The sequence below is a fragment of the Gilliamella sp. Choc4-2 genome, from assembly GCF_001690355.1.
GTDB lineage: Bacteria > Pseudomonadota > Gammaproteobacteria > Enterobacterales > Orbaceae > Gilliamella > Gilliamella apicola_A.
This window is the reverse complement of record NZ_LZHG01000065.1, coordinates 1-57,671: the sequence shown is the minus strand read 5'-3', so window position 1 is coordinate 57,671 and position 57,671 is coordinate 1. Positions and strand designations below refer to the sequence as shown.

Below are 57,671 nucleotides of genomic sequence, written 5' to 3'. Positions count from 1 at the left end.
TGTTTCTGTTCCAACGATGGATGCTGCAGAAGCTTTTAAATATATTAAACAGCAAGCAAAAGTCCCGCTTATCGCTGATATTCATTTTGATTATCGCATTGCTTTAAAGGTTGCCGAATATAGCGTTGATTGTTTGAGAATCAACCCTGGTAATATTGGAAATGAGTCAAGAATTCGTGCTGTGGTTGATTGTGCTAAAGATAAAAATATTCCAATACGCATTGGTGTGAATTCTGGTTCACTTGAAAGAGATATTCAAGAAAAATATGGTGAGCCTACACCACAAGCGATTGTTGAATCGGCGATGCGTCATGTTGATATACTTGACCGACTTAATTTTGATCAGTTTAAAGTCAGTGTAAAAGCATCTGATGTGTTTACTGCCGTTGATGCTTATCGATTATTAGCTAAGCAAATAAAGCAACCATTACATCTAGGTATAACTGAAGCAGGCGGTATTCGGAACGGTGCTATTAAGTCGGCCATTGGATTGGGATTGTTGCTATCAGAAGGCATTGGCGATACACTTCGAGTTTCCTTAGCTGCCGATCCTATAGAAGAGGTAAAAGTTGGATTTGATATTTTAAAATCGCTGCGTATACGGTCTCGTGGTATTAATTTTATTGCATGCCCAACGTGTTCTCGCCAAGAGTTTGATGTGATTAATACAGTCAATATATTAGAACAGCGATTAGAAGATATAGTTATACCAATGGATGTATCAATTATTGGTTGTGTGGTTAACGGTCCAGGGGAGGCATTAGCTTCAACTATGGGGGTAGCTGGAGGTCACAATAAAAGTGGTTTTTATGAAGATGGTGTACGTATTGGTCGTATTGATAATGAACAAATGATTGATGAGTTAGAAGCTAAAATTCGAGCCAAGGCATTGATAATTAAAAATAGAATTGCAGCAACTGAATTATAATTTTATTAAATAGCGAACAAATAAATGACAGAGAAAAAAATCCAATCTATAAGGGGAATGAATGATTTACTCCCTACAAATAGCGCAAGTTGGCAACAGATTGAAAAAATTGTCAAAGGTGTGCTTAATAGCTATGGCTATAATGAAATCAGAACCCCAATTGTTGAAGACACTGCGTTATTTAAACGAGCTGTTGGCGAAGTCACCGATATTGTTGAAAAAGAGATGTATACTTTCAATGACCGTAATGATGAAAGCATCACTTTACGCCCTGAAATCACTGCTGGTTGCGTTCGTGCGGGTATTGAACATGGCCTTTTTTATAATCAAGAACAACGTCTTTGGTATTTAGGTCCTGCTTTTCGTTACGAAAAGCCGCAAAAAGGACGTTACCGTCAATTCCATCAATTTGGTGTCGAAATATTTGGGCTTGAAGGACCAAATATTGATGCTGAACTTATTTTATTAACAGCTCGTTTTTGGAAAGCGCTTGGTATTGAAGCGCATACTTCTCTTGAAATCAATTCAATTGGTTCGCTTGAAGCTAGAGCAAATTATCGAAATGCTTTAGTTACCTTTCTTGAACAACATAAAAATAAATTAGATGAAGATTGTTTACGTAGAATGTATACTAATCCATTACGTGTTCTTGATTCTAAAAATTCTACTGTTCAAGAGCTGTTAAACCAAGCTCCTAAATTGTTTGACTATTTAGATGAAGAATCTAAATTTCATTTTGAAGGCTTATGTCGTTTATTGGATAATGCAGGAATTAAATATAAAATTAATCAACGATTAGTTCGAGGATTAGATTATTATAATCGTACGGTTTTTGAGTGGGTAACAAGCAGTTTAGGTGCTCAAGGAACAGTTTGCGGTGGTGGTCGTTATGATGGTCTGGTTAGTCAGCTTGGTGGGCAGGCAACACCTGCAGTTGGTTTTGCTATGGGTGTTGAACGTTTGGTATTGTTAGTACAAGCAGTCAATCCAGCGTTCAATTGTGATAATTCAATTGATATTTACATGATTTCATCGGGTGATGAAAAAACCATATCTGTGACGCAATGTATTGCAGAACAACTACGAGATGGTTTACCTGATAAGCGAATTGTAACAAATTATGGCACGAGTAACTTCAAGAAACAATTTGCTAAAGCAGATAAATTAGGTGCAAAAATAGCTGTTATTATTGGTGAAAACGAAATTATTAATCAATCAGTAACAATAAAAAATTTGCAAATTGGCGAACAAATAGAAGTTTCACAAAAAGAGATTGTTAAAGCTTGTTTAGCAATGATAAAGAGCTAATGGAAGTAGGAGAGAAAAGTGAATCAATATTTATCGAGTAAAGAACAATTTTGGACATTAAATCAGTTTTTTGCTAAAACATGGAAAATAATTGTTGCGATTATAGTAATAGGTTTGATGGTCTTTTATGGTTGGAATTACTGGCAAACAAACCAAGTTGAGAAATCTAGAAAATTATCAGAATATTATGAACAATTAATTGCTAAGTTGGATAAAGAAAAACCTGATTCTGTGAATGAATTAGTTAACTTTGCTAAAAGCAATAACACTATTTATAGTGTATTTTCTGATTTGTATGCAGCAAAATTCTATGTTGAGGTACTAAATGATTATGCCGGAGCACAGATCCTATTAACAGATGCTTTAACAAAAACTGATGTTGAGTCTATTCAAGCAATTATTAATATTCGAATTGCCCGCTTGCAGTATCAGCAAGAGAAATATGAAGAAAGCTTAACCACATTAAATCATGTAACAGATGAAGCTTGGGGACCTGTTGTCAATGAAGTTCGTGGTGATGTTTATGTCAAAATGGCTCGTTATGCTGATGCTGTTGACGCTTATAATGTTGCTCTAAATTCACCAATAATGATAGGATTGGAAGCAAATATCAAAATGAAGCTGAATCAGGCAGAATATTTAAAAGCAAAACAGTTTGACGAACAAGGCGTAAACGATACAGCAGTTAAAGAAAAAGCAGAACAAGAGGTTCGGTTAAAGAATTCAGAGACAGAAGACAAAACAAATTAATTTATCCTGCTATAAGGGTCTATACAATGAAGTTATCAAAATATCTTTTTACTGGTGTTTTCATGTTTTCACTCGCTGGGTGCTCTTTATTCGGTGGAGAAGAAGAAGTGGTTCAGATTTCACCTTCACCAACAGTAAACAACCAATTTTATATTCAACAATTATGGCGTAATAGTACTTTAGGTAATACCCATATTTATTCGTTATTAGGACCTATTAATTATAATAATATTATTTATGTAGCTAGCCGTAGTGGGCAAGTTAAGGCTATTGATTCAACTACTGGCAATACTATATGGGATGTTGATATATCTGAAAGTACACTTTTTAGTAGTAAAACTGCATTATTATCTGGCGGTGTAAATGCGGATGATAAATATGTCTATGTGGGTAGTGAACGTGCCAGAGTTTATGCATTAGATCGTAGCAATGGTAAAGTTGTTTGGGAAAAAAACGTAAAGGGTGAAGTGCTTGCACGGCCCGTATCTTCTGAAAATAAATTGATTGTTTATACAGCAAATGGGACTGTGCAGGGTTTAAATCGCGATACTGGTGAAGAAATATGGGATATAAATCTTGAAGTGCCTGCTTTATCATTAAGAGGAAATTCAACGCCGACAATCGCACATGGTGCAGCAATTTTTGGTGATGATAATGGGCGAGTAAATGCTAACTTTATTAAGAATGGTCAATTGATTTGGCAGCAACGTATTTCTCAACCATCAGGTTCAACAGAAATTGCAAAAATAAATGATGTTGATGCTACCCCTGTAGTTGAAGGTAATTTGGTTTATTGTGTTGGTTATAATGGCTATGTTGTTGCTTTGGACTTAAGTAATGGACACATAGTATGGCGTAAACAATTAGGATCTACACATACGTTAGCGATAGATTCCCAAAGATTATTTTTAGTAGATCAAGATGATAACGTCCAAGCACTTTCGAAAAAAGATGGCACCATACTATGGACGCAATCGGGATTTTTACATCGCCAATTAACTGATCCTGTTATTTATGATAATTATATAGTTGTTGGTGATTTTCAGGGGTATCTTTACTTATTAAATATCGAAAATGGTGAGTTAGCTGCTAAAACACACGTAAGTAGTAGTGGATTATTATCAACACCATTAGTTGTGGACAATAAAATAATTGTTCAAGTCAAAAATGGCGATATTTATACTTTCATAAAGAATTAAATTAATTAGAGAATAAGCATGGTACCTGTTGTAGCATTAGTTGGTCGTCCAAATGTTGGTAAATCAACTTTATTTAATCGGTTAACAAGAACACGCGATGCGTTAGTTGCAGATTTTCCTGGATTAACGAGGGATCGTAAATATGGAAGAGCTGAAATAAAGGGCCATGAATATATTGTAATTGATACTGGCGGTATTGATGGAAGTGAAGATGGGATTGAAAGCTTTATGGCAGAACAATCCTTACAAGCTATTGAGGAAGCTGATATTGTCCTTTTTTTAGTCGATTCCAGAGCTGGTGCAATGCCTGCTGATCAAGCTATTGCTAAACATTTACGTTGCCGCCAAAAAGCTACTTTTTTAGTGGCTAATAAAATTGATGGAATTGATGCAGATACGGCAATTTCTGATTTCTACGGTTTAGGTTTAGGTGAAATTCATCCCATAGCTGCAAGTCATGGTCGAGGTGTCAGTTCGTTAATTGAAACTGTATTAGATCCTATTTTCCAATTTGGTAATCATGAAGAAAATAGTAATTTTGATAATAATCAACAAGTAAATGATTTAACTGAATTATGTGATGATTTTGTTGATGAAACAGAATCATTAATCAATCAACCTATCAAAGTTGCTATTGTTGGTCGTCCAAATGTTGGTAAGTCAACACTAACTAATCGAATTTTAGGTGAAGATCGAGTCGTTGTATATGATATGCCAGGGACTACTCGAGACAGTATCTATATACCAATGAATCGAGATGATCGCGAGTATATCTTGATTGATACAGCTGGTGTACGTAAACGTGGTAAAGTTACTGAAGCAGTTGAAAAATTTTCAGTTATTAAAACATTACAAGCAATTGAAGATGCTAATGTAGTTATTTTAGTTATTGATGCCAGAGAGGGTATATCCGATCAAGACTTATCATTGCTTGGTTTTATTATTAATAGTGGGCGCTCACTTGTAATAGCCGTTAACAAATGGGATGGTTTATCACAAGATATCAAAGAGCAAGTTAAAACGACATTAGATGATAGATTAGATTTTATTGATTTTGCCCGTGTGCATTTTATTTCTGCATTACATGGAAGTGGGGTGGGTAATTTATTTGATTCAATTCAAGAGGCTTATGATTGTGCCACTCGTCGAGTGAATACCGCACTGTTAACTAAAATTATGCAAATGGCACAAGAAGATCACCAACCTCCTTTGGTTCGTGGTCGGCGAGTAAAACTAAAATATGCACATGCTGGTGGCTATAATCCACCAATTGTAGTTATTCATGGTAATCAGGTGGAAGATTTACCCGATTCATATAAACGTTATTTAATGAATTATTTTAGACGTTCATTAAAAATCATGGGATCACCAATTCGAATTCAGTTTAAAGAAGGGTCTAACCCATTTGAAGGTAGAAAAAATACTTTAACTGCATCGCAGCAACGTAAACGTCGTCGATTAATGAAGCATGTAAGAGGGCGAAATTAATTTATGTCAGGAAAATTAATGAATGATTCTGGGAAAGAAGGCCTTTGTCCAAAATGTCATCATAAAATGAGTGTTGTTTCGCCACAGAATTTTAATTGTCCTTATTGCAAGCAACATTATCTTGAACAGTATATTTGTCCGACTTGTTTGCAAAAAGCTCAAATGATCAAAGGCTGTGGAGCGGTTAATTATATTTGTCCAACTGATGGTTTAATATCCAGCAGTAATGTGATATTTCATTATTTACCAGAATAGAAGCTTTATTTATATTAAAGCCATAAGAGGTTATTTTATGCGAATTATTTTATTAGGAGCACCAGGAGCAGGAAAGGGAACACAAGCACAATTTATTATGCAAAAATATGGTATTCCTCAAATTTCAACTGGTGATATGCTGCGAGCAGCAGTAAAAGTAGGTAGTCCACTTGGTTTACAAGCTAAGGAGTTAATGGATGCCGGTAAACTAGTTACCGATGAACTCGTTATTGCGTTAGTTAAAGAACGTATTACACAAAGCGATTGCGCTAATGGCTTTTTGCTAGATGGGTTTCCTCGCACGGTTCCACAAGCTGATGCAATGAAAACAGCTGGCATAAATGTTGACTATGTGCTTGAATTTGATGTACCAGACGCAGTGATTATTGATCGCATGAGTGGGCGCCGAATTCATGCTCCTTCAGGTCGTGTCTATCACATTCGCCATAATCCACCAAAGGTTGAAAATGTTGATGATGTGACAGGTGAACCACTTACTATTCGCAAAGATGATAACGAAGAAATAGTTCGTAAACGTCTTGTTGAATATCACGATCTAACTAAACCACTTATTAGTTATTATCAGCATGAAGCCAAAGAAAAGCATACAAAATATTTCCGTATTGATGGGACCATGCCTGTGGCTGACGTAACAAAAGAATTAGTTAAAATTTTAGGATAGTTTATTTTATTAAAAGAGCAAGGTCGTATTAGGTGCCTTGCTCTTTTTTATTTTAAATAGATTATTGTGTGACGATTTTAACTATCTGATGTACATTGAAAATAATATGATCAATATTAATGGGTAAATGTATTATTTTTTGTTGCACCAAATTTTTACTTCCTTTATCGTTAAGTTACAGCTAAGTGGTTGAGATTAGATGGCTATCTAATAAACAAGCATACCTAATATTGAGTAAACCATTATCTATCTGTTTTACGACTAGATAGATATTAAAAGAATAAGCACCCCTTATATATTCTTTGCTAGTTTCAAATTAAAAAAGAACGGCATAGTATTATGTGCGATTAAAAGCGTGGGAAGTAGTTTGGTAGGTAAGTATGGAAATAGGATGAGTTGTTTGCACTGAATGTATAGTCTGTATGAATAACAATATTTTCTGGGTTCATTTTAGAGCCTTAAATGCCAAAATAAAGCTCTATTTTTCAAGAAAATTTTAATAAAATAAATTTTTATAAGACCATTCTTACAATATCAATCTCTCCTAATTCTTTATAGAGATTTTCAACTTGACCAATATGCGTTGCATTAATCGTAATTGATACAGAATGATAGTTGCCTTTGCTACTTGGTTTTACTGAAGGTGTATAATCACCAGGAGCATGACGTTGAATAACGGTGACCACTTTATCAACCAATTCTGGTTTTGCCTCTCCCATTACCTTATAAGTAAAAGAACAAGGAAAATCTAATAATTCATTTAATTTTGTCTTCTGTTGCATAATATTAATTTTCTCGTTTAATCGATATATTATATTACTATGATTGAATAGTTGATATATAGGCTCTTTGTTATTATTCAAGAGTAATTATGTATAAACTTTACTTCTTAAAGTAGATAATTTGAGCTATGAGGAGTAAAATTTATCAGAGTGGGATAAACACTATACTATTATTTTAAAAAGGGCAATATATCATGTTAGAACAGTCCAATAAAAAAGAACCTTTTGGTACATTGCTTGGTTATGCGCCAGGAGGTGTTGCAATTTATTCCTCTGATTATGAAAAATTAGATTCCATACAATATCCTGATGATGCTGCTTTTCGCAGTTATTCTGGTCATGAATATATGGGGTATAAATGGCAATGTGTTGAATTTGCACGACGATTTTTATTCTTAAATTATGGTATTGTTTTTACTGATGTTGGTATGGCTCATGAGATTTTTTCACTTCGCTTTTTAAGACAAGTGCTAAATGAAGCCATTTTGCCTTTACAGGCATTTGCAAATGGAAGCAAAAAAAAGCCGGAAGCAGGTGCTTTACTTATATGGGATGATGGCGGTGTTTTTGATCGGACTGGGCATGTTGCTATTATCACAGATGTATTTGAGGATAAAATTCGAATTGCCGAACAGAATGTTATACATACTCGTTTACCTATAGGCCAGTATTGGACGCGAGAACTAGTAATGATAGCCACAGATACTGGCTATGAGTTGCAAGATACATTTGATGATACTATCATTCTTGGTTGGATGATCCAAACCGAAAATACTGAATATAGTTTACCTCAACCCAATGTTTCTAAATCATTATTTGCTATTCATAGCGCTCATATTGAAAATCAAGGTCAATTTGATAGTGATTGGCTTGATGCAAAAGATTCATTAGAAAATGCTTATATACAAGCAGCAGGACATGCGATTAGTCACGATGATCATTATCGTTATTTCACTATTTCAGAAAGTGCTGAACAAGAACTAATTCGTGCAACCAACGAATTACATTTAATGTATCTGCATGCAACAGATAAAGTATTAAAAGATGATAACTTATTGCTTAACTTTAATATTCCTGAAATCTTATGGCCAAGGTTGCGTCTTTCATGGCAACAACGCCGATATCAAATGATATCCGGGAGATTGGATTTTTGTATGGACAAGCGTGGTTTAAAGGTTTATGAATATAATGCTGATTCCGCTTCTTGCCACACTGAGGCTGGTCCCATTTTACAGAAATGGGCGATTCAAGCAGGTCTAACAAAGGGGACAAACCCAAGTAGTGGCTTGTTAAATTCGTTGGCTAACAGTTGGAAGCATAGTGATGCGCAAGCTTTTATTCATATTATGCAGGATAATGATAGTGAAGAGAATTATCATGCTTTATTTATGCAAAAAGCATTAACCCAAGCTGGCTTTAATAGCAAAATTTTACGTGGACTTAATGGACTAAAATGGGATAGACAAGGTCGATTAGTTGATGATGAAGGTAGACAAGTGACCTGCGTTTGGAAAACTTGGGCATGGGAAACTGTATTAGAGCAACTTCGTCAAGAAAGTGAAGCTCAAATAGCTGGATTACCTATTCGAACATGGCATCCTGAAAATTCAGTCAGATTGATTGATGTACTTTTACGACCAGAAGTAACAGTTTTCGAACCGTTATGGACAGTTATTCCAAGTAATAAGGCTATTTTACCGGTATTATGGTCTTTATTTCCTAATCATCGTTATTTATTAGAATCTACATTTGAACTCAATGAAAACTTAATAAAAAAAGGCTATGCGATAAAACCTATTGCTGGACGTCGTGGTAGTGATATTCAATTGGTAAGTAGTAAAGAACAGATTCTTGATAAAACAGTTGGAAGATTTGCAAAACAAGAAAATATCTATCAAGAATTATGGTGTTTGCCAAAAGTTGATGACTGCTATCTTCAGATATGCACATTTACTGTCGGTGGGCATTATGGTGGGTCTTGTTTGCGTTCTGATCATTCTTTGGTCATCAAAGGTGAAAGTGATATGCAGCCATTGCGAGTTCTAACTGATGAAGAGTTTTTAAAAGAATAAATATAGTTGTAGTTATTTTATCAATAATAGCTATTTCAATATTAAAGTAGTTAATGACTTTCACGATGATTATTTATTAATAGCTAGAATCTAATAATAGAAAGGATTATATGAACTGATAGGTTAGTGTGTTTTTTTACAATTCAAAGGATATCATGTGGGTAAAAAATACAATTCTTAGTTTAAACAAGAAGCTATTAATTTATCCTCACTAGTAGGCAAAGTTATCGATAAATGGTTGATTAATAATTTAGATATAAATAACAAAAATATTTGTAATTAAATGTGTCAGAAGATAAATAATTAAACGCAACTAAAATATAATCTCTGTCTTGATGAATAGTATGGTAGATAAACCGATTAAGGCATTTTGGGGTAGCTACATATTAAAAATTATCTTTAATTTACGCAATAAAAACCCAGACATTATGTCTGGGTTTTTATTTTTTGTTAAATTGATAGTTAGAAATCTAAATTAGCAGCTTTAAGCGCATTTTCTTCAATGAATAATCGTCGAGGTTCAACTTCATCCCCCATTAGTGTTGTAAATAGCTGATCTGCTTCTATAGCATCTTTGATAGTCACCTGTAACATACGTCTGCTGGTTGGATCCATGGTAGTTTCCCACAATTGTTCAGGGTTCATTTCGCCTAGACCTTTATAACGTTGAATAGTCAATCCTCGACGTGATTCCTTAATTAACCAATCTACTGCCTCTTCAAAAGATTGAACTAATTGTTTACGTTCGCCACGCTGGATAAATGCACTTTCTTCTAGTAAGTCTTTGAGCTGTGCACCAAGGTGGCATATTTTGCGGTATTCATTGCTGTGAATAAATGCTTGATCCAATGTATAATTAGTGTCAACACCATGCGTTTTGATTTTTATTACAGGTTGGTGCAACTGGGTATGTTCGTTGTAGCTAGTTGCATAGTTGTAACTGCTGCCATGTTGTTCTTTGTTTGTCAGCTTTTCGATAAGTGTTTTTGCCCAATTTTCGGCTAGTTGTTGATTTTGTAAAATACTTTCGTTTAATACATCATGATAAACCAATTCACAAAGCAATGCTTTAGGGTAGCGACGCTCCATTTTGGTGATAAGCTTTTCAACTTTTTGATATTCTGCAATCAATTGTTCTAATGCTTTACCAGCAAGTGCAGGGGCATGGTCGTTAACATGTAACGAGGCATCTTCAAGCGCTAAGGCAATTTGGAATTGCGTCATTGCATCATCATCTTTAATATATTGTTCCTGTTTGCCTTTTTTAACTTTATATAAAGGCGGTTGTGCAATATAAACATAGCCACGTTCGATGATTTCAGGCATTTGGCGATAAAAAAATGTTAATAATAAGGTGCGAATGTGCGAACCATCGACATCGGCATCGGTCATGATGATGATGCTGTGGTAACGCATTTTGTCTGGATTGTATTCATCACGACCAATTCCACAGCCAAGAGCGGTAATTAATGTTCCGACTTCTTGCGATGAGAGCATTTTGTCAAAACGAGCTTTTTCGACATTTAAAATTTTACCTTTAAGCGGTAAGATTGCTTGATTTTTGCGGTTGCGCCCTTGTTTTGCTGAGCCCCCTGCTGAGTCCCCTTCCACTAAGTACAGTTCAGAAAGCGCTGGATCTTTTTCTTGGCAATCAGCAAGTTTACCCGGCAAGCCACCTAAGTCTAATGCACCTTTGCGTCGTGTCATTTCACGTGCTTTGCGCGCAGCTTCACGCGCTCTTGCTGCGTCGATAATTTTGCCGACCACAATTTTTGCATCGGATGGATTCTCAAGCAGGTATTCGGATAATTTTTCGCCCATAACCGATTCAACAGCTGATTTGACTTCTGATGAGACTAATTTGTCTTTGGTTTGTGACGAGAATTTAGGATCAGGCACTTTGACTGATACAACTGCAATTAAACCTTCTCGGGCATCGTCGCCAGTGGCGCTAATTTTAGCCTTTTTGCTGTATCCTTCCGCTTCCATGTAATTGTTTAATGTACGAGTCATGGCTCCACGAAAACCAGCTAGATGTGTTCCACCATCACGCTGAGGAATGTTATTAGTAAAGCAGTAGATATTTTCTTGATAACCATCATTCCACTGTAATGCTACTTCGACACCAATATCGTCTTTTTCGGTGCTAAAATAAAAAATTTTAGGATGAATCGGGTTTTTATTTTTATTAAGATATTCAACAAAAGCCTGAATTCCACCTTCGTAATGATAATGCTCGCTTTTTCCTGTGCGTTCGTCAAGTAATTTTATTGATACCCCTGAGTTTAGGAAAGAGAGTTCACGAAGTCGTTTAGCAAGTATTTCGTAAGTAAATTCAATATTAGTAAATGTTTCAGGACTTGGCCAGAAGCGAACGTATGTACCTGATTCTGTGGTTTCACCAATGATGTTAAGAGGTGCTTGTGGTACACCTAAGTTATAAACTTGTTGATGAATTTTACCATCGCGATAAATAATAAGTTCTAATTTATCGGATAAGGCATTAACAACTGAAACCCCAACGCCATGCAATCCTCCAGAAACTTTATATGAGTTGTCATCGAATTTACCCCCTGCATGTAATACGGTCATGATAACTTCAGCCGCTGAAATACCTTCTTCTTCATGAATACCGGTTGGAATTCCGCGACCATCGTCACGTACAGAAACCGAGTTATCAGGGTGAATGGTTACTTCAATATGCTGGCAATAACCCGCTAATGCTTCATCAATGGCATTATCGACCACTTCGAAAACCATATGATGAAGTCCTGTTCCATCATCAGTATCACCAATATACATACCTGGACGTTTACGGACAGCATCAAGCCCTTTGAGTACTTTTATGCTAGAAGAATCATAAGAATTAGACATGGATTTCTCGACTTAATTGATTGTTTATATCATTCTGTATATTTGCGAAATTATACCAGATTTTATGTGAAAAATCTTATCATTTTCATCGATCATATGGGTAATTTGATCTTGGCTAACTGCGGTAATAAACACTTGTGAATTTGCTAATTTTAATCGCTTTGCTAGCAAATCACGTTTATTGTGGTCTAGCTCTGAAGCAAAATCATCAATCAAGTAAATACAAGATTGTGAATTTTGTTTTGAATAATATTCACCTTGAGACAAACGTAAAGCACACATCATTAGCTTTAGTTGCCCCCTGGATAAGAGATCTTCAACAGGTATATTATCAATACGTAATTTTATATCTGCTTTATGTGGTCCTAGGGTGGTGTAATTAAGGAGCTTATCGCGATCGTATTGTTTTTGTAGTTGTTCGGAGTAATTAATTCCATGCTCCCAACCTTGATAATATTGGCAATTAAGTTGATATTCGGGCAAAAAATCACGGCAAGTTTGAATAATTTCAGGAAAAATATGTTGTAAATAATCGGCTCGAATTTGGCTGATTTTTTCGGCAAGTGGGACAATTTCTTTGTCCCAATGTAATAATTGTTTATAATTATGAGATTGTTTTAAAAGTGCATTACGTTGTTTAAATAGGCGTTTTAAATTGTTCCATAAATGAACAAACTCAGGATAATGATGAAAACATCCCCAATCGATAAATGTACGGCGATATTTGGGGCCACCACTCAATAAATCAAATCCCTCAGGTGTCACTAATTGTATTGGTAATAATTTGGCTAAATCGGCTAATCGAAAGCCTTCGTCTCCATCTATTTTTATTTTATTTTCATTATTTCGTGATTTTGAAAGGCCTATTGAATGGGCTTGCTGATTAGTATTTTTGATCTCACTAAATAATACAAGCTCAGGTTGTTCATGCTGAATAATTCGATTTGATTGGGTGTGCCTAAATGCTCGTCCATGACCAAGCATATAGATGGCTTCAAGTAGGCTGGTTTTGCCACTGCCATTATCACCAACAATGAAGTTGAAATGCGGCGATAAAACAAGTTGCGCATAATCAATATTGCGAAAGTTGTGAACGTTGATGGTTGATAGAGTCATATACTGTCAATTATTCCGGCCGAAGCCGGAAAAGTTGAGTTAAATTTGATTATAAGCGCATAGGCATAACAACATAAGTTGCAGATTGGTCATTGATATCTTCAATTTGGACACTGGATGTTGCATCAGTTAATAATAGTTGTACGATATCGCATTTTAATGTATTTAATATGTCTAGTAGATAGGTCACATTAAAGCCAATTTCAAGTTCTGCAGATTCATATTTTACATCAATAACTTCTTCTGCCTCTTCTTGTTCTGGGTTATTGGCAGTAATTTTTATTTGGTTGTTATGTAGATGAAGTCTGATGCCACGAAATTTCTCATTGGATAAAATAGCCACGCGTAATAGCGCATTACGTAGCTCATCACAGGATACTTCAAGCGGCTTATCAGGATTGCGTGGTAATACTCTTTTGTAATCTGGAAATCTTCCGTCAATCAGTTTGGATGTAAAGGTAAAATCACCAAGGTTAACTCTAAAATTATTATTTCCAATTTGAATATTAACTGGATTCTCATTATCACCAACTAGTTTTGCAAGCTCAATTACTCCTTTTCTAGGTAAAATAACAGCACAAGAAGCAGTGATATTTTGACCAATTGGTTGAGCACAAACAGCCAATCGATGTCCATCTGTTGCCACAGATTTCAATAAACCATCCTCAATCTCAAATAACATACCATTTAAGTAATATCTAACATCTTGGTTAGCCATAGAAAATTGGACTGCATCGATAAGACGTTTGATCGTTTTTTGTGGAACAGAAAGATCGATGTCACTTTGCCAGTTTTCTAAGTTGGGGAAATCATTTGCGGGCAGTGTTGATAAAGAGAATTTGCTGCGCCCTGATTGAATCATTAATCGATTATCATCAAAAGTTATTGATATTTGGGCATTATTTGGAAGGTTTCGACAAATATCGAGAAACTTTCGTGCGGGCACTGTAGTTGCACCTGGTTCATTGGCCTCGGTTAAAGGCAAATGGGAAATCATTTCTATTTCGAGGTCAGTTCCTGTCATCGATAACGTGTTATCACTCACTTGTAGTAATAAATTTCCTAAAATAGGTAATGTTGGGCGGCTACTTAAAGGTGCACTAACAAGTTGCAGTGGTTTGATAAGTTTTTCGCGATCAATAATAAATTTCATAATGTTGATTCTTATTCAGGTTGATAATGTTCGAATTAAATTGGAATAATCCTCTTTAATATCATTGCTTTCTTCTTTCAATTCTGCGATCTTTCTACATGCATGTAATACAGTAGTATGATCTCTTCCACCAAAGCCATCACCTATTTCGGGAAGACTTTTATTGGTTAATTCTTTAGCTAATGCCATTGCGACTTGTCGTGGTCTTGCCACAGAACGGGAACGCCGTTTAGATAGCAAATCAGATATTTTGATTTTATAATACTCGGCAACAGTTTTTTGAATATTTTCAATCGTAATTAATTTTTCTTGTAAGGCAAGCAAATCTTTTAAAGCATCTTTAACAAAATCAATAGTAATTGATTTACCTGTAAAATTGGCATTAGCAATAACCCGATTAAGTGCACCTTCTAGTTCACGAACGTTGGAACGTAGACGTTTAGCAATAAAAAAAGCAACTTCTTCAGGTAATCTAATATTATTTTCTTCTGCTTTTTTCATTAAAATTGCGACCCGTGTTTCAAGTTCTGGTGGCTCAATAGCAATAGTTAGTCCCCAGCCGAAACGAGATTTTAGGCGATCTTCAACACCATCGATTTCTTTAGGGTAGCGATCGGATGTTAAAATGATTTGTTGGTTTCCTTCTAATAATGAATTAAAGGTGTGAAAAAATTCTTCTTGAGATCGTTCTTTATTTGCAAAGAATTGAATATCATCAATAAGTAATGCATCTACAGAGCGGTAGTAAATTTTGAATTCTTCGATAGCATTATTCTGTAAAGCTTTTACCATGTCCTGAACAAAACGTTCTGAATGCATGTAAACAACTTTGGCATTAGTTTTTATTTCCATTATTTGATTGCCGACTGCATGTAATAGATGTGTTTTACCTAAGCCAGTGGAGCCATATAAAAATAATGGGTTATAAGCTTTACCAGGATTTTCTGCTACTTGTTTGGCCGCAGCAACAGCTAGTTGGTTAGATTTACCTTCAACAAAACTATTAAAAGTATGTTTATTATTAATACCAGAATGATAGGTGTGATTATTATTACTTTCTTTAGTTATTTTCCATGCAGGCATAATGTCTGCTTTAGCGTGATTATGTTTTGCCTTTTTGTTAGTAGACAAAGTTGATCCAACTTCAAGATATAATTTAAGTGAATCATCATTAAAAAGTTTATTTAATAATTGAGATATAGTAGTTAAATATTTATTTTTAACCCAATCTAAAACAAACCTGTTGGGAGCATAAATATAGAGTTTATTATCAACCAGTTCCGCTTGTAAAGGGCGAATCCACAAGTTAAATTCCGTTGTAGGAAGTTCTTCTTGTAATTGGGAAATACATTCTTGCCATATAGCGGTAGGCACAAGCAACTCCTTTAGTTTTTATTATTAACAGCGAGCTAGTTATTATATCCCTTTTTGTGGGTAATTTATAGAACCATAATATATAATTTATTTTCTAACAGATTTAGCCAATAAAAAACCCGGATTACCCGGGTTTTTTATGTTTACAAGTAAACAAAATTAGTGAGTTGTTTCTCTAATTTCTTGAACTTGTTGAAGATTACGTGCTTTAACTTCAATTTGTACACGACGATCTGGTGCTAAACATGCTTTTAAGTCAGCACCACGAAGGGTATTACATTTTTCACCAGTAACAGATTGAGATTTACCAACGCCACGAGCACTGATAATATCAGATGGAACACCCTTAGATACTAAGTAACTCATTACAGAATGAGCTCGTTTTTCTGACAGTTTTTGGTTATAGTTGTCTGAACCGATACGGTCAGTATGACCAATTACAACGATAGCCGTTTGAGTAGGATTTAGTTTAACAAGATCTGATAATAATTCATCTAATGCTTGACGACCTTTTTCTTTTAGATCAGCTTTTGCATAAGCAAATAAAACGTCAGCATTTAAATCATACACTCTCTCTTGAGTTTGAATTACAACTGGTGCAGGAGCAGCAACTGGTGAACCTAAGCGGTAAGTAATACCTAAGCTTAAAACACCTGCGTCAGGGGAGGCATCAGTTTTAGTATGAATATGATTAACATATTGATATTCTAAACGAGTAGATAAATCATCATTTAAGCGGTAATCCATACCTAAAGCAAATACTGGTGAAACATCAGTTTTTGTGCCACCACGACCAAAGTCTTCTTTAACATATCCGCCATTTTTCCATTTAGCAATAGTTACCATAGCACCTAATCGGCCATAAACATCTAAATCATCATTAATAAATGATAATGGGTAACTTAATTTACCAGTTAAAGACACGCCTTGAGCTGAAACTTTGCTATTACCCATGTCATGGTCTCTAGTATAACCAAAGCCATAATGATGAGCACTTCTTTTATATTTAGCTGAACCTAACCAGTCATAGCCTAATTCAAATGCTAAGTAAGGGTTAGCTTGGAAACCGATGAAACCACCACCAGCGATATTGCTATGATCAGATGTTTTTATAGAAGCAGATTCGTAAGCACGAACTTTATTTGCATCTAAATTATAAAAATCTGACCAACCTAATTTACCACCGACGTAAAAAGTATTTTCTTCATACGCTGCATTTGCTGCATTTGCCGTTAAGCTTGCAACTGCTACAGCTAGAGCTAATGTTGTTTTTTTCATTTTATTGCCTCAACTTAAATGTTGTTATAGACGTTGTTTATTTTCCTTTTTTTAAATTTCACTTTAAATTAAAGGAATGATTACTTATTGTTTTTGATTATGATACACATAATTTAGTGTGGATTATAGCATATATAATACGCAAATCTAGAACTAATGGCATTTAATGTAAAAAAAATTTACATAATATTTCCAATGATTTTATTAATAGCGATGTGAAAATCATTGATTGTATTAGATAAAGTGCTTGCCATAATAAAGAAATCGGCCTCAAGTCGCTTATCTGACTCATCCGTACTGATGTCTTCATTTTCATCTAAAATAATAGAATCAAATTTGATTCTTTTAAATGTTAGATCTGTATTGACGATAAAGCTAATACCTCTTTCATCAATAATTTTAATTTTAGTTATCCATTTCCCTGAATTAAAATGAACTAATATTTCATCGCTTGTAATTTCTTGATTTTTACAACTGATAATACCGTTCCCTTCAAGAGGATCTTTTAGCTCTGCCTGATCGCCTAAAATAAATGGAGGAAAACTTAATTTTTCTTTAACCCATGAGGTCATGACTTGTTCAAGTGGTTTGTCGATTGATAAGGGCGTTAATGCTAGCGAACCTAGTTCTTTACGTAAAATTGCTAGAATATCTTCAGATTGTTTAAAGCTACTGCAATCAATAATAATGCGTTTATTGTGCGTATCAATCCATAACCAATAATAATTATATTTACTAAATGCTCTAGGCATTAAATCTATCATTACTTCATCTTTTAGTATCGTTTTTTCATTCTTTGATAATTTTCTATTTAACAACTGCTCTTGTTTTTCAATTTTTTCTAATAATGCCTGTTTGATTACTGGTGACGGTAATATTTTTGTCTCTTTTTTGATGCGTAATAATAGATGCCCTTGCATATCGATAATAAAATCATCGTAATTTTTATCATGATAAGGTGATACCCAACCTATTTTTGTTGTATCTAAATTACCGCATGGAGTAAATAGATGTGATTTTAGTGCTTTTTCAATTGAATCTTTATCCAGTAGTGTATCGTTATTAAGTTGGTAAATAATGGCGTTTCTAAACCAAAGCATACTATTTTTCCTAAAGTTTTAATCTATGAAGTCGTTTTTAATTATTAGTAATATTACACATAATAAGTTATGTTGTTTTATCTCAATTTTATTTATCTCACTCAAAATTTATAAGAAATCCCCATATAAATTGATGTAACAGTACTATTATCAACCATGGGGCTTTTTGAGACATCACCAGTTAATTTATCGACATGGATTCCACCAAAAGTAGCAAAATGATTGTTTAACATATATTGCACTGCTATTTCGACATAAGGAGTAAATGTATTATCTGGATTAAAGTACTTTAATCCTGAACTATAAGATTCTTTATGCGATATGCCATAGTAATAATTATTATGTTTTTTATTTGCCCAATTTATGCCAATAGTTGGAACAATAATTAAACTCTCTTGTATAATTGGTAAACTGTAATCAGCATTGATTAAAATACTATTGCTTTCACCTAACATATCTTTGCCAACATTGCTAGAAAAACTTCCCCATTTTGTGTCAATTGAATATTCGATTTGAGCTAATAAGGTTGTATGACGTGACTTTAACTGTTTCAGTTGGTGGTTATTTGATTCATGGGGGGTAAATTCGTTAGATAGATAGCGAGTACCAATAGAAAAACTTTGATTGCCTTGTTTATAAGCATAGACGCCAGCAGACAGGTCATCGATAAAAAATAGACCATTATCATAATCAATATGAGGGATGGGGTAATAATTTGTACTGTAGCTTTTGTAGGGTGAATTCGATCTGCCGACACCAAAACCAATGGATGTGGGATTAGCTATTGCAATTTGGATAGATCCTAAAGCTAGGATTGATAAAATAAAAAGTTTATAAGCTGTTTTTTTCATTTTTTATGCCTATTTTATAAAAAGTGCTCTCCCGTTGCTAGTTATACAAATTTATTAGTGTGTATTTAACTGTTTTTATTGCCGTCACACAATTTATACATTAACTGTACATTGTAACAAACCAATTTCTTGAATAATAATGCCACATTTTATCATGTTTGAATATGGATTAGTGAGATAAATTATGAGTAAACCAACTTTAGAAATGATTAATAGTCGCCCTGATGATGCTACGCTATTGGCCGATGAAGCTAAATATTGTTCTTTTGGTGATACTGTGCATTATGTTGAGCCACCAAAAATCTTTGACGGTTGTGAAGGTAGCTATATGTATGACAAAGAAGGCAAAGCTTTCCTTGATTTACAAATGTGGTATTCCGCATGTAACTTTGGTTACGCTAATGAACGTTTAAACAATGTTCTCAAAAAGCAAATCGACACGTTACCACAATGTGCTAGCCAATATTTACATCCTACAAAAATTGAATTAGCCAAAACCATTGCTCAAGGTATGGAAAAGCGATTTGGTTACGAAGGTCGTGTACATTTCAATGTTGGTGGTTCTCAATGTATTGAAGACTCATTAAAATTAGTTCGTAATGCATCAGGTGGTAAATCATTAATGTTTGCTTTTCAAGGTGGATATCATGGACGAACTTTAGGGGCTTCATCAATCACATCAAGTTACCGTTATCGCCGTCGCTATGGTCATTTTGGTGATCGTGCGATGTTTGTTCCATTTCCATACCCATTCCGTCGTCCAAAAGGAATGACAGCAGAAGAGTATGGTGAGCATTTGGTTGCAGAATTTGCGCGCTTATTTGAAACCGAATATCATGGCGTTTGGGATCCAAAAGTTGGGCAAGCAGAATACGCTGCATTTTATGCTGAACCTTTACAAGCAACAGGTGGTTATATTGTTCCTCCTCGTAATTACTTTAAAGGTCTTAAGAAGGTTTTGGATCAGTATGGTATTTTATTAGTCGTCGACGAAATCCAAATGGGCTTTTATCGTACTGGTAAACTTTGGTCAATTGAACATTTTGATGTTAAGCCAGATGTTGTGGTTTTTGCTAAAGCATTAACTAATGGTCTTAACCCACTTGGTGGTTTATGGGCGCGTGAAGAATTAATTAACCCTGAAGTGTTCCCAGTTGGTTCAACACATTCAACATTTGCATCAAACCCATTAGGTACGGCAGTTGGTCTTGAAGTGTTGAAAATGACTTCTGAAACCGATTATGAAAAAATGGTTATGGATAGTGGTGCTTACTTCCTTGAAGGTTTAAAAACACTTGAGAAGAAACATAAAGAAATTGGTGAAGTTGATGGTTTAGGTTTGGCACTTCGTGCGGAAATTTGTACAGAAGATGGTTTTACAGCTAATAAAGCCTTAGTTGATAAAATGGTTGATATTGGCATGTCAGGTGATCTTGATTGGAAAGGCACCAAAATGGGCTTAGTACTTGACATCGGTGGTTACTATAAAAATGTGATTACTTTTGCACCATCATTACATATTTCTCGTCAAGAAATTGATCAGGGCATTGAACTTTTAGATCAATTAATTACGCGAGCGAAAAGAGAGCTTTAATTGCTTAATTCTCATCTTCCCGTCAATGTTTATTGGCGGGACTGCGTGTTACAGCCAATCATAGATTTAACGTTATGAAATACATCAACCAGTTAGAACCAAATGAATTAATAGAAAATTTTTTAAATCATCCTCCACAAGATTTTTCTGTATGGCTTAGTGAAGATGGTGTACCTATTTTTTCTGCTAAGTTTAATCTACTTACTACTGCGGATGATGATTTCAGTTATAAAGTTCAGAAACTTCCGTTTTATCATAAATGGCGGTGTTATTTACAGCCCAATACTTGTTTCGTCGGTGCTACTGTTTCGGAATATGCGTTATTAAATGATAATGTTGAAGCAAATCAATTAGCTGAAAATCTAAAAACGGCTTATGCTAAACGATATCCTTTTTTAATTGTTAAAGATATACCTATTGCATCACCTTTACTGTGTGAAAAAGATAATGACTATTCATTACGCCTTATTTCATCATTAAAAGCACAAGGCTTTATTGAAGTTGAAGGGCAAGCATTGGCTTGGGTACCGATTGATTTTAGTGATATAAGTGAAGTCTTTTCTCGTTTTTCTTATAGCCGGCGTAAAAATTTTAGACGAAAACTAAAATCACGTGAAAAATTAAATATTAATGTTTTGCATAGTGGTGATGATTGTTTTTTTAATGATACTGTTATAGATGAGTATTATCAATTGTACCTTAATGTTTATCAGCAAAGTGAAATACATTTTGACTTATTGACCAAACCGTTTTTCACCCAACTATTACAATGTAAAACCCAAAATGCGCATATAGTGACTTATTATCATGATGATAAATTGGTTGGGTATAATATTTGTTTTGTAGTTAATAATATGTTAGTTGATAAATATATTGGCATGGTTTATCCACAGGCAAGAGAACTTAATCTCTATTTTGTAAGTTGGTTTGTTAATCTTGAATATGCTTTGCAGCAAGGCTTTAGTCACTATATTGCAGGTTGGACTGATCCCGAAGTAAAAGCTTCGTTAGGTGCAAAATTTACCTTTACTAAACATCTTGTCTATATTCGCAATCCATTATTAAGGGGTGTATTGCGTAGATTCATTGGTTATTTTGAAAATGATAAGGAGAAAGTAGCATGACATGCCCTATTATTCTCGATTTTGATAGAAGTGTTGGTCAGATTTGTCATGCTAAAACGATTGATTTTACCCAGTGGCAAGACGCAATACGCTTTGGTTGTACTAAAAAGACGTTTAACCGATTTAACCATGTGTTACAGCAATTTTTACCAGAAAGCCATGGTACGGTACTCATGGGTAGTGGTGATTTTCATCATATTTCATTATTGCTTATTGAACGTTTAGCACAGCAATATTCTGCCGATAACCCGATTCAAGTCGTGATTTTTGATAATCACCCTGACAATATGCGCTATTTGTTCGGTATCCATTGTGGATCATGGGTAAGTTACGTGGCAAGTTTGCCTTTTGTGAGCCATGTACATGTACTTGGTATTACTTCTCATGATATTGGGATTACACATTGTTGGGAGAATCGATGGGCACCACTGCTTCATAAAAAGCTGACCTATTGGAGTTTAGATGTTAATGTTGCATGGGCTAAAAAAATGGGCTTAGGGCATGCTTTTAGGCATTTTATTACACCAGATGATCTTATTGCTAACTTCCTATCAGAACAATATCATAGCGCACAGCCTGTTTATATGTCGATTGATAAAGATGTATTGAGTGAAGAGGTAATTCACACCAACTGGGATCAAGGTAAATTACAAACTTATCATCTACTGGATACTATTTCTTCAATTAAATCTAGAATTATTGGCAGTGATATTACAGGTGAACTATCAATATGGCAGCCATCAAATTGGTTTAAGCGTTTTCTTAGCTCGCTTGATAAACAACCTACCATATCACCAAATGACCTTCACAATTGGCAGCAAGAGCAATATCAGCTTAATTTGACATTATTAAAGGCATTATCTGTATGAATTTTTGTAAAAAAGCTTCAGGAAAGTACGTGGTTAAGTATAAAAATCACCTACTTTCCTTGCTATATTGGAACTTAACGTTGAAGATCGTTTGGCTTTTGTTTAGATAATTTACTTTCTGCTAACGCTAAAAAGAAAATACCTGAAACAATTAATATTGCACCAATTAACTTGAATAATGTAATCGGTTCGTGAAATAGCCAGATTGAAACCACCATAACAGTTACAACTTCAAAGTGAGATGCCGCAAAAGCAGGGCCTACAGGAGCTTTTTTTAGTAAAGTCATCCAAGTAAAAAAAGTTAAAATATACCCCGCTATTGAGATATAAATCCATGGATTAGTAAATACACGAACTAGCCAATCAACGTTCATAGCCAATGGTGCTGCATGTATTGCAGTTAATTTAAAACTACACTGAGCAATGGTGTCAAAAAGCAGCAATACGGTAAATCCAATTATATAAAATCTGGCCATATTAAGATATCCCTACAAAAATAACGCCTGCGGTGATTAATAACATACCAATTAAGCGATAAATAGTGAGCAATTCTTTAAAAATCACTCGACCTACTAGCATGATAGTAATGATATTAAATGAAGCAAGTAATACGCCCTGCGAAAGGGGTACTAACGTTAAAAAGGCTAACCATAATAAAAATTCAGCTACATAAGCGATAATACCAACCCAAATCCACTTATTCTTAGCTAAATCCAACCAATAGTACCAACCATCGCGGTTATTGGGAGCAATGGCGGCAAATTTAAAAGCGACTTGCCCTAGTGTATCAAAACAGATATTACTAATCCAAAGTATAATAACTAATGGTGACATTATGCTTTTATTCCTTCTGCGATATTATCAAAGAATGATGCACACTCTTTGATTACTTCACGTCGTTGACTATCAATCGTAATTAAATGATAACTATCATTTAATACCACTAATTTTGTTGATCCTGATACCGATTTTTCAACTAATTTGGCATTGGTTTCTATATTTGCGATATCATCGTTGCCTGAATGCATAATTAAACAAGGTGAAGTAACTTTAGGTAATTGCTTACGCATGGCTTTTGCCAGTAACTGCATTTCGGCAAGTGCAGGAAATGGATTGCCTGCAAGCCCAGCTGAGGCTGCATCACCACTTAACATGCTTTCAGAAACGACAGCTCGAATACGTTCGTCTTTAAGTCCATAAGGTGGTTGTTCGATAAAAACTTTTTTTTGAAAAATACCTAATTTTTTAAAGTAAACGAGTAAGAAAAAAAGTTTTTTTGCCCAAAAAGGCATACTCCAACCATCGTAACAAAATGTGGGAGCTAAAACGCCAACACCTTTAATTTGTTCAGGTCTATCGGCAGCAAGTTTTAATGCAAGTAGTGCCCCCATTGATAATCCGGCAACAAAAATATTATCTACATGTTGTGCTAAATAATTTGCACCATCTTGTACGCTTTTATACCAATCTTGCCATGTTGTTTTGCACAGATCTTCTTCAGTACCACAATGCCCAGCTAATTGGATTGCATAAACAGTAAATCCAACTTTATTTAAACCATTAGCTAAAATCCGCATTTCATTAGGTGTACCAGTTAAACCATGAATCAATAGCACGCCGTTTTTATTACCTGGAAGAAAGTAAGATAAATCTTCAATTTTACTCATTAAAATTCCTTATTCTTTTACCATCATGACAGGAATAACCGCTTGTTGATCCTGTTTTAATGCCGTAGTTACATCTGCAAAATTAGTAATCTTACAATGTTCAATTCTATTTTTTTCACAATAGTTAACAAGTTTATCTTTAGCAAAAACAAAATCAACATTATGTGAAACACAATAATCTGACGTGCCATCACCCACATAAAGTATTTGTGGAAAATATTGCTGTTTTTTAACATGGTTACATTTGCAGTTACCACTCTGTTTTATACAATTTTTATTAGAATAAGGAAATTCAAGTCGCCAACTACGTTCATTGTCATGGAGTAATTTATTAGCAAAAATAGGCAAATGTTCAATGCCGTGACGTTTTAAAATGAACTGAATCGCATAATCTAATCCGTCACTTACCACATGAACAGGAATATTATTTTGTTCAGTATAATTGATAAATGACTTAAATGTTGGGTCAATTTCAATCTTTGATAAAACTTGGTTAAGCTCTTCTAAACTTGCGTCCATTAGGGAAATTTGCTTGCTCATACATTCTTGAGAGCCAATTTTGCCATTAATCCATAATTCTTCAAGCTCATCACAACCATCTTGGCCGAAATGGTCGAGTAACGTATCAGTAACATCTTTTATACTAATTGTGCCATCAAAATCACATAAGACAATTGGCGTGTGGTACTGTGTATAAGACGGATTAAAAAGCGAACCTGTTATTGATGAAAAAGTATTCATGTTGGATATAAAAATAGTCTATATAAAGATATTGGTGCAAATTTTCTCATACAGTGCCAATAAACTTTGTTGGCTCTTTGTATATATTTTGTAACGGGGAATAAATTGTCTGTATAATGAGACACTCTAAGTACAAGCCGTGGTAATTAAGAACAGATAATGAGTGAACGTATATTAATCATCGAAGATGATCAGCGGTTAGCCAATTTAATTCAAGTCTATCTTATTCGACAAGGATACCTTGTTGAATGGCATAATAGTGGTGCTGGTGCTGAAGAAAAGATTCAACAACTTAATCCTGATTTGGTGATATTAGATGTCATGTTACCTGAAAAAACAGGTTTTGATATTTGTCGAGATATTCGTACATGGTTTAGTAATTTTATACTGATTATGACAGCAAGCGAAGATAATATTGATGAAATTGTTGGGCTCGAATTGGGAGCGGATGATTATTTGGCAAAACCTGTTGAACCCAGATTATTACTTGCGCGAATACGAGCTTTATTACGGCGAAAGCAGATAGAAAGCGATAAAGACAACATAAAAGAACTTGTCATACCTCAAAATAATAAAACACTAATATTTGGTCAATTAGCCATAGATGGCGAAAATCGCAAAGTACTATTGCAAGAACACGAGATTGATTTAACCACTGCCGAATTTGATCTGCTTTGGATACTAGCCATTAATGCAGGAAGCATTTTGTCTCGAGATGATATTTTTTCACAAGTTCGTGGTATTGATTTTGATGGTAGTGATCGATCTATTGATGCTCGTGTTTCAAGACTTCGTCGTAAATTACTTGATGACCCAGATAATCCATCTCGCATCAAAACAGTGCGAGGAAAGGGCTATCTATTTATGCGAGAAGGAGAAAATCATTGAGTCAATTATTAGCCAAACCGCTATTTTTTAATCGCCGTATTGTATTTTATCTAGTTATTTTACTTTTATTGCAAAGTATTATTGCTTATGGCGCTTTATTGGTTTTTGATTCATTACCTTCATCATTAACAGATATACCTGATGATCATGTTGTGTTTCGTGAATCTCAACGGGGTACGGTAAACCTTATTCGTATGCAAATTAAAGAACATAAAGATCGACCCCTTCAAGAAGTGGTTAATGAATTGCAACCTTATTTTGGCTACCCTATCGAAGTGTTACCAATTAACACACCGTTACCTGATACTGTACTTAACGAGTTAAAAAAACTTGGTTTTTCTTATGATGGCGATAATGAGATTGTTTATATAGATTTAAAAGATGGCAATTTGCTTCAATTAGGCCCGATTGTAATGCGGGATATTTTAGCATCCAATACCATGTCGTTGACCATCTTTCTTGTTATTTGGGCTTTGTTTAGCGCTATTGTTTTTTTTATTTTAATTTATATGGCTTTTAGTGCAGTATGGAAGGATCTTGTTAATATTAGACAAACTGCCGAGCAGTTAGGACAAGGTAATTTAAAAGCCCGAACCGAAAATGTTAAAGGTTGGTTATTTAAACCGCTAGCAAATGTTTTAAATAATATGGGAACGCATATTGAACATCTAGTTGGTACCAATCAAACAATCTCTCATGCGATGGCTCATGAATTACGTACTCCTCTTGCCCGTATGCGATTTGAACTTAGTATGCTTGAAGAGTCAACCGATGAAAAAGAGAGATTTGTGCTACAAAAAGGCATGAGTGATGATATTAATGAACTTGAGACATTAATCAATGCTAGTTTAAATTACTTTAAAATGCAGCAAAGCAATGTTGAACTAAACTTTACTCATGTCTCACTAAAAGATTGGAGTGAAAAAGTTTGCCAATCCATAACATTATTTAAACCTAAAGGATTTGAGCTTGTTTGTAATAGTCAAGATGCACAGGCTTTTATTGATACCAATTTGGTTGAAACGATTATTAAAAATTTATTACTTAATGCATTTAAATATGCGACGCATAAAGCAATCTTAAACATTACTAAACAAGATAATCGTGTTATTTTAGAGATTGATGATGATGGAGCTGGCATTCCTTTTAATGCGCGAGAAAAAATATTTATGCCATTTGCAAGACTTGATACAAGCCGAACTCGGTCAACCGGAGGTTATGGTTTAGGTCTAGCATATGTAAAACTTATGGCAGAATTTCATGATGGTAAAGCTTTTGTGGTTACAAGTCCATTAGGTGGAGCAAGATTTGTGGTTTCATTAAAATCGGGAGATGAATAACGACAGTATTGATTGGTAAATACGGTCAAAGAATTATTGGTAACAAATTTATTTTATTGATGTTTTTATTGATATTTTTTTATTAACATCCTAGTTATATTGTGAAAAAATAATATCGTTTAACCAAACGCCAATTTTGTTGATACAAATAGCCTGCTTCCCATTTCAGAAATAACAAAAATTTGTTATATTCATCAACCAACACAAAAAGTAATGGCAAGCAAATATTCATAATTTGTTATTAATAAACATATCATCAGAGGTTTTTTATGAGCGGTTCACTACCGACAGAGACTGAAACTCGTCCAACTAACTTTATCCGTCAAATTATTGATGCGGATCTTGCAGCTGGCAAATATAAAACAACGCATACCCGTTTTCCACCTGAACCAAACGGCTATTTACATATTGGTCATGCTAAATCAATTTGTTTAAACTTTGGCATTGCACAAGACTATCAGGGTAAATGTAATCTACGTTTTGATGATACCAACCCAGCTAAAGAAGAAGTTGAATATGTTGAATCGATCAAACAAGATGTTCGTTGGTTAGGATTTGAATGGGATGGTGACATTTGCTATTCGTCTAATTATTTTGACCGATTATATGAATATGCCATTGAGCTTATCAAAAAAGGACTTGCTTATGTTGACGAGCTATCTGCTGATGAAATTCGCGAATATCGGGGCTCATTAACTCAACCTGGTAAAAACAGTCCTTATCGTGATCGTCCTATTGACGAGAACTTAGCCATGTTTGAGCAAATGAAAGCAGGTAAATTTGCTGAAGGAAAAGCCTGCCTAAGAGCTAAAATTGACATGGCATCACCATTTATTGTTATGCGTGATCCTGTGATATACCGTATTAAGTTTGCCGAGCATCACCAAACAGGTAATAAATGGTGCATTTACCCAATGTATGACTTTACGCATTGTATTTCTGATGCGATAGAAAACATCACACATTCACTCTGTACGCTTGAATTCCAAGACAATCGTCGTTTATACGACTGGGTATTAGATAATATCACAATCGATGCTCGCCCACATCAGTATGAATTTTCAAGATTAAATTTAGAGTATGCCATTACCTCTAAACGTAAGTTAAACCTATTAGTATCAGAAAAAATTGTCGATGGTTGGGACGATCCACGCATGCCAACAATATCGGGACTGCGTCGCCGTGGCTACACTCCAGCTTCGATTCGAGAATTTTGTCGCCGAATTGGTGTCACCAAGCAAGAAAACACCGTTGAAATGAGCACGCTTGAGTTTTGCATTCGTGAAGACTTGAACGAAAATGCACCTCGTGCAATGGCGGTGCTTGATCCTGTTAAGATCGTGATTGAAAACTTTTCAGATAATATTGACGAAATAATTAGTATGCCAAACCATCCAAATCGTCCTGAATTAGGCACGCGTGAAGCGACCCTCACTCGTGAAATTTATATCGATCGAGCCGATTTTAGAGAAGAAGCCAACAAAAACTACAAGCGCCTAGTGCTTGGTAAAGAAGTGCGGTTGCGTAATGCCTATGTAATTCGTGCTGATCGCGTTGAAAAAGATACAGAAGGCAATATCAAAACAATTTATTGTAACTATGATCCTACTACTTTAAATAAAAATCCTGAAGATGGTCGTAAAGTCAAAGGTGTGATTCATTGGGTTTCGGCTAAGTTTGCAAAATCAGCTGAAATTCGCCTTTATGATCGTTTATTTAATACGCCAAATCCAGGTGCTGCTGAGGACTTTTTATCAACAATTAATCCTAATTCATTAATTATTAAACAAGGTGTTGTTGAGCCAAGTTTACAAAAAGCTCAAGCGGGGCAAACCTACCAATTTGAACGAGAAGGTTATTTTTGTTTAGATAGCAAGTTTGCAACTGAAGGTAGGTTAGTGTTTAACCGAACTGTTGGTTTAAGGGATAGTTGGAGTGAATCTAAAACTTAATTAAAATAATTCGCCGAATAACAGTCGGCGAATTATTTTAAAACTTATTTTCACATAATGCGGTTGGTAGCTGTTTTAGCTGAACCCAAAAATAAAATAATAAAGGATTTATTTCGCACTATTAAAAATTATTCTTATGCAATTACAATCAAATTAAGCAGAAATCCACACACATTGTGTCAAAATACATTATGTGTTTTTATCTGCAATTTTTTTATTTGTCATATTATATAATTTCATATAAAAGCTTTTATTTATAGTTTGATGCTTAAATGTAAAGTTAGTAAAGCTTTTTAATATATTCAATAACTGTTTTTATGTAGGCACATGGTTTACTTTCTTTTATAATATTGTCTTATTTCTTCTCTATTTTTAGCTTAAAAAGAGTAATTTTCATGAAAATTTTAGCTGGCTGTTCTGCATTATCTCCATTTCGTATTAGTAAAATCTTATCTGCTTGTTGTAAAAAATCTATCCCTGTTATCAATATTGAAGCCCAATACCTGCATTTTGTTGATTTGGCAGGCGAATTGACGGCTGAACAACAGTTAACGTTAGATAAATTATTACAATACGGTCCAAAAACTGCACAAATCAATGTTAACCAAATAGCTAGCAAGCAACTCTTTTTAGTGACGCCAAGAGCGGGAACGATTTCGCCTTGGTCATCAAAAGCAACTGATATTGTGCATAACTGCGGTTTATTACAGATTCGCCGTATTGAGAGGGGGGTTGCTTATTATGTGCAAGTAAGTTCAGAATTAACCGATTGGCAAAAAAACGATTTTATAGCATTAATTCATGATCGCATGATGGAAGCGGTCTTTAGCCATGTTGAGCAAGCCGAGCAGTTATTTCATGTTGAATCACCTGCGCCAGTGACAATCATTGATTTATTAGATCAAGGTCGTAAGGCATTAGACGAGGCTAACCTTAAATTAGGTTTGGCGTTAGCATCTGATGAGATTGATTATTTAGTTGAGAACTTTAAAAAACTAAATCGTAATCCTACTGATATTGAACTTTATATGTTTGCACAAGCCAATTCTGAGCATTGTCGTCACAAGATTTTTAATGCCGATTGGGTTATTGATGGGGTAAAGCAGCCTAAATCACTGTTTAAGATGATCAAAAATACTTTTGAACACACTCCTGATTATGTTTCGTCCGCTTATAAAGATAATGCCGCAGTGATGGACGGTTCAATCGTTGGGCGCTTTTTTGCGGATAATGAGAATAAAACATATTGCTATCATCAAGAATATGCAGATATTTTAATGAAAGTTGAAACACATAATCATCCAACAGCTATATCACCTTGGCCGGGTGCGGCAACGGGGAGTGGTGGTGAAATTCGTGATGAAGGGGCAACTGGACGCGGTGCTAAACCTAAAGCGGGCTTAGTTGGGTTTTCAGTTTCTAATTTGCGTATTCCTAATTTTGAACAACCTTGGGAGCAAAATTTTGGTAAGCCAGATCGCATTGTGAGCGCTTTTGATATTATGATGGATGGTCCTTTAGGTGGTGCGGCGTTTAATAATGAATTTGGTCGTCCGGCTTTGTTAGGGTATTTCCGTACTTATGAAGAAAAGGTTAATAGCCATAATGGCGAGGAGCTTCGAGGTTATCATAAACCGATTATGTTAGCTGGTGGTATGGGTAATATTCGCCGTGAACATATCCAAAAAGGTGAGTTTCCAGCTGGCTCTAAACTGATTGTTTTAGGTGGCCCAGCGATGAATATTGGTTTAGGCGGTGGAGCGGCTTCGTCTATGGCGTCGGGTCAGTCTGATGCTGATTTGGATTTTGCTTCTGTTCAGCGTGATAATCCTGAAATGGAGCGCCGTTGTCAGGAAGTTATCGATCGCTGTTGGCAACTTGGTGAAGATAATCCTATCTTATTTATTCATGATGTTGGTGCGGGTGGTTTGTCTAATGCGATGCCTGAACTTGTTAGCGATGGTGGGTGTGGCGGTAAGTTTGAGCTTCGTAAAATACTTAGCGATGAACCAGGGATGTCACCACTAGAAGTTTGGTGTAATGAATCACAAGAACGTTATGTGCTTGCGATTCATCCCGATAAATTGGCATTATTTGCTGAACTTTGTCAGCGTGAGCGTGCACCTTATGCGGTGATTGGTCAGGCAACCGCCAATAAGGCGGTTACCTTGCATGATGAGCATTTTAATAATCATCCCATCGATTTGCCATTAGATGTGCTACTTGGTAAAACGCCTAAAATGCAACGCGATGTTAAAACTCACCAAGCACATGGTGATAATTTTTCAACTTCTGAAATTAATTTATATGATGCGGTCAAACGTATTCTACATTTGCCAACCGTTGCCGAAAAGACCTTTTTAATTACTATTGGCGATCGTTCAGTGACGGGTATGGTTGCTCGTGATCAAATGGTTGGGCCTTGGCAAGTACCTGTTGCTGATTGTGCTTTGACTACTGCAAGTTTGGATAGTTATTATGGTGAAGCTATGTCAATCGGTGAACGTGCGCCAGTTGCGTTACTTAATTTTGCCGCATCAGCAAGGCTTGCAGTTGGTGAGGCAATTACTAATATTGCCGCAACCAATATTGGTGATATCAAACGCATTAAGCTTTCAGCTAACTGGATGGCAGCGGCAGGGCATCCGGGCGAAGATGCTGGGCTTTATGAGGCCGTTAAAGCTATTGGTGAAGAGTTATGCCCAACTTTAGGGCTTGCTATTCCTGTTGGTAAAGATTCGATGTCCATGAAAACGACATGGCAACAAGATGGTGAGCAAAAAACCATGACTTCACCATTATCATTGGTAATTTCGGCATTTGCGCGTGTTGAAGATGTGCGTAAAACAGTGACACCACAATTGCGTACTGATCAGGATAATACATTATTGTTGGTTGATTTATCGAAAGGTCATCAAGCACTAGGAGCCACCGCACTTGCCCAAGTGTATCGTCATTTAGGCCAAAAAACAGCGGATGTTCATGATCCTAAAGAACTACTTGCTTTTTATAATGCGATTCAGGCTTTAGTAAACCAAAATGCTTTGCTTGCTTATCATGATCGTTCTGATGGTGGGCTGTTTGTGACATTGGCCGAAATGGCTTTTGCTGGACATTGTGGTGTTGATGTAGACATTACCTCGTTAGGTCATGATGTGATTGCTTCGTTATTTAATGAAGAATTAGGCGCGGTTATTCAAGTAGCTAGTAACCGTTTAGATGATGTGATGGCTTGCTTTAAGCAGTTTGGCTTATCCCATACGGTTCATGTGCTTGGTAATGCTAAAACTGGTCAACAAATTATTGTGCGTGATAACTCAGCTACGGTATACCGTGAATCACGCTTAACCTTGAGAACATGGTGGGCGCAAACGACATGGCAAATGCAACGCTTACGTGATAATCCTGAATGTGCAGATCAAGAACATCAAGCTAAACAAAATGAAGATGATCCAGGATTAAATGTGCACTTAACTTTTGATCTGCAAGCCGATATTGCAGCACCTTATATTGCTAAAGGAATAAGACCAAAAGTCGCGGTTTTACGTGAGCAAGGCGTTAATTCACACGTTGAAATGGCGGCAGCATTTGATAGAGCTGGCTTTGAAGCAATCGATGTACATATAACTGATTTACTTTCTGGTCGAATTACGCTTAGTCAATTTAGTACACTGGTTGCTTGTGGTGGCTTCTCTTATGGCGATGTTTTAGGAGCAGGTGAAGGTTGGGCCAAATCTATTTTATTTAATAAAAAAGTGCGTGATGAATTTGAACAATTCTTCCATCGCAAAGATACTTTATCGTTAGGGGTTTGTAACGGTTGTCAGATGATGTCGAATCTTAAAGATTTAATTCCGGGAGCGGATTTATGGCCTCGTTTTGTTCGCAATTTGTCAGAACGTTTTGAAGCTCGCTTTAGTTTAGTGCAAATTCAATCAAGTCCTTCGTTGCTATTTACTGATATGGCTGGTTCGCATATGCCAATTGCTGTTTCACACGGGGAAGGACGTGTTGAAGTGGGTGATGATGTTCATCTAAGCCGTTTAGAAGCATCAGGATTAATTGCCGTACGTTATATTGACCATTTTGGCAAAGTAACACAGCAATACCCTGCTAATCCAAATGGTTCGCCAAACGGTATTACTGCAGTGACATCTCAAGATGGGCGGGCAACTATTATGATGCCACATCCAGAACGGGTATTTAGAACAGTAACTAATTCATGGCATCCTGATAACTGGGGTGAAGATAGCCCTTGGATGAGAATATTTCGTAATGCTCGTAAGCAATTAGGTTAAATAAAACAAAGCTCGCCGACAATGGTGTCGGCGAATATGTTTATTTGTTGAGTAGTTTAAGCAGTAACTGAGTGCTTTTGTCTTTCGATAAGTGGCTGCGCTAAAACGTGCTCCATTTTTCGTAATAGCTCGTCTGTTTCTTCCCAGTTAATACATGCGTCAGTCACAGATACGCCATATTTAAAGTTTTCTGGTGGTTGCTCGGAAGGCTGATTTCCTTCAAATAAGTTACTTTCAATCATTACACCAATAATCGAATTATTGCCTTTTTCTATTTGCTCGATAATGGAATTAGCAACAATAGGTTGATTTCGATAATCTTTATTTGAATTCGCATGGCTACAGTCAACCATTAAGTTAGGTAACAATCCTGCCTTTTTCATTTGTGTTTCGCACAATGCGACATCTTCAGCATCATAATTTGGTGTTTTACCGCCACGCAAAATAACATGGCCGTGAGGATTGCCTGTTGTTTGTAAAACCGTTACTTGTCCTTGTTGGTTAATTCCTACAAAACGATGAGGCATAGAGGCTGATTTCATGGCATTAATTGCAACATCTAAACTGCCATCAGTTCCATTTTTAAAACCAACAGGCATTGAAAGTCCCGAGGCCATTTCTCGATGCGTTTGTGATTCAGTAGTTCTTGCCCCAATTGCAGACCAACTAATTAAATCGCCAATGTATTGTGGTGTGTTGGGATCTAGCGCTTCGGTTGCAATAGGTAAACCAATTTTAGCAATATCAAGCAGTAATTTACGTGCTTTTTTTAGGCCATGCTCAATATCAAATGAACTATCCATATGGGGGTCGTTTATCATACCTTTCCAACCAACTGTGGTTCTTGGTTTTTCAAAATAAACACGCATGACGATAAATAAGTGATCCTTAACTTCGTCTGATAGTTTTTTTAATTTATGCGCATACTCTATTGCCGCAACAGGATCATGAATAGAGCAAGGACCACAAACAATTAGTAAACGGTGATCTTGGCGTTCTAAAATATCTACAATGGCTTGTCTTGATGAGGCAATTTGTTTTTCAAGATCATGGGATAGCGGATAAAGCTTTTTTATCTCTTCAGGGGTAATTAGCATGTGTTCATCTCTAATTCGAATATTATTTAGTGTATCTTTTAACATTTCTGCTGTCCTTGTTAAAATCATTTAATTATTTTATATGTAAATTATGAATTACGTAGTTCTTTATTATGTAAACACAAAATTACATAATAGTAAATAAAATTTATACGATATCGTTATGATATCTTAAAATATTTATGAAATATAATTCAATATTATACAAATAAAGCTGTTTTATTTTATCAATATCTGTAAAATTGTATGTAAATAATTTTTTACACTAAAGTAATGATTAACAGCAACGTTTGTCAAAAAATTTTAGGTATTTATGCGTTTAAGTATAAAAATAACAATTTTAAAACCAATATTAAGTGTTCACTATTGAATTTAATACGATACTTTTATCAATACCATCTATCACATCAACATGCCCAATTTTCGTTGGTACAACCAGTCGTAATTGTCCAGATAGTACTTTTTTGTCTCGTAACATGTGTGGAAGGTAAGATTCAACCGGCATTTGTGTTGGTCTGCTAACAGGTAGTTTAGCGCGTATTAGCAAGTTTTTAATTCGATCAAGATCTGATTGTGTTAATTTACCAAGTGATTTGGCAGTTTGAGCAGCCATTAACATTCCCACGCTGACAGCTTCACCATGTAGCCAGCTTCCATAACCTAGCTCTGCTTCTATAGCATGGCCATACGTGTGGCCAAGGTTTAAAATTGCACGCATGTCTTGTTCTGTTTCGTCGGCTGCAACCACTTTTACTTTCAGTTCGCAACAGCGATAAATACAGTAACTAAGGGCATTACTGTCTAGGTTGAGTAAATCTTCAATATGCTGTTCTAACCAATTAAAAAATTCAGCATCTAAAATAATGCCATATTTTATAACTTCGGCAAGCCCTGCTGATAGCTCTCTTTGCGGTAAGGTTTTTAAGCAGTTGAGGTCAATAACCACCGCTTGTGGTTGGTAAAAGGCACCAATCATATTTTTACCGAGCAGATGGTTAATGGCTGTTTTACCACCAACGGATGAATCAACTTGGGAAAGTAGCGTGGTTGGTACTTGAATAAATTTAATTCCACGTTGATAAGCCGATGCTGCAAACCCAACAACATCCCCAATGACACCCCCGCCAAGAGCAATAAGGGTTGAGCTACGAGTATGGTTATTAGCAAGTAGAGCCGTAAGAATTGTGTTCCATGTTTCCATGGTTTTATACTGTTCACCATCTGGGACAACGACAGAATCAGTCTTTACACCGTGCTTTTCAAGCATATTAATCACTGTCTGCAAATAAAGTGGGGCGATTGTTTCATTTGTTGCAACGAGTACACGTTGACCTGCTTGAAGTTTAAAGTGTTCGAATTCGGTAAGGATATTTTCACCAATTGCGATTGGATAACTGCGTTTTGCTAACGCCACGTTTAATATTTTTTGCATATTAATTTCCAGACAGGTCCAAGCTGATTTATTGTTGCATGTTAGCGATAAAAGAGTAGCAGTGCAACTTAGAATCATTTAAACTTATCAACAATTTTGATTTATGATATTAAATTTTATATGTCTTTATCTATTGTTTTAGCACAAAAAAATTGGCGTGTGGGCGATATTGAAGGGAATGTTCAACAGATTATTGAATTGATAAATAGCCACTCATCCGATGATCTTATTATTTTTTCTGAACTTGCTTTGTGCGGTTATCCCCCTGAGGATTTAGTATTTCGATCTGATTTTAAAGATCGTTGTCAAAAGGCACTTGCTTTAATTGAGCAAGCCAGCAAACATTGTGCGGTTATTGTTGGGCATCCACATTGGCAAGATACGCAACTTTATAATGCATTGTCATTTTTTTGTGATGGAAAATTACTAGCTTGCTATCATAAACAGTTACTACCTAATTATAATGTATTTGATGAGAAGCGTTATTTTACTGCAGGTAGTCAAACGTGTGTTGTCAACTTTAAAGGTCAAAAGATTGGCTTGTTAATTTGTGAAGACCTTTGGCAAAATCAGCCAATTGATGATATTAAACATGCTCAAGTTGATTTTGTAGTTGCAATTAATGCTTCACCTTATGATTATGAAAAACAGCAACAGCGATATGATTTGGTTAAACATCATGCTAAACGCACAAGTTTACCAATTGTTTATGTCAACCAAATTGGGGGACAAGATGAGCTGGTATTTGATGGTGGTTCTTTCATTTGTAATGAACACGGTGAAATTATTTGTCAGCTAAAATCATTTGAAGAACAAGTTTCTTCTTTTGAATATGGTGTTAATCATCAGGCGATAATTGATAATAATGAAAATGATCAATTAGCTTCAGTTTATGATGCATTGGTGCTTGCAACTCGCGATTATGTGACTAAAAATGGCTTTCAAGGTGCGGTTTTAGGTCTTTCTGGCGGGATTGATTCTGCACTAACACTGGCAATTGCTGTAGATGCTTTAGGTAAAGATAAAGTGCAAGCTGTGATGATGCCATTTCGTTATACAGCTGATATTAGTATTGCTGATGCTAAAGAAGAAGCAGAAATACTAGGGATTGAATTTGATATTGTTTCTATTGAACCGATGTTTGATGCGTTTATGTCATCGTTAAGTTCAATGTTTATTGGCTTGCTCAAAGATACTACCGAAGAAAATCTGCAAGCACGTTGTCGTGGTGTTATTTTAATGGCCATATCAAATAAGCGCCGAAGGTTGGTTCTTACAACCGGTAATAAGAGTGAGATGTCGGTCGGTTATGCAACACTTTATGGCGATATGGCAGGTGGTTTTGATGTGCTTAAAGATGTTCCTAAAACTATGGTATTTGCATTATCAAAATATCGAAATATGCGTTCTTATGTGATTCCTGAACGAGTAATAGCTCGCCCTCCTTCAGCAGAGCTAGCGCCGGATCAGAAAGATGAAGACAGCTTACCACCTTATGATATTTTAGATGGAATTTTGAAAGGTTATGTCGAACTAGATCTCTCCATTGAACAACTTGTTGCTCAAGGTTATGATGAAGTGACAATAAGGCGGGTTATTAAATTGGTTGATATCAATGAGTATAAACGTCGTCAATCTGCTGTCGGTCCGAAAATAACAACTCGTAATTTTGGCAAAGGTAGGCGTTATCCTATTACTTCTGCTTTTGGATTTAAAAATTGGTGATCTCGAATTAATTAAGGTGAATTGATATGAAAAAAATTGAAGCAATTATTAAACCATTTAAACTTGATGATATTCGAGAGGCACTTGCCGAGCAAGGTATTAGCGGAATGACAGTTACTGAGGTTAAAGGATTTGGTCGTCAAAAAGGGCATACTGAACTTTATCGTGGTGCGGAATATATGGTTGATTTTTTGCCGAAGGTCAAAATTGAGCTTATTGTCTCGGATGATATTTTAGAAACGTGTATTGAGGCCATTATGAAAACGGCACAAACAGGTAAAATCGGTGATGGTAAGATTTTTGTTTATAATGTTGAGCAAGTGATCCGTATTCGTACTGGCGAAATGGATGAATCGGCGATTTAATTCAATTTGTTATTGAATATCTGGTCTTTCTCTTTTTAATAATTCGGAACTTACAACACCTTGAATTGAACATATGAGAAGGGTCATATTTGCCCCCTTTTCAAGTAGTAATAATTTTTCAGTTGTATTTGGTGCTGGGACTGTTTTTACACCAATAACAGTCCCATTGTTATCATGCCAAACTTGAACATCCTCATTGATATTGCGAATTTTGGGATTCGCAATATAAAGTTGGTTATCTTCCATATTTTTCCATTTTAAGAAATTTAATGTATTTTTAATTTGTTTTATATCGTTATCAATAATAAATCCCCAAAAATAATACTTTCCTATCCTACCTAAATCCATAGCACTATCATAGTACCCTTTTATTGTTAAATCTTTATATTTAAAAGGGGTAGAAAAGTATAAGAAATTTTTAGAGGCATCAACACGGTTTGTTACTTGTATATAAGCCAAATTCTCATCGACAGTTTGGATATTGGTAAATTGTTGTAGTTCATCTTTATTATTATAAATAGTACTAAAAAAATTAGGATTACAAAGAACAAACGTTTCTATTAATGGTTGTTTATCGGCTAATGCCGTAAACGGGAAAAATAGGAAAAATACGCTCATAAAATTCTTTATCATAATAATGGTATAAAACGCAATGAATATTATTTAATTAACTAATACAGATTGTATAATTATTAAGTCAGAATAACAATAATTAAGCTGTTTTTCTTTTTTTGTTTACTGATAAAACATAAATTTAAGCTATGTTTTTACATTAATCTGTATTAATAATAAAAAATATATTTTTCAACTATTAATGATGTTGGTTTGTTTATTTATTATGGAATATAGATCCCATAATCATTAATTGATTGTAAAAATAGTTGGAGTATTGAAAAAAATAATATAGTTTAAATTTAACAGTAAGTTAATTAATAATTTAATATCAATGGAAATAAAATATGCAAGAGTCATTTGCACATCAAATATTAACAAAATTTACTACTTTTAATGATATTTCTACTAAAACTTTTTTTGGTGGCTTCAGTATAAGTAGTGGTACAATAATGTTCGGCTGGATTGGTAAAAACGGTTTTTATTTAAGAGGCCATTCATCTTATCGTTCTCTTTTTATTGAAGCAGGAATGCAACCATTAAGTGTATCATCAGGTGTTTCAACTAAACTACTTGATTATTATAAAGTTAATGATGATTGGTTGAATGATGAGGAAAAATTGCATTCCATAGCCAAAATGGTAATTGAGCATACTAAACAAGAACTATACGAAAAAAATGAAATTAAAAAAAAGCGAATAAAAGAATTGCCAAACATGACATTATCATTAGAGCGATTATTATGTAGTGTTGGAATTAAAGATGTTGAAACGTTGGAGAAAAAAGGATATTTGGAATCTTATTATATGATTAAAAGTAAAAAAGAGGAAATTTCAATTAATGTATTATTTAGCTTATATGGTTCATTACATAGACGTCATGTTGCTTCTTTATCAAAAACAATTAAAAATGAAATTAAGTTTGAATATCAACATTTTTTAGAGCAGATCGCTAATAGCTCCTAAGAGGAGCTATTAAGATTAGATGGAGTCATTATGTTAAATAATGGTTCCATTAACAATTATATCGTAATAGTCATTTCGAAATGATCTATTTTTAGATAACTATCTTCTGGTTAAGTGCACTATTGAGCTATTTTTTAATTAGAAGATCGCCTACGAGGAGTGCGTCTAAAAGCTTTCGGTGCAGGTAAATCAACTAATAATGCCGACGGATCATATTGGCTAACTGGTATTGCATGATCAATTGCTTTTTCAATAGCAGGCAAATTTTGTGAGTAACGTTCGCAAGCTAGTGAAATAGAATAACCTTCTGCACCAGCTCGCCCAGTTCGTCCGATTCGATGCCGATAGTCATCGCAATCATCAGGAAGATCGTAATTAAAAACATGAGTAACATTAGGTATATGTAACCCTCGAGCTGCAACATCGGTGGCAACTAAAATATCAAGATCACCTTGAGTAAATTGTTCTAAAATGAATAAACGTTTTTTCTGAGCGATATCACCGGTTAATAACCCAACTCGATGCCCATCAGCGACAAGGTGTCGCCAAATTTTTTCACAAGCTATTTTTGTGTTAGCAAAAACGATGCAGCGATCAGGCCATTCTTCTTCTATAAGTGTTTGTAATAAAGCTAATTTATCTTCATTGGATGGGAAGAATAATTCTTCTTTAATACGGTGGCCGATTTTTTGCTCAGGTTCAACCTCTACATACTGTGGATTATTCATATGTTCAAATGCAAGTTCACGCACATTATGTGTCAGCGTTGCAGAAAATAGCATGGTTAACCGTTTTTGTGGTGTAGTCATATGTTTGAAAATCCAGCGAACATCACGAATAAATCCTAAATCAAACATACGGTCTGCTTCGTCTAATACTACAACTTGAATTGCTTTTAAGTTAATGTAATTTTGTTTCGTATAGTCAATTAACCGCCCTGTCGTTGCAATCAAAATATCCACACCTGCTGATAACATTTTTAATTGTTTGTCATAACCATCACCACCGAAAGCTAATCCTAATTTTAGCCCAGTTTCTTCAGATAATAGCTCTGCGTCATTGTAGATCTGTACAACGAGTTCACGTGTTGGGGCAATAATTATTGCTCTTGGTTGATTGGTTTTATGATCCGGTAAAGGTTCATGATTCAATAAGTAATTAAATGTTGATGCTAAAAAAGCTAGAGTTTTGCCTGTTCCTGTTTGTCCTTGCCCCGCAATATCAATGCCCTTTGAGGTTAAGGGCAAAGTTTTTTCTTGAATTGGCGTACAATATACAAAACCCTTTTTTTCAAGTGCTTTTATCACCAAAGGATCAAGAGAAAATTGATTAAAAGTTGTTTTGGTAAGGTATGATTGGATCATTGTTATCAAAAATAATTAACAGAATTGTCAAATTATAACATATTAAATGGAGTCATATCACCAATAATTATGCCCTATTATAATAATTACTAGCAGAGTACCCTAAAATAACCTAACATTAGCCAATAAAATATATTTGGAGATAATAAGCATGTGTAATAATATTGTTTCAATTTCTGAAACTAATTTTGATAGTGTTATCAATGATACAACAAGACCTGTACTAGTTGATTTTTGGGCTGAATGGTGTGGTCCTTGTAAAATGGTTGCGCCTATTTTAGAAGAAGTAGCGCAGGAATATTGCGATAAAATTGTCATCGCTAAATTAAATGTTCAAGAGAATCCAAATATAGCCCCCAAATTTGGTATAAGGGGAATTCCTACTTTATTAATTTTTAAAAATGGTAAGGTTGTTGCAACTCAAGTTGGTGCACTTTCTAAAACTCAACTTATAAGTTTTATTGACGCACAATTATAATAGGTTATTTTATTTAATCATTGTTATTAAGAAAAAGAGTAATTGAAAGAAATTACTCTTTCCCCATTTTATGTGATTTGTCCTTTATATTTAGCTTAATATTTACAAATTTTAAAAAAACAAACTTAATTTATTATAGACATATTATTGTTTTTAGTGTAAATTGCTAACCTCTTACGAAGACCCCTTTCAACAATTCATTGTTTTTCTTGATAAAGTGGTGAAAATTCTATACTCAGATATTTAGTTATCATTAAAAGCTTCATAATTAAGTGAATTCGTGTGTTGTAAGAAAGAGAATTTTCAATGAGTAAATGAAACAAATAGACGAAAATAATATTAATTGCAAACATATCTAATTTATCCTCAAGAATTTTTAAAATTATGAATTTAACTGAATTAAAAAACACATCTGTTTCCGAGCTTGTAATGCTTGGTGAAAAAACAATGGGACTAGAAAATCTAGCACGCCTTAGAAAACAAGACATTATTTTTGCAATCTTGAAGCAACATGCCAAAAGTGGTGAAGATATTTTCGGTGATGGTGTTCTTGAAATTTTGCAAGATGGATTTGGTTTTTTGCGTTCAGCTGATAGCTCGTATTTAGCTGGCCCAGATGATATTTATGTCTCACCTAGCCAAATTCGCCGGTTTAATTTAAGGACTGGAGATACTATAGCAGGTAAAATTCGCCCTCCGAAAGAAGGGGAACGTTATTTTGCTTTGTTAAAAGTGAATGAAGTTAATCACGATAAACCAGAAGACGCCCGTAATAAAATTCTTTTCGAAAACTTAACTCCACTTCATCCAAATTCTCGTTTACGAATGGAACGAGGTAACGGTTCTACCGAAGATATCACCGCAAGAGTTCTTGATTTAGCATCACCAATTGGTAAAGGTCAACGTGGTTTAATAGTTGCTCCACCTAAAGCGGGTAAAACGATGCTTTTGCAAAATATTGCACAAAGTTTAGCGGTCAATCATCCGGAATGTGAATTGGTTGTATTAATGATTGATGAGCGCCCAGAAGAAGTGACTGAAATGCAGCGTTTAGTTAAAGGTGAAGTTGTCGCTTCGACATTCGATGAGCCAGCAGCAAGACACGTTCAAGTTGCTGAAATGGTCATTGAACGGGCAAAACGTTTGGTTGAACATAAAAAAGATGTGATTATTTTATTGGATTCGATTACACGTTTGGCGCGTGCATACAATACGGTTGTTCCTTCATCTGGTAAAGTGTTGACTGGTGGTGTAGATGCGAATGCATTGCATCGTCCGAAACGTTTTTTTGGTGCGGCGCGTAATGTAGAAGAAGGCGGGAGTTTAACTATTATAGCAACTGCGTTGATTGATACTGGTTCTAAAATGGATGAAGTTATTTATGAAGAGTTTAAAGGTACTGGAAATATGGAAGTTCATTTATCTCGTAAAATTGCTGAACGTCGTGTGTTCCCTGCCATTGACTTTAACCGCTCAGGTACGCGAAAAGAAGATCTAATGACTTCACCTGATGAACTCCAAAAAATGTGGATTTTACGTAAGATTCTTAATCCAATGGGTGAGATTGATGCGATGGAATTTTTGATCGATAAACTTGCCATGACTAAAACTAATGATGATTTTTTTGAAATGATGAAACGTTCATGATTTATTCAGTTGATGGTAAATATCATTAAAGTCATGAAAAAGAGCCGTATTGTATTCTGATACGGCTTTTTTTATGGCAAAATATAGCGTAATTTATAAAACTTAATTAAGTTTTAGGTGTTGTTAAAACCTTATGGTTAAGGTTATAGAGGTTTAATAAAGGAGCCAAATCATGTCAAAACAACAAATCGGTGTTATTGGAATGGCAGTTATGGGGCGAAATCTCGCGCTCAATATTGAAAGTCGTGGATTTTCTGTTGCTATTTATAATCGCTCTAAAGATAAAACAGAACAAGTCATGACTGAACATTCTGATAAGAAATTGGTTCCTTATTATACAATTGAAGATTTTGTCAATTCTTTAGAAAAACCACGCCGTATCCTGATTATGGTGCAAGCAGGTAAAGGTACTGATGCAGTAATTGATGAGTTGCGTCCACTTTTAGATAAAGGTGATATTATTATCGATGGTGGGAATGCCTATTTTGAAGATACAATTCGTCGTAACAAAACATTGTTAGCAGAAGGATTTAACTTTATTGGTACTGGTGTTTCAGGTGGCGAAGAGGGAGCGCTAAAAGGTCCATCAATTATGCCTGGTGGGCAAAAAGAGGCTTATGAATTAGTTGCCCCAATATTAGAGAAGATTGCAGCTAAGGCTAATGGCGAGCCTTGTGTTGCTTATATAGGTCCAAATGGCGCTGGTCATTATGTAAAAATGGCTCATAACGGCATTGAGTATGGCGATATGCAACTGATAGCTGAAAGCTATTCGGTATTAAAACATGCTGTTGGTTTAACTAATGATGAACTTGCTGAGGTGTTTACAGATTGGAATAAAGGCGAGTTAGATAGTTATTTAATCGAAATTACCGCTGATATCTTTAAGCATAAAGACGAAAACGGTAATTATTTAATTGATGTGATTTTAGATGCGGCAGGCAATAAAGGTACAGGTAAATGGACCAGCCAAAGTGCTTTAGATTTGGGTGAGCCTTTATCTTTAATCACTGAGTCTGTATTTGCTCGTTATCTATCAGCAATTAAAGATCAGCGAGTTGCGGCGGCAAAAGTGTTAAAAGGTCCTCAAAAAGCGCCTTATAGTGGTGATAAGCAGGAGCTTATAGAAAAAGTCCGTAAAGCACTTTATATGGGTAAAATTATCTCTTATGCACAAGGTTTTTCACAGCTAAAAGCCGCTTCACATAAATATCAATGGAATTTAAATTATGGTGAAATAGCTAAGATTTTTAGAGCAGGGTGTATAATCCGTGCACAGTTTCTTCAAAAAATTACCGACGCTTATGCTGATAATAATGAGATTGATAATCTGCTATTAGCACCATATTTTAATCAAACGGTCGAAGCCTACCAACAATCATTGCGTGATGTGGTATCTTTAGCGGTACAACAAGGTATTGCTGTTCCAACACTTTCAGCAGCGATTGCTTATTATGATAGTTATCGATCAGCGGTATTACCAGCTAATTTGATTCAAGCACAACGAGATTATTTTGGTGCTCATACCTATGAGCGTATTGATAAAGAAGGTGTGTTCCATACGGATTGGCTAAATATTGAATCATAATTTAGTTGATTAATAATCTTATTTAGATATACAAAAGCGCAAGTAAGCTTTGTGCTTTTGTTTATTTGTTTATTTGTTTATTTAGTGAATTTATTTCTTCTTTTCCTGTCTTATACATCATTATTTCATAAATGCTTGTCATTATTGACTTTGAATTTGTCAAGCCATTTTATTTATTAAAAAATCTAGAAAAACACTATATATGGTGTATAATCTAAAAATAGATACTATATATAGTGCTATCTGGGCGGTGTGAAAACTCGGTTTTATATCATAAAAGAGTAATAAGCACATGTATATTTTTATTGATATAAAGCCTATGCCAATTGCTAATTATTAATGAATATTGAGGAAATGTATGCCTGTAGTAATAAAACGAGATGGTTGTCAAACTGCATTTAATGAGGCTCGAATAAAAGATGCAATTGTCAAAGCAGCTGTGGCGGCGAATGTTCATGAACCAGATTATTGTGCAGCGGTTGCTCGTGTTATTACTAATCAAATGAGTGATCGTGAAAGTGTTGATATCAACGAAATTCAAAATGCAGTTGAAAATCAGTTAATGTCAGGTCCTTATAAAAAATTAGCAAGAATTTATATTGAGTATCGTCATGATCGTGATCGTGCTCGTGAAGAACGTAGCCGACTAAATCAAGATATTCGCGGACTAATTGAGCAAAGCAATGTTGCTATTTTAAATGAAAATGCTAATAAAGATAGTAAGGTGATCCCAACTCAGCGTGATTTACTAGCGGGTATTGTAGCAAGGCATTATGCTAAACAATATTTATTGCCTAAAGATATTTCACGCGCTCACGATTGCGGTGAGATCCATTATCATGACTTAGATTATGCACCGTTTTTTCCAATGTTTAACTGTATGTTGATTGATTTAGACGGAATGCTAACTAATGGTTTTAAAATGGGTAATGCTGAAATTGAGCCTCCAAAATCAATTGCAACAGCAACTGCGGTAACTGCACAAATTATTGCACAAGTGGCTAGTCATATTTATGGTGGCTCGACCATTAATCGTATCGATGAGGTTTTAGCAAAGTTTGTTACCATTAGTTATAACAAACACAAACAAGTGGCTGAAGAGTGGAATATTCCGAATCCAGAAGCTTATGCGAAAAGTCGTACTCAAAAAGAGTGTTATGATGCATTTCAATCTCTTGAATATGAAGTAAACACTTTGCACACAGCTAATGGACAAACCCCGTTCGTTACATTTGGTTTTGGTTTAGGGACTAGTTGGGAATCACGCTTAATTCAAGAGTCTATTTTAAAAGTTCGTATCAAAGGATTAGGTAAAAATCATAAAACAGCAGTTTTCCCAAAACTGGTTTTTGCTATTAAAGATGGTATTAACCATAAACAGGGTGATGATAATTATGATATTAAGGAACTTGCACTTGAGTGTGCAAGTAAACGTATGTACCCAGATATTTTAAATTACGATAAAGTTGTTGAGGTGACAGGTTCATTTAAAACGCCAATGGGTTGCCGGAGTTTTTTAGGAGTGTATGAAGAAGATGGTCAATTACTTCATGATGGTCGTAATAATTTAGGTGTCATTAGTCTAAACCTGCCTCGTATAGCTATTGAAGCTAAAGGTGATGAAGTACGGTTTTGGGAAATTTTAGATAAACGTCTAGAACTCTGTAAAAAAGCATTAATGACGCGTATTGCTAGACTTGATGGCGTAAAAGCACGAGTGGCACCTATTTTATATATGGAGGGTGCTTGTGGAGTTAGACTTAACGAAGATGATAGTGTTTCTGAAATTTTCAAAAATGGTCGAGCTTCAATTTCTTTAGGTTATATTGGTCTTCATGAAACATTAAATGCACTTTACGGAAATCAAATACACCCATTTGATAGTAATGAATTACGTGAAAAAGGGCTAGCTATTGTTAATCGTTTACGTAAAGCGGTAGATCAATGGAAAGAAGAGACAGGTTACGGTTTTAGCCTATATAGTACACCAAGTGAAAACTTATGTGATCGTTTCTGTCGACTTGATACGGCAGAGTTTGGCGTGATTTCTGGTGTTACAGACAAAGGATATTATACAAACAGTTTCCATCTTGATGTTGAGAAAAAGGTTAATCCGTACGAAAAAATCGAATTTGAAAAACCTTATCCTCAAGTTGCCAATGGTGGTTTCATTTGTTATGGGGAATATCCAAATATGATTAATAATATTAAAGCATTAGAGGATGTTTGGGATTATAGTTATAGTCGCGTGCCTTATTATGGTACTAACACACCAATTGATGAATGCTATGAATGTGGCTATACCGGTGAATTTTCTTGTACCAGTAAAGGCTTTGTTTGTCCAAGTTGCGGTAATCATGATTCATCAAAAGTCTCAGTTACCCGTCGTGTTTGCGGATATTTAGGTAGCCCTGATGCTCGCCCATTCAATGCAGGCAAACAAGAAGAAGTTAAACGTCGGGTTAAACATTTAGATAACGGTCAAATTGGCTAATAATTAATTAGTTATGAATTATCATCGTTATTATTCAGTTGATGTTGTAAATGGGGAAGGAACTCGATGTACACTCTTTGTTGCTGGCTGCGTTCATCAATGTCGCGGTTGCTATAATAAAAGTACTTGGGCTTTAGATTCTGGTTTGGTTTTTACACAAGCACTTGAAAATCAAATCATTAAAGATCTACAAGATACCGAAATAAAACGTCAAGGATTATCGCTTTCTGGTGGTGATCCTTTACATCCTCAAAACGTTGCAACTATATTAAAACTGGTTCAACGTGTTAAATCTGAGTGCGATAATAAAGATATCTGGCTTTGGACTGGGTATAAGCTCGATGAGTTAACATCTGAACAACAAGCGGTTATTCCTTATATTGATGTGTTAATTGATGGAAAATTTGTACAAGAACTTGCTGATCCTCGTCTATTATGGCGGGGAAGCAGCAATCAAATTATCCATCGTTTTAAGTAAAAATTATGAACTAATTACTGGGATTTATGTAAATTTAGAAGATAAGAAATAGCTTCTCGGTAGTTAATTTCAAGGTTTTCGCTACTTGATGAAGTGATATGTAAATCAGTAATTTTGCCATTATGAATCCCATACACCCAACCATGTAAATTAACTTTTTGACCTCGTTGCCATGCAGATTGAATAATTGTAGAATGTCCAAGATTGTATACTTGTTCAATTACATTAAGTTCACATAAAACATCCAAACGGATATCGGGAGGAAATTCTCCTAGAAGTGAGCTATTTCGAAACCAAAGATCACGAATATGCAGTAACCAGTTATTAATTAGCCCTAAATCAGGATTTTCAACCGCATCACGAATTCCCCCACAACCTAAATGACCACAAACAATGATATCTTCAATTTTAAGTACATCTACAGCATATTGAACAACAGATAGGCAGTTTAAATCAGTATGTATTACAAGATTACCAACATTACGATGTACAAATAATTCGCCAGGTTTTAGCTTAATGAGCTTTTCTGCTGAAACACGGCTATCTGAACAACCTATCCACAAAAATTTCGGATTTTGTTCAACGGCAAGTTGTTTGAAAAATTCGGGATCTTCTTGTGCTATTTTTTCTGACCACTCGTGGTTAAAACGAATTAAATCGTTTACATCAAACATAATTTATATTTCCTTTTATATTTCATTATTCTTATTGAAGTGAGTTTGCCATTTTGAAAATCATTATAATTTCACTCAATTCTTTTAATATGTTGCACTTTACTTTTCATAAGTAATTTTCGACATAATGGTGTAGTCAATATTTTTGCTTTAATAATTTTACTATAAAGTTTTAAACGTAGCTGAATGGTTTTTTGATAGTAACGTTTATTAGGATTTGGAGCACCATTATTTAAGATTTTACTTAAAATCTCAGCACTATCTAGAGCGTAGCTTATCCCTTCTAAGGAACTTGCACTAATAAAGCCAGCTGCTTCTCCAATCAAAAAAATATTTTCGCTGCCAGTATAGAAATCACGGAATCGATTTGGATAAATCACTAAACATTTTTCCGTTTTAAATGGCTCTCCAAAAATAAACCCTTGTTTTATTAATTTTTGTTTAAGATGCTCAAAATTTTGGGCTGCTTCTTTTTTAGGGAATGCACCTCCTAAAATAAAATAACCATCTTTAGAGATGCTCCAAGCATAGCAATTTGTTGATTCATTATCGAAAATACACGAATAAAATGGTTTTTTATGCTGATCAGTGAACCATTGTTGGATTGCGACATACTGTCTAATGGTATGATGGGGATAGCGCATTCTTCTAACAAGAGAATTGGCACCGTCAGCACCGACTACATATTGGGCTGTGGTGTTTTGTTCATTTTTATTTTCATCAAGATAAGTGATCTGATAACCATCAATAATACGCCTTACTTCTTTACAGAGTGTATTATGAAGAACGGTTACATTTGATGGTATCAGTGATTTTAGCCACAGGTCAAACTTGTGTCGATCAAAACTAACATAACTTCGCTGATAATTGCGAACAAGTTTGGTTTGTAAGTCATAAGTTTTGACACTAAAAATTTGAGGATCAGTTAAAATATCAGCTGGTAAATTTATATTTTGCCTAGCAAAGGCTTTTTGTGCATCATCTGCTAATAGGCCCCCACAAGGTTTATGGAATCCGCCATTTCCCATTTTATGTTTTGTATCTAATGCAATAACTTTGAATGAAGAGCTAAGTAAACGGGCTAGAGTACTACCAGCAGGTCCAAGACCAATGATTGCGATATCGTAATCCATGTTATTATATTGCTTATTTGATCGCTTTTAAAAATGAGCTATGTTATCAAATTATATTAAGTGTGGCTATTAGATATGTGAGCTTATCTTATTATGCTATTTATCAAAAATTTTCTGTGAATTATGTGTTTTAATATTAAAACAGAATTTAACTTAAGCCTTTTATTAGTTAATTTTTGTTATGGCTCAATATTGGTTTTAAAAATTTTTGATTTAATTTATCAAATGGTAATGTGCGACTAATTAACACCAATCGAGATATTCTTCACGGTGCATTTTCCCAAGTGGAACCATAGTCAAATTCTACATACTTTATGTGTATCTTGAACAATCAAGCCTTGGTTGTTATCCTTAATAGCCAAAATACTTTTGTAGCGTAGCTATCGTTGCCATATTGTTTGACTAAACTTTCTATAAAATAGCCAATCTTTTTAGGTTGAGTTCACCAGATTCAAAAAGATAAAGACGGATATTATTTTATGATTTAACATGTTACTCTATAGTGGTAGTAGTTTAAAACTTGCTTGAAGCTTTTTAGTAGGATTGATAATAAAAAACCTTTATTTATTATTAGTTCATTATTAATGATCATGTATATCAAGCCATGCTGATTTGAAGAACAGCTCATTAATTGCGTCAATAATCATTACCTTTGATTAATTTTATGAATTAGATTGAGTACATTATTTTTTTGTTTATGGCCAATACAATCATTTTCTCGCCAAAATAATACAACCAGCAAATCCAATTTTTGAAAGGTTTACATAATGCTTGTCAAGATGTTTCAATATATACATTGTATCAGCAATGGTAACAATTGCATCAATCTGAATAGTTTGACTAATTAAATCATCAATAAAATATATTATTGTATAATAGAGATAGGATTATTAAGTTAGATGTTCCTATAATAAGGTGATCAATTTGCATTCACCCGCTATTCGTTTTGCATGTAACTTATGTAACACATTTGTCAGTTTGGTTTCGAATATTGTAGCAAATGCAGTCATTAGTTATCTCAACTATTTGGATTTCATTACTGATGTTTAATAAATTATTATCAATATTTATTTGTTCATATTCATTTTCAATAATGATTATTTTTTCATTATGGTCATTTTTCAACAAATAATTAATCATGGCGGTTTTTCTCGGACCAAGAAAACCTGTTAATATTGTAATAAGAATTAATAGTATATTAATTTTTTCTGTTATCTAATAATCTTAATTTTAGCAACATTTAAAACCACTCTTACCTGAATAACGAGCATCTTGGCGTTCTTTAAAAAACTCTTCATAAGTCATAGGGATTTGATCAGGATGCGTTAGCTTCATATGTTGGACATAATTGTCATAATCAGGAATACCGATCATTAATTTAGTTGCTTGACCAAAGTATTTTCTTGCTTTTGTGAGTGAATCAAACATATATTTCTCTTAATTAAGTAATATTAATTTTAGCTATATAAATGATTGTTTTTACATTATATAACTCAATTAATTATTAAAATTATTTCTGTTCCACTATAAGATGCTAATCTTTAATAGTCAATCATTGATTGAGTATAATTATCACATTATAAAATAAAAGTTTATATAGTCGCTGATTTTATTTACCTAATTAGCCATTAAACAATAGGATATATTCTAATATTTTCATAAAATTCATTTATCTATTAGTAAATAACTTCTATAATGTTCGCCAATTTATAATGTATAAGAGTTAATAATGGAAAAGTTTCACGTAACAGGACCAACATCGCTAAATGGCGAAGTGGTTATTTCTGGCGCAAAAAATGCTGCGCTACCCATTTTATTTTCTGCAATTTTGGCAGAAAAACCAGTAGAACTTCGAAATGTTCCTAAGTTAAAAGATATCGATACAACTTTGGAATTGCTAGGCCAGCTAGGTGTAAAATATGAACGAAATGATTCCATTCACCTTGATGCAGGTCATCTGAATAACTACTGTGCACCTTATGAGCTAGTAAAAACTATGCGTGCTTCAATTTGGGCTTTAGGTCCTCTTGTCGCTCGCTTTGGACAAGGACAAGTTTCATTACCGGGTGGTTGTGCTATTGGGGCAAGGCCTGTTGATCTTCATATTAGTGGTCTTGAACAACTTGGTGCGATAATCACACTTGATGAAGGCTATGTTAAAGCGTCGGTCAATGGAAAACTAAAAGGTACTCATATTGTCATGGATAAAGTGAGTGTTGGCGCTACTGTTACGATTATGTCAGCCGCAACTTTAGCTGAAGGCAAAACTATCATCGAAAATGCAGCATGTGAACCTGAAATTGTTGATACCGCTAAGTTCCTAAATATGTTAGGCGCTAAAATTATTGGTGCTGGTACAATGCGTATTGAGATAGAAGGGGTTGAACGTTTAGGTGGTGGTATACATGAAATAGTTCCTGATCGTATTGAAACAGGGACTTTTTTAGTTGCGGCAGCTATATCTAGAAGTAAAATTACTTGTCGTAAAACCGATCCAACCCTACTTGATGCGGTACTTTCTAAATTAAAAGAGGCTGGTGCTAAAATTGAAATTGGTGATAATTGGATTTGTTTAGATATGCAAGGAAAAAGGGCGAAGGCGGTTAACATTCATACTGCTCCGCATCCAGGTTTTCCTACTGATATGCAAGCACAATTCTCATTGCTAAATATGGTTGCTGAAGGTACAGGAATCATTAAAGAAACCATTTTTGAAAATCGATTTATGCATGTTCCTGAGCTAATTCGCATGGGTGCAAAGGCAGAAATTGAAGGTAATACCTTAATTACCCATGGTGTTGAAACATTGAGCGGTGCTCAAGTAATGGCGACAGATTTACGGGCGTCAGCGAGTTTAGTTTTAGCTGGTTGTATTGCTGAAGGTTTAACTACTGTTGATCGTATTTACCATATTGATCGAGGCTATGACAATATTGAAGCAAAATTAAGAAAATTAGGCGCCAATATTGAAAGAGTGAAATAATTCATTTTCGCTAAAGAACTTAATAAGTTGTTTATTCAAAAGGAGCGTAATGATGACAAAGCAAGCATTGGTGTTTTTATCGAATGGTTGTGAAGAAACAGAGGCGGTAACCACTATTGATTTATTAACCCGAGCTGATATTAAAGTTACTACTGCAAGTATTTCAAGTTCTCGTGAGGTTGAATGTTCTCGAGGAGTAACCATTTTGGCAAAAAAAATCCTTTCGGATGTTCAATACATTGATTTTGATGTTGTTGTTTTACCTGGAGGTGTTAAAGGTGCTGAAAATTTTCGAGATTGTCCACTGTTAATCGAAAAATTGAAACAAACGCACCAAAGTGGCGGCATTGTTGCAGCAATCTGCGCCTCTCCAGCTATGGTTTTACAACATCATAACTTATTTTCACACGCATATATGACTGGTTATCCAACTACTAAAGAGGCGTTTAAAAATTGGAAGTCCGATAGAGTTTATTTTGATGAGTTGTATAAAGTTATTACTAGCCAAGGTCCCGCAACGTCTATTGATTTTGCTTTGAAAATTATAGATGCGTTGTTAGGCCGAATAAAAGCAGCTGAGATTGCTCGGCAATTAGTTCTTCCTTTGGGGATTGAATCCTATCAATAAATAGGTACTAAATGTCAAATTCACATTTGTATGAAAAATTAGTTAAAAGAGCGACGCTAGGTGCTGTTTCAATTTCTATTTCCTTAATTTTAATTAAATTTATTACTTGTTGGTTTACCGGTTCAATAAGTTTATTTGCTTCATTATTAGATTCAAGTATCGATTTAATTGCTTCAGGTGTTAACTTTTTTTTAGTTCGTTATGCACTTAAGCCCGCAGATGCTGATCATACTTTTGGTCATGGCAAGGCAGAATCTTTGGCCGCATTATTACAAAGTGCGTTTATTATTGGTTCTGCAATAATTTTATTACTTTCTAGTATTCGCTCTTTTATTCATCCGAGTGAACTGCAAGAACCTTTATTAGGGATTATTGTATCAACTGTTTCTGCTGTAGTTACATGTATTCTTGTTTTATATCAAATATATGTTGTAAAAATCACCAAAAGTAATGCTATTCAAGCTGATATGTTGCATTATTCTTCCGACATGTTGTTGAATATTGCTGTTATAATTGCACTTTGTTTAAGTTGGTATGGCATTACTTATGCTGATGCGGCCTTTGCATTTTTTATTGCTTTGTATATTTGTTATAATGCTTATCATATTGCACATAATGCAATTAAAGACCTATTAGATCACGCCTTACCAGATAGTGATAATTTGCGAATAGCTGAAATTGTGGCTTCATATCCAGATGTAAGAGGTTTTCATGATCTAAAGACCCGCCAAGCAGGGCCTCTTAAATTTATTCAATTGCATCTTGAATTAGACGATGATATGCCTTTAATCACTGCTCATGCCATTGCTGATGCTATTGAAAAACATATTTCTAAAGAATTTTCTCCTGCAACAGTGATTATTCATCAAGATCCAATTTCTGTTGTACCCATCGAAATGATGAAGTAGAAAAATTAATCAAAAATAGCCTTTATCTTCTATTGTTAGATATCTGTTAAGACTCTATAATAACTAAAAGTTAATAATTTGGAGTTATTTATATGATAAAAAAAATAGGTATTTTAACCAGTGGTGGCGACGCTCCAGGAATGAATGCAGCTATTCGAGGTGTAGTGAGAACAGCATTATCAGAAGGGTTGGATGTTTTTGGTGTTTATGATGGTTATATGGGACTTTGCGAAGATCGCATTGTTCAACTAAAGCGTTCAAGTGTATCTGATATTATTACTCGTGGTGGTACATTTCTTGGTTCGGCTAGATTTCCAGAGTTTAAAGATAAAGCTGTAAGACAAAAAGCCATTGCTAATCTAAAAAAACATCAAATTGATGCTTTAGTTGTTATTGGTGGTGATGGTTCATATATGGGCGCAATGCGATTAACTGAAGAAGGTTTTCCATGTATTGGTTTACCAGGAACTATTGATAATGATATTCGTGGTACTGATTATACTATAGGTTATTTTACTGCGCTTAGTACTGCTGTTGAAGCAATCGATAGATTACGTGATACTTGTTCTTCACATAACCGAATTTCAGTTATTGAAATAATGGGGCGAGATTGTGGTGATTTAACCTTAAATGCAGCAGTTGCTGGTGGTTGCGAATTTATGATTATTCCAGAGGTTTCTTATACGAAGGAAGATCTAATCGAAGAAATTAAACTAGGCTTTGCAAAAGGTAAAAAACATGCAATTGTGACTGTTACAGAACATATGTGTGATGTAAATCAACTTGCAGTAGACATTGAAGCTGCTGTTCATCACGAAACTCGTGCCACAGTATTAGGGCACGTTCAACGTGGTGGTTCTCCTGTCCCTTATGATCGTATTTTGGGGTCTCGTATGGGGGCTTATGCTGTTGAATTACTGCTACAAGGCTATGCAGGTAGAAGCGTTGGCGTACAAAATGGTAAATTAGTACATCACGATATTATAGATGCTATCAATAATATGAAGCGTCCATTTGATATGGAACTATATAATACAGCTAAACGCTTATTCTAAGTAGGGTATTGTCGATAAAATCAGCTTAATTTAAAAATATAGGCCTATTAAAGGTGAGCTATTGATTGCAAAGATTATATCTCATTTGTTGACCTAACGTTCACCTTATAAGCTTTAACAATTCATTATTAATATGGATTTCAAGCAAATATAAATTTCTTTAAATTTTTCTCTATAAAAACCCATTAAAAAAATTTTGACAATTAAATAAAAGTTACTCTAATTGTCATAGATTAATTATAAATATAATATGATGAATATTATATTTATAATTAAACTTGGGTAAAATTTAAAAAATGAAGGGGGATTATGTCGCTAATATATCGAGAAGACCTAGAGCGTATTTATGTGGTAGATAATAACCAAGAAATAGCAGAAATGACATTTTCTAGAATAGGCCAAGATAAGGCAGCCATTAATCATACCTATGTTGATCCTCGATATCGAGGGCAAGGCATAGCTAATAAATTATTAAGTCTTGTTTTGAAAAAGTTAAAACAAGAGCAAAGAGAAATCATATCTTTATGTTCATTTGTAGATAAAAAATTAATTTAATAATAAGTTTCAAATATTTTTTAAACTGCTTCAGCGAAGTAATATCATATTTTAATAATTTTCTGTATTTATCTATAAATAACTTACTAGTGACATCTAAATATATGATACATTATCATTAATAATTATATTTTAATTTCTAATATTCAAAATGGCATCATTACAAGCTCAGAAAATTCATTCTATACATGTATTACGTGGTGTTGCAATTATTATGATTGTTTTTAGTCACTGCTTGGGTGTGTTTAAAAATACTCATTTAATTGCTAATAGTTATTTATTTTCTTTTTTAAATTTATTTGCATTTAACTTCACGACATTTTTTGTATTAATTGCTGGTTTTTTATTTCAACATCTAACATATAAATTTGATACTAAAACATATTATTTATCAAAGTTTAAGACTGTTGTGTGTCCTTATATTTCGGTATCTATTTTTTGTTTTATTTTTTTTCATTATCAAAATTTATCTAATTTACCTTCGCTATCATTCACTGAACCCAGCATAATAAGCAAAGTTGTTATAATGATGCTAACTGGAACGCAGCTTTTGCCTTTATGGTTTATCCCAATGATTATTATTGTTTATGCAATGGGTCCTATTTTTTTATATTGGTCAAAAAAAAGTTTAATTATTGCTGGCATGATTTCTATGTTTTGGGTGGTGATATTTACTAAACCTGATTTTACTAAGCCTCTTCTGAATTTATTGCATTATGGACCTGTTTATTTAACAGGAATGATGATAAGGCAAAATTATGAAACAATTATAAGGGCAGTAAAAAATAATTTGTTTTTAATTATCTTATTTTTTAACTTATGTTTTTTCGTACCATTTATTGGTCGTTATGTTGATAATCTTGGCGTTGAAAAACTTTATCTTGATACTTTACAAAAAATTATTCTATTTATATTAGCTCTTTACTTTTTAGATGGACTTAATGGTAAAACTAATGATGGGAAGGCTTATAAATTTTTATCTTATATGGCAAATATTAGTTTCCCAATTTATTTTATTCATGAAATTATTGTTTTTCAGTTGGAAAAATTATTATTTGATACCCCAATGGGAAATATAACTTTAACAACAAATGGTTTATTAGCATCATTAGGCGCAATTATTTTATTAATATTAACTCTAATAATAAGTGTAATTATAGCTAATATAATAAAATCAATCTTCAAAGATAAAGCAAAATATCTTATTGGTAGTATTCACTAAAATAAAGTTGTAATGTTGTCGTAATTAAGTTTGGTATTTACTAAATACCGCCTCAATATTAGCATTACGCAATTTACAAGTAAATTTTAATTAATGTTTTGTTTTTTAAAAACATATTTATACCATTTTGTTTTATATCAACAATTTTAATGAAATAGATTGAGTAAATAAAAAACAAACGATAAAAAAAATATAATTAACACTTGCATGATTTTTTAAAGTCCCTATAATGCGCACCCACTGACACGACGTCATCGAAATTGGACGGGAATAGAGTTGGTGAACAAGGTCAAAAATTTTAAAAAAAGATCTTGACGAATAAAAAGGTGTAGCGTAACATACGCAGCCCTTGAGACAGCAAAGATGATTAACAAAAAGTTGATTGAGAATTGGAAGCTGTTAGCTCTTTAAAAAGAAGAAACAGACAATCTGTGTGGGCACTTGCGAGACGAAAGAATTAAAGTCTACGGACTAAAAAGATTAAGAAGTCTTGATAAGTGACACTGAAGATTCATTTGAATATGTCAGAGACAGTTATTGAGCATCAAACTTTAAATTGAAGAGTTTGATCATGGCTCAGATTGA

The 57,671-nt window shown here is 34.5% G+C and carries 49 protein-coding genes (1 of these 49 running past the window's edge); 29 read left to right on the top strand and 20 right to left on the bottom strand.

The features are described 5' to 3' along the window. The 7 genes in view from ispG to adk are tightly spaced (at most 37 nt apart) and all read left to right on the top strand, a layout consistent with a single transcriptional unit that may run on beyond the window. Nucleotides 1-928, top strand: the 3' portion of a protein-coding gene (gene ispG / locus A9G34_RS09105; RefSeq protein ID WP_065569520.1) for a flavodoxin-dependent (E)-4-hydroxy-3-methylbut-2-enyl-diphosphate synthase. It extends 182 nt beyond the left edge of the window; 928 of the gene's 1,110 nt are visible here — the last part of the coding sequence; its start codon lies beyond the left edge, outside the window; the stop codon is at nucleotides 926-928. A gap of 24 nt (nucleotides 929-952) precedes the next feature. Then, nucleotides 953-2,236: a histidine--tRNA ligase gene (gene hisS, locus A9G34_RS09100; protein ID WP_065569519.1), complete on the top strand. Its 1,284-nt coding sequence runs from the start codon at nucleotides 953-955 to the stop codon at nucleotides 2,234-2,236. An 18-nt stretch (nucleotides 2,237-2,254) separates the two neighbouring features. Further along, a complete protein-coding gene (locus tag A9G34_RS09095; RefSeq protein WP_034948548.1) occupies nucleotides 2,255-2,986 on the top strand; it encodes a YfgM family protein in 732 nt (243 codons plus the stop codon). 26 nt (nucleotides 2,987-3,012) lie between these two features. Continuing rightward, a complete protein-coding gene (gene bamB / locus A9G34_RS09090) occupies nucleotides 3,013-4,185 on the top strand; it encodes an outer membrane protein assembly factor BamB (protein WP_065569518.1) in 1,173 nt (390 codons plus the stop codon). An 18-nt stretch (nucleotides 4,186-4,203) separates the two neighbouring features. Further along, complete coding sequence (der, locus tag A9G34_RS09085; protein WP_065569517.1) at nucleotides 4,204-5,673, top strand: ribosome biogenesis GTPase Der; 1,470 nt, start codon at nucleotides 4,204-4,206, stop codon at nucleotides 5,671-5,673. Nucleotides 5,674-5,676: 3 nt separating this feature from the next. After that, complete coding sequence (locus tag A9G34_RS09080) at nucleotides 5,677-5,928, top strand: YfgJ family double zinc ribbon protein (RefSeq protein ID WP_080715946.1); 252 nt, start codon at nucleotides 5,677-5,679, stop codon at nucleotides 5,926-5,928. Between the two features lie 37 nt (nucleotides 5,929-5,965). Then, the gene (gene adk / locus A9G34_RS09075) at nucleotides 5,966-6,610 is read left to right on the top strand and encodes an adenylate kinase (protein WP_034948540.1); all 645 of its coding nucleotides are present in this window, start codon (nucleotides 5,966-5,968) and stop codon (nucleotides 6,608-6,610) included. A gap of 512 nt (nucleotides 6,611-7,122) precedes the next feature. Here the strand turns inward: adk and ybeD are convergent. Further along, nucleotides 7,123-7,392: a DUF493 family protein YbeD gene (gene ybeD, locus A9G34_RS09070; protein WP_034948538.1), complete on the bottom strand. Its 270-nt coding sequence runs from the start codon at nucleotides 7,390-7,392 to the stop codon at nucleotides 7,123-7,125. A 194-nt stretch (nucleotides 7,393-7,586) separates the two neighbouring features. Between ybeD and gss the strand changes: the two genes are divergently transcribed. Then, nucleotides 7,587-9,464 carry a bifunctional glutathionylspermidine amidase/synthase gene (gss, locus tag A9G34_RS09065; RefSeq protein ID WP_065569516.1) on the top strand — a complete coding sequence of 626 codons (1,878 nt, stop codon included), beginning with the start codon at nucleotides 7,587-7,589 and terminating at the stop codon, nucleotides 9,462-9,464. Between the two features lie 462 nt (nucleotides 9,465-9,926). Here gss and gyrB read toward each other — a convergent pair whose 3' ends face one another. The 7 genes from gyrB to A9G34_RS09030 all read right to left on the bottom strand — a co-directional run bounded on the left by gyrB (nucleotide 9,927) and on the right by A9G34_RS09030 (nucleotide 19,210). Then, complete coding sequence (gene gyrB / locus A9G34_RS09060; RefSeq protein ID WP_065569515.1) at nucleotides 9,927-12,338, bottom strand: DNA topoisomerase (ATP-hydrolyzing) subunit B; 2,412 nt, start codon at nucleotides 12,336-12,338, stop codon at nucleotides 9,927-9,929. A gap of 24 nt (nucleotides 12,339-12,362) precedes the next feature. After that, a complete protein-coding gene (recF, locus tag A9G34_RS09055; protein WP_065569514.1) occupies nucleotides 12,363-13,454 on the bottom strand; it encodes a DNA replication/repair protein RecF in 1,092 nt (363 codons plus the stop codon). A 49-nt stretch (nucleotides 13,455-13,503) separates the two neighbouring features. Next, nucleotides 13,504-14,607 (bottom strand): DNA polymerase III subunit beta, encoded by a 1,104-nt coding sequence (gene dnaN / locus A9G34_RS09050; RefSeq protein WP_034948526.1) that lies wholly within the window; start codon nucleotides 14,605-14,607, stop codon nucleotides 13,504-13,506. Between the two features lie 15 nt (nucleotides 14,608-14,622). Continuing rightward, nucleotides 14,623-15,981: a chromosomal replication initiator protein DnaA gene (gene dnaA / locus A9G34_RS09045; RefSeq protein ID WP_034948523.1), complete on the bottom strand. Its 1,359-nt coding sequence runs from the start codon at nucleotides 15,979-15,981 to the stop codon at nucleotides 14,623-14,625. A gap of 159 nt (nucleotides 15,982-16,140) precedes the next feature. Next, nucleotides 16,141-17,259, bottom strand: coding sequence for a porin OmpA (gene ompA, locus A9G34_RS09040; protein WP_065569513.1), 1,119 nt, complete (start codon nucleotides 17,257-17,259; stop codon nucleotides 16,141-16,143). 179 nt (nucleotides 17,260-17,438) lie between these two features. Next, nucleotides 17,439-18,359, bottom strand: a complete 921-nt coding sequence (locus A9G34_RS09035) for a recombination-associated protein RdgC (protein ID WP_034948520.1) — start codon at nucleotides 18,357-18,359, stop codon at nucleotides 17,439-17,441. Nucleotides 18,360-18,460: 101 nt separating this feature from the next. Continuing rightward, a complete protein-coding gene (locus A9G34_RS09030; RefSeq protein WP_034948517.1) occupies nucleotides 18,461-19,210 on the bottom strand; it encodes a MipA/OmpV family protein in 750 nt (249 codons plus the stop codon). A gap of 184 nt (nucleotides 19,211-19,394) precedes the next feature. Between A9G34_RS09030 and A9G34_RS09025 the strand changes: the two genes are divergently transcribed. The 3 genes from A9G34_RS09025 (at nucleotide 19,395) to A9G34_RS09015 (ending at nucleotide 22,797) form a co-directional block, all read left to right on the top strand. After that, nucleotides 19,395-20,804, top strand: a complete 1,410-nt coding sequence (locus tag A9G34_RS09025) for an aspartate aminotransferase family protein (RefSeq protein ID WP_141670393.1) — start codon at nucleotides 19,395-19,397, stop codon at nucleotides 20,802-20,804. 74 nt (nucleotides 20,805-20,878) lie between these two features. Beyond that, on the top strand, nucleotides 20,879-21,928 hold the full coding sequence (locus tag A9G34_RS09020) for a GNAT family N-acetyltransferase (RefSeq protein ID WP_065569512.1): 1,050 nt from the start codon (nucleotides 20,879-20,881) through the stop codon (nucleotides 21,926-21,928). After that, the gene (locus tag A9G34_RS09015) at nucleotides 21,925-22,797 is read left to right on the top strand and encodes an arginase family protein (RefSeq protein ID WP_034948511.1); all 873 of its coding nucleotides are present in this window, start codon (nucleotides 21,925-21,927) and stop codon (nucleotides 22,795-22,797) included. Before A9G34_RS09020 ends, A9G34_RS09015 begins: the two co-directional genes overlap by 4 nt. Before the next feature lie 74 nt (nucleotides 22,798-22,871). On the opposite strand, the gene A9G34_RS09010 is transcribed toward A9G34_RS09015, so the two are convergent. The 4 genes from A9G34_RS09010 to A9G34_RS08995 are packed head-to-tail and all read right to left on the bottom strand — an operon-like array spanning nucleotide 22,872 to nucleotide 25,205. Continuing rightward, nucleotides 22,872-23,273 carry a DMT family transporter gene (locus A9G34_RS09010; protein WP_034948508.1) on the bottom strand — a complete coding sequence of 134 codons (402 nt, stop codon included), beginning with the start codon at nucleotides 23,271-23,273 and terminating at the stop codon, nucleotides 22,872-22,874. A gap of 1 nt (nucleotide 23,274) precedes the next feature. Beyond that, nucleotides 23,275-23,631, bottom strand: a complete 357-nt coding sequence (locus A9G34_RS09005; protein WP_065569511.1) for an EamA family transporter — start codon at nucleotides 23,629-23,631, stop codon at nucleotides 23,275-23,277. Next, nucleotides 23,631-24,464 (bottom strand): alpha/beta hydrolase, encoded by an 834-nt coding sequence (locus A9G34_RS09000; RefSeq protein WP_034948502.1) that lies wholly within the window; start codon nucleotides 24,462-24,464, stop codon nucleotides 23,631-23,633. Before A9G34_RS09000 ends, A9G34_RS09005 begins: the two co-directional genes overlap by 1 nt. Before the next feature lie 9 nt (nucleotides 24,465-24,473). Beyond that, a complete protein-coding gene (locus tag A9G34_RS08995; protein WP_081295308.1) occupies nucleotides 24,474-25,205 on the bottom strand; it encodes an MtnX-like HAD-IB family phosphatase in 732 nt (243 codons plus the stop codon). A 159-nt stretch (nucleotides 25,206-25,364) separates the two neighbouring features. Here A9G34_RS08995 and A9G34_RS08990 point away from each other — a divergent pair, with 159 nt between their 5' ends. From A9G34_RS08990 to purL, 4 genes are all read left to right on the top strand, one after another. Next, a complete protein-coding gene (locus A9G34_RS08990; protein WP_065569510.1) occupies nucleotides 25,365-26,093 on the top strand; it encodes a winged helix-turn-helix domain-containing protein in 729 nt (242 codons plus the stop codon). After that, nucleotides 26,090-27,433, top strand: coding sequence for an ATP-binding protein (locus A9G34_RS08985; RefSeq protein WP_065569509.1), 1,344 nt, complete (start codon nucleotides 26,090-26,092; stop codon nucleotides 27,431-27,433). The genes A9G34_RS08990 and A9G34_RS08985 overlap by 4 nt, the downstream gene beginning before the upstream one ends. A gap of 269 nt (nucleotides 27,434-27,702) precedes the next feature. Further along, complete coding sequence (glnS, locus tag A9G34_RS08980) at nucleotides 27,703-29,385, top strand: glutamine--tRNA ligase (RefSeq protein ID WP_065569508.1); 1,683 nt, start codon at nucleotides 27,703-27,705, stop codon at nucleotides 29,383-29,385. A gap of 395 nt (nucleotides 29,386-29,780) precedes the next feature. Next, on the top strand, nucleotides 29,781-33,683 hold the full coding sequence (gene purL / locus A9G34_RS08975) for a phosphoribosylformylglycinamidine synthase (protein WP_065569507.1): 3,903 nt from the start codon (nucleotides 29,781-29,783) through the stop codon (nucleotides 33,681-33,683). Between the two features lie 56 nt (nucleotides 33,684-33,739). On the opposite strand, the gene A9G34_RS08970 is transcribed toward purL, so the two are convergent. Both A9G34_RS08970 and aroB read right to left on the bottom strand, forming a co-directional pair. Continuing rightward, nucleotides 33,740-34,825 (bottom strand): 3-deoxy-7-phosphoheptulonate synthase, encoded by a 1,086-nt coding sequence (locus tag A9G34_RS08970; RefSeq protein ID WP_051825467.1) that lies wholly within the window; start codon nucleotides 34,823-34,825, stop codon nucleotides 33,740-33,742. 307 nt (nucleotides 34,826-35,132) lie between these two features. Continuing rightward, nucleotides 35,133-36,212 carry a 3-dehydroquinate synthase gene (gene aroB / locus A9G34_RS08965; RefSeq protein WP_065569506.1) on the bottom strand — a complete coding sequence of 360 codons (1,080 nt, stop codon included), beginning with the start codon at nucleotides 36,210-36,212 and terminating at the stop codon, nucleotides 35,133-35,135. Nucleotides 36,213-36,332: 120 nt separating this feature from the next. Between aroB and A9G34_RS08960 the strand changes: the two genes are divergently transcribed. Continuing rightward, nucleotides 36,333-37,937, top strand: coding sequence for an NAD+ synthase (locus tag A9G34_RS08960; protein ID WP_065569525.1), 1,605 nt, complete (start codon nucleotides 36,333-36,335; stop codon nucleotides 37,935-37,937). A 26-nt stretch (nucleotides 37,938-37,963) separates the two neighbouring features. After that, the gene (gene glnB, locus A9G34_RS08955) at nucleotides 37,964-38,302 is read left to right on the top strand and encodes a nitrogen regulatory protein P-II (RefSeq protein WP_034948487.1); all 339 of its coding nucleotides are present in this window, start codon (nucleotides 37,964-37,966) and stop codon (nucleotides 38,300-38,302) included. Between the two features lie 9 nt (nucleotides 38,303-38,311). On the opposite strand, the gene A9G34_RS08950 is transcribed toward glnB, so the two are convergent. Then, complete coding sequence (locus A9G34_RS08950) at nucleotides 38,312-38,920, bottom strand: hypothetical protein (RefSeq protein ID WP_034948484.1); 609 nt, start codon at nucleotides 38,918-38,920, stop codon at nucleotides 38,312-38,314. Between the two features lie 341 nt (nucleotides 38,921-39,261). Here A9G34_RS08950 and A9G34_RS08945 point away from each other — a divergent pair, with 341 nt between their 5' ends. Beyond that, nucleotides 39,262-39,879: a TfoX/Sxy family protein gene (locus tag A9G34_RS08945; protein ID WP_034948481.1), complete on the top strand. Its 618-nt coding sequence runs from the start codon at nucleotides 39,262-39,264 to the stop codon at nucleotides 39,877-39,879. Nucleotides 39,880-40,013: 134 nt separating this feature from the next. On the opposite strand, the gene rhlB is transcribed toward A9G34_RS08945, so the two are convergent. Then, nucleotides 40,014-41,243 carry an ATP-dependent RNA helicase RhlB gene (gene rhlB / locus A9G34_RS08940; RefSeq protein WP_065569505.1) on the bottom strand — a complete coding sequence of 410 codons (1,230 nt, stop codon included), beginning with the start codon at nucleotides 41,241-41,243 and terminating at the stop codon, nucleotides 40,014-40,016. 151 nt (nucleotides 41,244-41,394) lie between these two features. Here rhlB and trxA point away from each other — a divergent pair, with 151 nt between their 5' ends. The 5 genes from trxA (at nucleotide 41,395) to nrdG (ending at nucleotide 47,928) form a co-directional block, all read left to right on the top strand. After that, on the top strand, nucleotides 41,395-41,721 hold the full coding sequence (gene trxA / locus A9G34_RS08935; RefSeq protein ID WP_065569504.1) for a thioredoxin TrxA: 327 nt from the start codon (nucleotides 41,395-41,397) through the stop codon (nucleotides 41,719-41,721). A 384-nt stretch (nucleotides 41,722-42,105) separates the two neighbouring features. Next, nucleotides 42,106-43,368, top strand: a complete 1,263-nt coding sequence (gene rho / locus A9G34_RS08930; RefSeq protein ID WP_034948478.1) for a transcription termination factor Rho — start codon at nucleotides 42,106-42,108, stop codon at nucleotides 43,366-43,368. A 172-nt stretch (nucleotides 43,369-43,540) separates the two neighbouring features. Then, the gene (gndA, locus tag A9G34_RS08925) at nucleotides 43,541-44,956 is read left to right on the top strand and encodes an NADP-dependent phosphogluconate dehydrogenase (RefSeq protein WP_065569503.1); all 1,416 of its coding nucleotides are present in this window, start codon (nucleotides 43,541-43,543) and stop codon (nucleotides 44,954-44,956) included. Nucleotides 44,957-45,314: 358 nt separating this feature from the next. Next, nucleotides 45,315-47,450: an anaerobic ribonucleoside-triphosphate reductase gene (gene nrdD / locus A9G34_RS08920; RefSeq protein ID WP_065569502.1), complete on the top strand. Its 2,136-nt coding sequence runs from the start codon at nucleotides 45,315-45,317 to the stop codon at nucleotides 47,448-47,450. Between the two features lie 13 nt (nucleotides 47,451-47,463). Next, a complete protein-coding gene (nrdG, locus tag A9G34_RS08915; RefSeq protein WP_065569501.1) occupies nucleotides 47,464-47,928 on the top strand; it encodes an anaerobic ribonucleoside-triphosphate reductase-activating protein in 465 nt (154 codons plus the stop codon). A gap of 14 nt (nucleotides 47,929-47,942) precedes the next feature. Here the strand turns inward: nrdG and can are convergent, their stop codons facing one another. The 4 genes from can to A9G34_RS08895 all read right to left on the bottom strand — a co-directional run bounded on the left by can (nucleotide 47,943) and on the right by A9G34_RS08895 (nucleotide 51,163). Next, nucleotides 47,943-48,602, bottom strand: coding sequence for a carbonate dehydratase (can, locus tag A9G34_RS08910; protein WP_034948467.1), 660 nt, complete (start codon nucleotides 48,600-48,602; stop codon nucleotides 47,943-47,945). Nucleotides 48,603-48,673: 71 nt separating this feature from the next. Further along, entirely contained in the window at nucleotides 48,674-49,735 is a 1,062-nt protein-coding gene (locus tag A9G34_RS08905; RefSeq protein WP_065569500.1) for an FAD-binding protein, read from the bottom strand. 957 nt (nucleotides 49,736-50,692) lie between these two features. Next, nucleotides 50,693-50,911, bottom strand: a complete 219-nt coding sequence (locus A9G34_RS11165) for a GTP-binding protein (protein WP_442902652.1) — start codon at nucleotides 50,909-50,911, stop codon at nucleotides 50,693-50,695. Between the two features lie 54 nt (nucleotides 50,912-50,965). Continuing rightward, nucleotides 50,966-51,163 (bottom strand): YbdD/YjiX family protein, encoded by a 198-nt coding sequence (locus tag A9G34_RS08895; RefSeq protein ID WP_034948461.1) that lies wholly within the window; start codon nucleotides 51,161-51,163, stop codon nucleotides 50,966-50,968. Between the two features lie 301 nt (nucleotides 51,164-51,464). Here A9G34_RS08895 and murA point away from each other — a divergent pair, with 301 nt between their 5' ends. The 6 genes from murA (at nucleotide 51,465) to A9G34_RS08865 (ending at nucleotide 57,086) form a co-directional block, all read left to right on the top strand. Then, on the top strand, nucleotides 51,465-52,718 hold the full coding sequence (murA, locus tag A9G34_RS08890) for a UDP-N-acetylglucosamine 1-carboxyvinyltransferase (protein ID WP_065569498.1): 1,254 nt from the start codon (nucleotides 51,465-51,467) through the stop codon (nucleotides 52,716-52,718). A 52-nt stretch (nucleotides 52,719-52,770) separates the two neighbouring features. Beyond that, the gene (locus A9G34_RS08885; protein WP_065569497.1) at nucleotides 52,771-53,346 is read left to right on the top strand and encodes a DJ-1 family glyoxalase III; all 576 of its coding nucleotides are present in this window, start codon (nucleotides 52,771-52,773) and stop codon (nucleotides 53,344-53,346) included. Nucleotides 53,347-53,357: 11 nt separating this feature from the next. Beyond that, nucleotides 53,358-54,254 (top strand): cation diffusion facilitator family transporter, encoded by an 897-nt coding sequence (locus A9G34_RS08880; RefSeq protein ID WP_065569496.1) that lies wholly within the window; start codon nucleotides 53,358-53,360, stop codon nucleotides 54,252-54,254. Nucleotides 54,255-54,346: 92 nt separating this feature from the next. After that, a complete protein-coding gene (gene pfkA / locus A9G34_RS08875) occupies nucleotides 54,347-55,309 on the top strand; it encodes a 6-phosphofructokinase (RefSeq protein WP_065569495.1) in 963 nt (320 codons plus the stop codon). A gap of 309 nt (nucleotides 55,310-55,618) precedes the next feature. Next, nucleotides 55,619-55,864, top strand: coding sequence for a GNAT family N-acetyltransferase (locus A9G34_RS08870; protein ID WP_034948445.1), 246 nt, complete (start codon nucleotides 55,619-55,621; stop codon nucleotides 55,862-55,864). 151 nt (nucleotides 55,865-56,015) lie between these two features. Next, nucleotides 56,016-57,086 carry an acyltransferase family protein gene (locus A9G34_RS08865; RefSeq protein WP_065569494.1) on the top strand — a complete coding sequence of 357 codons (1,071 nt, stop codon included), beginning with the start codon at nucleotides 56,016-56,018 and terminating at the stop codon, nucleotides 57,084-57,086. Nucleotides 57,087-57,671: the final 585 nt, after the last annotated feature.

Bases quoted from the DNA above. Each gene is read 5' to 3' on its own strand.
- hisS (WP_065569519.1), top strand. From the start codon at position 953: ATGACAGAGAAAAAAATCCAATCTATAAGGGGAATGAATGATTTACTC.
- bamB (WP_065569518.1), top strand. From the start codon at position 3,013: ATGAAGTTATCAAAATATCTTTTTACTGGTGTTTTCATGTTTTCACTC.
- der (WP_065569517.1), top strand. From the start codon at position 4,204: ATGGTACCTGTTGTAGCATTAGTTGGTCGTCCAAATGTTGGTAAATCA.
- A9G34_RS09080 (WP_080715946.1), top strand. From the start codon at position 5,677: ATGTCAGGAAAATTAATGAATGATTCTGGGAAAGAAGGCCTTTGTCCA.
- adk (WP_034948540.1), top strand. From the start codon at position 5,966: ATGCGAATTATTTTATTAGGAGCACCAGGAGCAGGAAAGGGAACACAA.
- ybeD (WP_034948538.1), bottom strand. From the start codon at position 7,392: ATGCAACAGAAGACAAAATTAAATGAATTATTAGATTTTCCTTGTTCT.
- gss (WP_065569516.1), top strand. From the start codon at position 7,587: ATGTTAGAACAGTCCAATAAAAAAGAACCTTTTGGTACATTGCTTGGT.
- gyrB (WP_065569515.1), bottom strand. From the start codon at position 12,338: ATGTCTAATTCTTATGATTCTTCTAGCATAAAAGTACTCAAAGGGCTT.
- recF (WP_065569514.1), bottom strand. From the start codon at position 13,454: ATGACTCTATCAACCATCAACGTTCACAACTTTCGCAATATTGATTAT.
- dnaN (WP_034948526.1), bottom strand. From the start codon at position 14,607: ATGAAATTTATTATTGATCGCGAAAAACTTATCAAACCACTGCAACTT.
- ompA (WP_065569513.1), bottom strand. From the start codon at position 17,259: ATGAAAAAAACAACATTAGCTCTAGCTGTAGCAGTTGCAAGCTTAACG.
- A9G34_RS09035 (WP_034948520.1), bottom strand. From the start codon at position 18,359: ATGCTTTGGTTTAGAAACGCCATTATTTACCAACTTAATAACGATACA.
- A9G34_RS09030 (WP_034948517.1), bottom strand. From the start codon at position 19,210: ATGAAAAAAACAGCTTATAAACTTTTTATTTTATCAATCCTAGCTTTA.
- A9G34_RS09025 (WP_141670393.1), top strand. From the start codon at position 19,395: ATGAGTAAACCAACTTTAGAAATGATTAATAGTCGCCCTGATGATGCT.
- A9G34_RS09020 (WP_065569512.1), top strand. From the start codon at position 20,879: ATGAAATACATCAACCAGTTAGAACCAAATGAATTAATAGAAAATTTT.
- A9G34_RS09015 (WP_034948511.1), top strand. From the start codon at position 21,925: ATGACATGCCCTATTATTCTCGATTTTGATAGAAGTGTTGGTCAGATT.
- A9G34_RS09010 (WP_034948508.1), bottom strand. From the start codon at position 23,273: ATGGCCAGATTTTATATAATTGGATTTACCGTATTGCTGCTTTTTGAC.
- A9G34_RS09005 (WP_065569511.1), bottom strand. From the start codon at position 23,631: ATGTCACCATTAGTTATTATACTTTGGATTAGTAATATCTGTTTTGAT.
- A9G34_RS09000 (WP_034948502.1), bottom strand. From the start codon at position 24,464: ATGAGTAAAATTGAAGATTTATCTTACTTTCTTCCAGGTAATAAAAAC.
- A9G34_RS08995 (WP_081295308.1), bottom strand. From the start codon at position 25,205: ATGAATACTTTTTCATCAATAACAGGTTCGCTTTTTAATCCGTCTTAT.
- A9G34_RS08990 (WP_065569510.1), top strand. From the start codon at position 25,365: ATGAGTGAACGTATATTAATCATCGAAGATGATCAGCGGTTAGCCAAT.
- glnS (WP_065569508.1), top strand. From the start codon at position 27,703: ATGAGCGGTTCACTACCGACAGAGACTGAAACTCGTCCAACTAACTTT.
- purL (WP_065569507.1), top strand. From the start codon at position 29,781: ATGAAAATTTTAGCTGGCTGTTCTGCATTATCTCCATTTCGTATTAGT.
- A9G34_RS08970 (WP_051825467.1), bottom strand. From the start codon at position 34,825: ATGTTAAAAGATACACTAAATAATATTCGAATTAGAGATGAACACATG.
- aroB (WP_065569506.1), bottom strand. From the start codon at position 36,212: ATGCAAAAAATATTAAACGTGGCGTTAGCAAAACGCAGTTATCCAATC.
- A9G34_RS08960 (WP_065569525.1), top strand. From the start codon at position 36,333: ATGTCTTTATCTATTGTTTTAGCACAAAAAAATTGGCGTGTGGGCGAT.
- glnB (WP_034948487.1), top strand. From the start codon at position 37,964: ATGAAAAAAATTGAAGCAATTATTAAACCATTTAAACTTGATGATATT.
- A9G34_RS08950 (WP_034948484.1), bottom strand. From the start codon at position 38,920: ATGAGCGTATTTTTCCTATTTTTCCCGTTTACGGCATTAGCCGATAAA.
- A9G34_RS08945 (WP_034948481.1), top strand. From the start codon at position 39,262: ATGCAAGAGTCATTTGCACATCAAATATTAACAAAATTTACTACTTTT.
- rhlB (WP_065569505.1), bottom strand. From the start codon at position 41,243: ATGATCCAATCATACCTTACCAAAACAACTTTTAATCAATTTTCTCTT.
- trxA (WP_065569504.1), top strand. From the start codon at position 41,395: ATGTGTAATAATATTGTTTCAATTTCTGAAACTAATTTTGATAGTGTT.
- rho (WP_034948478.1), top strand. From the start codon at position 42,106: ATGAATTTAACTGAATTAAAAAACACATCTGTTTCCGAGCTTGTAATG.
- gndA (WP_065569503.1), top strand. From the start codon at position 43,541: ATGTCAAAACAACAAATCGGTGTTATTGGAATGGCAGTTATGGGGCGA.
- nrdD (WP_065569502.1), top strand. From the start codon at position 45,315: ATGCCTGTAGTAATAAAACGAGATGGTTGTCAAACTGCATTTAATGAG.
- nrdG (WP_065569501.1), top strand. From the start codon at position 47,464: ATGAATTATCATCGTTATTATTCAGTTGATGTTGTAAATGGGGAAGGA.
- can (WP_034948467.1), bottom strand. From the start codon at position 48,602: ATGTTTGATGTAAACGATTTAATTCGTTTTAACCACGAGTGGTCAGAA.
- A9G34_RS08905 (WP_065569500.1), bottom strand. From the start codon at position 49,735: ATGGATTACGATATCGCAATCATTGGTCTTGGACCTGCTGGTAGTACT.
- A9G34_RS08895 (WP_034948461.1), bottom strand. From the start codon at position 51,163: ATGTTTGATTCACTCACAAAAGCAAGAAAATACTTTGGTCAAGCAACT.
- murA (WP_065569498.1), top strand. From the start codon at position 51,465: ATGGAAAAGTTTCACGTAACAGGACCAACATCGCTAAATGGCGAAGTG.
- A9G34_RS08885 (WP_065569497.1), top strand. From the start codon at position 52,771: ATGACAAAGCAAGCATTGGTGTTTTTATCGAATGGTTGTGAAGAAACA.
- A9G34_RS08880 (WP_065569496.1), top strand. From the start codon at position 53,358: ATGTCAAATTCACATTTGTATGAAAAATTAGTTAAAAGAGCGACGCTA.
- pfkA (WP_065569495.1), top strand. From the start codon at position 54,347: ATGATAAAAAAAATAGGTATTTTAACCAGTGGTGGCGACGCTCCAGGA.
- A9G34_RS08870 (WP_034948445.1), top strand. From the start codon at position 55,619: ATGTCGCTAATATATCGAGAAGACCTAGAGCGTATTTATGTGGTAGAT.
- A9G34_RS08865 (WP_065569494.1), top strand. From the start codon at position 56,016: ATGGCATCATTACAAGCTCAGAAAATTCATTCTATACATGTATTACGT.